39 protein-coding genes and 3 pseudogenes (1 of these 42 running past the window's edge) are annotated in these 44,284 nt (G+C 32.7%); 12 read left to right on the top strand and 30 right to left on the bottom strand.

Annotation, left to right across the window (positions count from 1 at the left end):
• Nucleotides 1–277: 277 nt before the first annotated feature.
• From CVT13_RS06735 to CVT13_RS06645, 18 genes are all read right to left on the bottom strand, one after another.
• Nucleotides 278–2,782 (bottom strand): type VI secretion system Vgr family protein, encoded by a 2,505-nt coding sequence (locus tag CVT13_RS06735; protein ID WP_199907282.1) that lies wholly within the window; start codon nt 2,780–2,782, stop codon nt 278–280.
• A 3-nt stretch (nt 2,783–2,785) separates the two neighbouring features.
• Nucleotides 2,786–3,136, bottom strand: coding sequence for a hypothetical protein (locus CVT13_RS06730; RefSeq protein WP_107812020.1), 351 nt, complete (start codon nt 3,134–3,136; stop codon nt 2,786–2,788).
• On the bottom strand, nt 3,136–3,681 hold the full coding sequence (locus tag CVT13_RS06725) for a hypothetical protein (RefSeq protein ID WP_234411996.1): 546 nt from the start codon (nt 3,679–3,681) through the stop codon (nt 3,136–3,138). The genes CVT13_RS06730 and CVT13_RS06725 overlap by 1 nt, the downstream gene beginning before the upstream one ends.
• Complete coding sequence (locus CVT13_RS06720; RefSeq protein ID WP_107812019.1) at nt 3,678–4,238, bottom strand: hypothetical protein; 561 nt, start codon at nt 4,236–4,238, stop codon at nt 3,678–3,680. Before CVT13_RS06720 ends, CVT13_RS06725 begins: the two co-directional genes overlap by 4 nt.
• A gap of 113 nt (nt 4,239–4,351) precedes the next feature.
• Nucleotides 4,352–4,873 carry an Hcp family type VI secretion system effector gene (locus CVT13_RS06715; protein ID WP_054195925.1) on the bottom strand — a complete coding sequence of 174 codons (522 nt, stop codon included), beginning with the start codon at nt 4,871–4,873 and terminating at the stop codon, nt 4,352–4,354.
• 65 nt (nt 4,874–4,938) lie between these two features.
• On the bottom strand, nt 4,939–5,859 hold the full coding sequence (locus CVT13_RS06710) for a hypothetical protein (RefSeq protein ID WP_107812018.1): 921 nt from the start codon (nt 5,857–5,859) through the stop codon (nt 4,939–4,941).
• 9 nt (nt 5,860–5,868) lie between these two features.
• Complete coding sequence (gene tssM, locus CVT13_RS06705; protein WP_107812017.1) at nt 5,869–9,357, bottom strand: type VI secretion system membrane subunit TssM; 3,489 nt, start codon at nt 9,355–9,357, stop codon at nt 5,869–5,871.
• 78 nt (nt 9,358–9,435) lie between these two features.
• A complete protein-coding gene (locus tag CVT13_RS06700) occupies nt 9,436–10,332 on the bottom strand; it encodes a type VI secretion system baseplate subunit TssG (protein ID WP_107793912.1) in 897 nt (298 codons plus the stop codon).
• Complete coding sequence (gene tssF / locus CVT13_RS06695) at nt 10,329–12,047, bottom strand: type VI secretion system baseplate subunit TssF (protein ID WP_107812016.1); 1,719 nt, start codon at nt 12,045–12,047, stop codon at nt 10,329–10,331. Before tssF ends, CVT13_RS06700 begins: the two co-directional genes overlap by 4 nt.
• A complete protein-coding gene (locus CVT13_RS06690; RefSeq protein ID WP_054195920.1) occupies nt 12,047–12,436 on the bottom strand; it encodes a hypothetical protein in 390 nt (129 codons plus the stop codon). Before CVT13_RS06690 ends, tssF begins: the two co-directional genes overlap by 1 nt.
• Nucleotides 12,437–12,443: 7 nt before the next feature.
• Nucleotides 12,444–13,892 carry a type VI secretion system contractile sheath large subunit gene (gene tssC / locus CVT13_RS06685; protein WP_054195919.1) on the bottom strand — a complete coding sequence of 483 codons (1,449 nt, stop codon included), beginning with the start codon at nt 13,890–13,892 and terminating at the stop codon, nt 12,444–12,446.
• A gap of 2 nt (nt 13,893–13,894) precedes the next feature.
• Nucleotides 13,895–14,380, bottom strand: a complete 486-nt coding sequence (tssB, locus tag CVT13_RS06680; protein ID WP_054195918.1) for a type VI secretion system contractile sheath small subunit — start codon at nt 14,378–14,380, stop codon at nt 13,895–13,897.
• Nucleotides 14,381–14,458: 78 nt separating this feature from the next.
• Nucleotides 14,459–15,733, bottom strand: coding sequence for a type VI secretion system domain-containing protein (locus tag CVT13_RS06675; protein WP_107812015.1), 1,275 nt, complete (start codon nt 15,731–15,733; stop codon nt 14,459–14,461).
• Complete coding sequence (gene icmH / locus CVT13_RS06670) at nt 15,734–16,498, bottom strand: type IVB secretion system protein IcmH/DotU (RefSeq protein WP_084110013.1); 765 nt, start codon at nt 16,496–16,498, stop codon at nt 15,734–15,736. It abuts the gene before it with no gap.
• A gap of 8 nt (nt 16,499–16,506) precedes the next feature.
• Nucleotides 16,507–17,901, bottom strand: a complete 1,395-nt coding sequence (gene tssK, locus CVT13_RS06665; protein ID WP_107812014.1) for a type VI secretion system baseplate subunit TssK — start codon at nt 17,899–17,901, stop codon at nt 16,507–16,509.
• Nucleotide 17,902: 1 nt separating this feature from the next.
• A complete protein-coding gene (gene tssJ / locus CVT13_RS06660; protein WP_054195914.1) occupies nt 17,903–18,370 on the bottom strand; it encodes a type VI secretion system lipoprotein TssJ in 468 nt (155 codons plus the stop codon).
• Between the two features lie 525 nt (nt 18,371–18,895).
• Nucleotides 18,896–19,186, bottom strand: a complete 291-nt coding sequence (locus tag CVT13_RS06650) for a hypothetical protein (RefSeq protein WP_107812012.1) — start codon at nt 19,184–19,186, stop codon at nt 18,896–18,898.
• Nucleotides 19,183–20,709: a hypothetical protein gene (locus tag CVT13_RS06645; protein ID WP_107812011.1), complete on the bottom strand. Its 1,527-nt coding sequence runs from the start codon at nt 20,707–20,709 to the stop codon at nt 19,183–19,185. The genes CVT13_RS06650 and CVT13_RS06645 overlap by 4 nt, the downstream gene beginning before the upstream one ends.
• A 745-nt stretch (nt 20,710–21,454) precedes the next feature.
• On the opposite strand from CVT13_RS06645, the gene CVT13_RS06640 reads away from it, so the two are divergent.
• The 7 genes from CVT13_RS06640 (at nt 21,455) to CVT13_RS10460 (ending at nt 26,091) form a co-directional block, all read left to right on the top strand.
• Nucleotides 21,455–23,236 (top strand): site-specific integrase, encoded by a 1,782-nt coding sequence (locus tag CVT13_RS06640; RefSeq protein WP_107812010.1) that lies wholly within the window; start codon nt 21,455–21,457, stop codon nt 23,234–23,236.
• An 82-nt stretch (nt 23,237–23,318) separates the two neighbouring features.
• Complete coding sequence (locus CVT13_RS06635) at nt 23,319–23,570, top strand: type II toxin-antitoxin system Phd/YefM family antitoxin (RefSeq protein WP_009295321.1); 252 nt, start codon at nt 23,319–23,321, stop codon at nt 23,568–23,570.
• Nucleotides 23,560–23,847, top strand: coding sequence for a type II toxin-antitoxin system RelE family toxin (locus tag CVT13_RS06630; protein WP_009295458.1), 288 nt, complete (start codon nt 23,560–23,562; stop codon nt 23,845–23,847). Before CVT13_RS06635 ends, CVT13_RS06630 begins: the two co-directional genes overlap by 11 nt.
• A gap of 366 nt (nt 23,848–24,213) precedes the next feature.
• Nucleotides 24,214–24,555 (top strand): plasmid mobilization protein, encoded by a 342-nt coding sequence (locus tag CVT13_RS06625; RefSeq protein WP_009295459.1) that lies wholly within the window; start codon nt 24,214–24,216, stop codon nt 24,553–24,555.
• Nucleotides 24,556–24,590: 35 nt separating this feature from the next.
• Nucleotides 24,591–24,914, top strand: coding sequence for a hypothetical protein (locus tag CVT13_RS10470; protein WP_234411995.1), 324 nt, complete (start codon nt 24,591–24,593; stop codon nt 24,912–24,914).
• A gap of 499 nt (nt 24,915–25,413) precedes the next feature.
• Nucleotides 25,414–25,728, top strand: a complete 315-nt coding sequence (locus CVT13_RS10465) for a hypothetical protein (protein ID WP_234411994.1) — start codon at nt 25,414–25,416, stop codon at nt 25,726–25,728.
• 3 nt (nt 25,729–25,731) lie between these two features.
• Nucleotides 25,732–26,091, top strand: a complete 360-nt coding sequence (locus CVT13_RS10460) for a hypothetical protein (RefSeq protein WP_234411993.1) — start codon at nt 25,732–25,734, stop codon at nt 26,089–26,091.
• A 758-nt stretch (nt 26,092–26,849) separates the two neighbouring features.
• Here CVT13_RS10460 and CVT13_RS06615 read toward each other — a convergent pair.
• From CVT13_RS06615 to CVT13_RS06575, 6 genes and pseudogenes are all read right to left on the bottom strand, one after another.
• A complete protein-coding gene (locus tag CVT13_RS06615; protein WP_009295461.1) occupies nt 26,850–27,023 on the bottom strand; it encodes a transposon-encoded TnpW family protein in 174 nt (57 codons plus the stop codon).
• Between the two features lie 61 nt (nt 27,024–27,084).
• A pseudogene (locus CVT13_RS10680) lies at nt 27,085–27,901 on the bottom strand (ATP-binding protein).
• A gap of 219 nt (nt 27,902–28,120) precedes the next feature.
• Entirely contained in the window at nt 28,121–28,465 is a 345-nt protein-coding gene (locus CVT13_RS10290) for a hypothetical protein (RefSeq protein WP_009295465.1), read from the bottom strand.
• A gap of 757 nt (nt 28,466–29,222) precedes the next feature.
• Nucleotides 29,223–29,411 (bottom strand): annotated as a pseudogene (locus tag CVT13_RS10440) (DUF3847 domain-containing protein); the annotation flags it as partial.
• 501 nt (nt 29,412–29,912) lie between these two features.
• Complete coding sequence (locus CVT13_RS06580) at nt 29,913–30,266, bottom strand: cupin domain-containing protein (RefSeq protein ID WP_009295467.1); 354 nt, start codon at nt 30,264–30,266, stop codon at nt 29,913–29,915.
• Between the two features lie 77 nt (nt 30,267–30,343).
• Nucleotides 30,344–31,261 (bottom strand): type II restriction endonuclease, encoded by a 918-nt coding sequence (locus CVT13_RS06575; RefSeq protein ID WP_009495139.1) that lies wholly within the window; start codon nt 31,259–31,261, stop codon nt 30,344–30,346.
• A 102-nt stretch (nt 31,262–31,363) separates the two neighbouring features.
• Here CVT13_RS06575 and dcm point away from each other — a divergent pair, with 102 nt between their 5' ends.
• Nucleotides 31,364–32,545: a DNA (cytosine-5-)-methyltransferase gene (dcm, locus tag CVT13_RS06570; RefSeq protein ID WP_009495138.1), complete on the top strand. Its 1,182-nt coding sequence runs from the start codon at nt 31,364–31,366 to the stop codon at nt 32,543–32,545.
• Nucleotides 32,546–32,547: 2 nt separating this feature from the next.
• On the opposite strand, the pseudogene CVT13_RS10285 reads toward dcm, so the two are convergent.
• A pseudogene (locus tag CVT13_RS10285) lies at nt 32,548–34,395 on the bottom strand (DUF4368 domain-containing protein).
• A 74-nt stretch (nt 34,396–34,469) separates the two neighbouring features.
• Here CVT13_RS10285 and CVT13_RS06555 point away from each other — a divergent pair.
• Both CVT13_RS06555 and CVT13_RS10435 read left to right on the top strand, forming a co-directional pair.
• Nucleotides 34,470–35,465, top strand: coding sequence for a Cj0814 family flagellar-dependent secreted protein (locus tag CVT13_RS06555; protein ID WP_234411992.1), 996 nt, complete (start codon nt 34,470–34,472; stop codon nt 35,463–35,465).
• A gap of 245 nt (nt 35,466–35,710) precedes the next feature.
• Nucleotides 35,711–36,286 carry a hypothetical protein gene (locus tag CVT13_RS10435; protein WP_223227322.1) on the top strand — a complete coding sequence of 192 codons (576 nt, stop codon included), beginning with the start codon at nt 35,711–35,713 and terminating at the stop codon, nt 36,284–36,286.
• A gap of 63 nt (nt 36,287–36,349) precedes the next feature.
• Here CVT13_RS10435 and CVT13_RS06545 read toward each other — a convergent pair whose 3' ends face one another.
• The 5 genes from CVT13_RS06545 to CVT13_RS06530 form a co-directional block, all read right to left on the bottom strand.
• Complete coding sequence (locus CVT13_RS06545) at nt 36,350–37,141, bottom strand: cell surface protein (RefSeq protein ID WP_103628506.1); 792 nt, start codon at nt 37,139–37,141, stop codon at nt 36,350–36,352.
• A gap of 12 nt (nt 37,142–37,153) precedes the next feature.
• Nucleotides 37,154–38,335, bottom strand: a complete 1,182-nt coding sequence (locus tag CVT13_RS06540; protein ID WP_107812008.1) for a Cj0814 family flagellar-dependent secreted protein — start codon at nt 38,333–38,335, stop codon at nt 37,154–37,156.
• A 91-nt stretch (nt 38,336–38,426) separates the two neighbouring features.
• Nucleotides 38,427–39,125 (bottom strand): hypothetical protein, encoded by a 699-nt coding sequence (locus CVT13_RS10430; protein ID WP_234411991.1) that lies wholly within the window; start codon nt 39,123–39,125, stop codon nt 38,427–38,429.
• Between the two features lie 62 nt (nt 39,126–39,187).
• On the bottom strand, nt 39,188–40,180 hold the full coding sequence (locus CVT13_RS10425; RefSeq protein ID WP_234411990.1) for a hypothetical protein: 993 nt from the start codon (nt 40,178–40,180) through the stop codon (nt 39,188–39,190).
• Nucleotides 40,181–40,284: 104 nt separating this feature from the next.
• Nucleotides 40,285–41,436: a Cj0814 family flagellar-dependent secreted protein gene (locus CVT13_RS06530; RefSeq protein ID WP_107812007.1), complete on the bottom strand. Its 1,152-nt coding sequence runs from the start codon at nt 41,434–41,436 to the stop codon at nt 40,285–40,287.
• Between the two features lie 447 nt (nt 41,437–41,883).
• Between CVT13_RS06530 and CVT13_RS06525 the strand changes: the two genes are divergently transcribed.
• Nucleotides 41,884–44,025 carry a tyrosine-type recombinase/integrase gene (locus tag CVT13_RS06525; RefSeq protein WP_107812006.1) on the top strand — a complete coding sequence of 714 codons (2,142 nt, stop codon included), beginning with the start codon at nt 41,884–41,886 and terminating at the stop codon, nt 44,023–44,025.
• Nucleotides 44,022–44,284 carry the beginning of a hypothetical protein gene (locus CVT13_RS06520; RefSeq protein ID WP_107812005.1) on the top strand. 1,420 nt of this gene lie beyond the right edge of the window, so only the first 263 of its 1,683 coding nucleotides appear in the window; its start codon is at nt 44,022–44,024; the stop codon falls past the right edge of the window. Before CVT13_RS06525 ends, CVT13_RS06520 begins: the two co-directional genes overlap by 4 nt.

Genomic DNA, 44,284 nt, shown 5'->3' with positions numbered 1-44,284 from the left:
CTTGCTATTCCTCCGTTTACGCTTTTAACTACTCCGGCTTCTTTAGCCATCATGTTCTCCTTATTGTTTATATTATTTGAAATTTTGAATGAATTATATAAATTTTAGAAGAGCTTGTCTATTGTACCATGTGAAATATTTGTGTGACTATCTTTTATCGTAGCTCTAAAATTTAGCCTTTGCTTTTAAAATTCTTAGCATTAGTTTTAGTAGAGATTGATTTTATTTAAAAATTTAAAGACCTACTAAAATAGAAAGTAAGTCTTTAAATATGATCTTATAAAGCCTTTATATCTCCACCAATAACTCTTAACCCTCTACTATCAAATATCGCCTTTACGCCAGCTACTTCTATCACGACACTTGATCCCTCTATCGTTACTTTTGTGCTACCTACTTGATGGATTATCTTATCTTTGGCATTTACCTCATAAGTCGTCTCTATATTGCTAAATTTTGAATCAGCAATCTCAGTGTGCTGGGCAGCTGTTTTTGTTGTGAAATTTGACTTAGCATTTATATCAATGTAGCTATTTGCCTGAAGCACAATATGCTCGTTACTAAATTCATTTATGCCTTTTTGTGAATTTAGCTTATAGCCACCATCTATATTTTGCTCTTTTGTGCCTTTTACCTCTCTCATCTCATCATTATGTATGGTCGTATTAAGATTTGATTTTACTTCTACAAATTTATCATGTCCTACAAATTCATGACTATCTTGACCTACTCTTGTATTGTTATCAACAGCTACGTTTAGCGTATTTGAGACGCCCACTACTGTATCTTTTGAAAGCCCGACTGTTGTTAGATATTCAGCTCCCACATTTACATTTTTTGCTAGATCTATCGTCTGAATGTGAGCTTTTTTTACTCGTTCGGTGTAACTTCCATGCACTTGTGAGCTTTTGTCATTTAGTATTGTTTGAGAAAAGTCGTTATTTACAAGCTCGTCATAGTCCTTTTCTGCTTTTACATAAATTTGCTCTTTATTTTTTAAATTTGATAAAGTGATCTCGTTTATACCGGTCTCATTTGCACCAATTGTTTTTGAGCTAAGAGATGTTTGGTGATAGTTGCTATCTACATTTACAAGTGGCGTATTTGAGGCATTATATAGGCTACCACTTACTACTGGGTTGTCTATATCGTTTTGTAAAAACGAGATGATAACCTCATCGCCGATCCTTGGTATGGCAAAAAATCCTGAGCTATTGCTAGCAATAGGCGTTATCACTCTTAGATAAGCACTCTTGTGATAGCTTGCGTTGATAGCGTCGTCTTTATCAATTATCTCTTGTGTACTAAAAGCATTTAACCTCACCTTTACCCTACCATAGCTATCAGTATGGATCGTGTTATTTTGGCTGTTTAGTCCATCTTGACCGACTACAAGACCCAACGTGATATCTGGTGCTTTTGGCTTTTGCTTGTAGCTTGGGACAAATTTCACACTACTTGGAATGATGCTTATCTCGTTTGTGTATGAGCTTATAAATTTTTTATCTTTAAATGGGACATTATCGCCTAAATTTAAAGTATTTTCTAAAACGCTCTCATCAATATAAGTATGCTTTAAAGCTATTATTTTAAACTCATATTCACCCTTACTAGCGTCAATGGCTACCGAGATATTATCATTTAAATTTAGTGCAAATACATTTGAACTAGCGGTAAATTCTTTTAAAAGCATATCGCTTCTTAGTTTTTTAAGATAGGTGCTAACTTCAAGCAAGCTAGTATCACTAAATGAATACTCGTCCAAATTTATATGCTTGTCATAGATATTTACCTGCTCGTCAAATATCTTTTCATTTTTACTCTCTAGCATATTTGGATAAGCTGTATTTTGAAAAGAGTGCGTAAAGCTATTTGCCTTTAGCGTCTCGCTCTTTGTTATTTTATTTATATGCTCGGTTGCTAGATTATTATTCAAATTTACATTAAAACTTACTTTTCTAGCTTCCTTGCCACTGCTTGTATCGCTTGAAGTAAAATTTTCATTTTGATTGCTATAAGCTAGTATAAATGTATCATGAAAATAAATTTTTTCATTATCTTCATAAAAATATATACCGCTATCATGGCAAAGCCTTGTTATAAAGGCTAGGTCGCTCTCATTGTACTGGGCTATGAATTCTCTTTTGTTGTAGTTATTTTTGATATTTGAGAAGTCTAGCTCTTTGGTTAGTCTTTGTTTATTAAAAGCCAAAATATCTTTTACTACTTCTAAAATGCTCTGGTCTGTATAAATTCTATTTGCTCTATTTATGCTTAGTCTATATAGCGGTGAAGTTAGCTTAAATTTAAAGAAGTATTTTTTATCTATATTTGTACTAGTCTCATCGTCTACGCCAAGATACTCTACATCGCTTACTATTCCACTAAAGTGCATATCGTTTGAGCTACCATCTGGGATGATGTTTTTATTTGTTGAAGAAGGCCTTTTTATGCTTAGCTTTATACTTTTATCAAGATATTTATATATGCTTGAGTAGCTTTTATCGTTATTGTAGATGGTGTCTAAATTTTCATAAAGTGGGTTTTTTACCAAATTTATATAAGCAAAGCACTCTATGCTAAATATACTTTCTAAATTTTCATAAATATCTGCACGCGTAACGATAAATTTATCGTTGGACTCGTTTGCTATCTGAAGAGTTGAGAAAGTATCGTTAGATACGCCGTAGTCCACAAAGCCGTCTGTTGCCACTGAATTGCTAGATGCCAGCATGACAGGCTTAGTCAGTGATGATGTTGGTGATGTTAAATTTTTGTCCATTTGTTACTCTTTTAATCTTTTTTCGTTTTCTTCTTCTTGTAATCTTTTTTCGAATTCTTTAATATCAGCATCATTTAATTTAATCGTAGGCTTTGACTCTTCCAGTATGCCAAGCCTTTTTGCCTCTTTATATTTTCTGAATTTAATTTCTGTTTGATCGTCTATGCCTCTTTTTACTCCTTCTCCAGTAGCATCAAAAATTTTGCCCATTAGCGGAGGTTTAGGATAAACTCTTATAAAAGCATCTACATTGTCTTTTGCATTTTGTGAGGTAGTTTTTTCTTTAAAGTCTTTTAAATCAGTATTATCATTTTTTACTTCGAGTTTCTTCTTACTTATATTAAATAAATCCATTACTTATTCCTACCTTCTACTAGCTCATCAAATTCTTTTTCGTCATTTACAATTTTTAAAATAGATTTTAAAACGGCATAATCTTTTGGGTCTTGCCCATGATCTAATAGTTTTTTAATCAGTTTAAATTTCTCTTCTTTAAATTCCTTATATTTTGATGTTTTTATAAATTTAAGCAATTCTTTACTGGCTCTTTTATTCTCTATTGGAACTCCATTGCTATTAAAAAAAAACGAAAAGTCAAGCCCTATTGATGTAGATAGCCAGCCATTTGGAGTAGCACCCTTGTCTAAAAGCATGTCAATAGTTCTAGTCTTGTTTGCATCGTAAGCAAATTCTAATAAATTCGATCTAGCCATTAAATTATTTAATTTTACGCTAGCATTAGCATCACAACCCAGTTTGTCTATATAATATTCTATGTATTTAGCGGTATTTTCATCAGTTATTTTTTTATCAAAAATAACCCCAAACATATCCGTGCAATTTGCTTCGTGTGAATACAAAGATGTTATGAGAAATATGATTATTGCCAATTGCTTCATTGCGCTAATTCCTTTTGGGTTCTATTCTTTAATAAATTATCTAAATCTTTTTCATCATTTATAATTTTCAAAATAACCTTTAAAACCTCATAGTCTTTTGGGTCTTGTCCGTGCACTAAAAGCTTTTTAATTAGCCTAAATTTATCGTCTTTAAATTCTTTATATTTTGGTGTTTTTATAAATTCCAATAGCTCAGGGCTAGCTTTTTTATTGTCTATACCGACACCATTTTCCCTAAAGAAAAATGCAAAGCTCATGCCTATGGACGTTGCTAAACTAGCATTAGCTGATGCTCCTTTTAACAAAAGAGTATCAAAAGTTTTTGTTTTATTTGCATCGTAAGCAAATTCCAATAAATTCGCTCTAATCGTTAAATTATTTAATTTTACGCTAGCATTAGCATCGCACCCGAGATCATCTATATAGTATTTTATATACTTAGCCGTTTCAGTGTCACTTAAATTTTTATTAAAAATGAGTCCAAACATATCCGTGCAATTTGCTTCATGTGAATATAAAGATGTTATGAGAAATATGATCATAGCTAGGTGTTTCATATCGCATTTCACATATCATGTTAATTTAAAAGATAAAGATAAAAATGGCTCATCTGTGTCCTTCTAGCTAGAAGATGATTTTATTAACCCTAGGGGTAAACCCTAGGTTGGTTTTAAGCTTTTTTAGTAGCTTCTCTCCAGTCATCGCTTCCGCTAGTGCCTGCAGCTACGTGTTCCCAAACTATCTTTCTATAGTTCATTGAAACTTTGAAAAGCTCTGTTTTGTCGCTGTTTAGCTTGTCTTGAGCATTTGGACTTACTAGAGTAATATCTGTTATAGTTGCATCTTCTAGTTTTGTGGTAAAGAAATGCTCCGCACCGCCGCTAGTTGATGTTCTATACCAATAGATCTCAACTTCAGGAAGCCTCTCGCCTTGAGTCAATGCGTTGTAAAGAAGAGGAACTGCTTTGTTTAAAGATGTGGTAAAACTAAAAGGTTTATGCACTCTTTGGCCTGACGGCTGACCACTTTGTGGATCTGTTGGAACTGTTACAATGTGAGAAACCTCTTGTGCCATGATCTCATCTTCATGGCCTGACTGATAGCGATTACCTATACTAGCTTCTGTTGAAGCACCACTTGAAATAAGTCCTTGTGTAGAACCTTTCACTTTAATATACACTGGTTGTGACATATTTACTCCTATTAAAAAGTTTGGATTATTCTATCTTTTATTTACTTTCTGTTTTATTAAAAACATTACTTTTTTAACATATAGCTTTGAAGAGCTTTATGCAATAGATAATTAAACGCTTCCTTATCTTCCTTAGTACTTTTTAGTACGGCTCCTGAAAGATATTTAAAAAATGAATTATTCTCGACTATATCATACATTTGGCTATATAGCTCTTTGCATATAAGCTTAACCAAAACAGTATTTATTAGTTCTGTCGAGTCACTAAGAGGAAGAGTTTTCATAATTGTTTCCATGTCTTTTGTATTTAAAGTCCTAGTCTGCTCACTTATAGGGCTCATATTTGGTTGCAATTTTATACTCTCAACTATCTTTGTCAAAAGCTCATCCATGCTTTTTGCAGTTAGCATATTTTGATTATTTGCATTTTCTTCTTCATCAAAATTTTGAGCTATCTCATTTAAATTTAAAACTGCATCGTGCGCATTTTCATTTAAAGTGATATCTTTTTTATCATTTATTAATGAGTTTATCTTTGGCTCTTCTTTAAAATCAACATTTGAAATTTTACCAACTGGCTCAAAACGTTTATCATCGAGTTTGTCAAAATTTTTCGTATTTTCTATTATTTTATGGGCTTTCCCTATATATTCATCAATCCTAGAAGGGTCTATAAATATAAATTTTAACTCCCCTATTCTAAAGACATCGCCCAAATTTATAACGCTCTCATAGTCATCTGGAAGCTTTGAATATGAATCACTATAAAAAATTTCACAATCTTTATAGCCACAAATTGTGAAAACTCCCTCTTCAAATCCAATATGAGCGTGTTTTGGTGCGATTGAATCGCTCATATCATTACAAGAAAATTTTGTAGTATCTAGTGAGCCTATATCACCGCCATTTTCATCAAAAATGATAAATTGAGCTGAAAAGCTTGACGCTTTATCGTAATTTTGTATAACTGCTGCTATTTGTTGCATATTTTATCCTTAATAAAGCATCTTCTTTGGTAAATTTATCGTTGGTATGATATCCATAAGCTCTAAAAGCTCTCCTCCATTTGGTGTTACTTCAAAGCCAAAATACGAATCTCTTCTACCATCAAAATTAAGCGTACTAACACCAACACTACTAAAATTTGAAGCTTTCAATATCTTATACCAGCCCCACTCTCCATCAAAACTTAGCTCTTTTCTCTCACTTCCAGTGCTTGAAACTGCATTGAATTTAAACTGTGTTGATATATCAAAATTTTTACTTGAAACTATCAAATTTGAGGCGATTGTATGATCATAAGTCAAAGAGTTATTAGAATAACTAATATTTATATGACTGAAATTTGCCGATAAGTCGACAGCTTTTAAATTATAATTTAATTTTAGCTCATCATTTGAATCAAGCATTAAATTTGAAATTCTGTCTATATAGGCAATATTTTTAAGGAAATCCCTACTAAATCTTAGCTCTTTTGCATATTTTGGTCTTATTTTATAACCATCGGCAGTTTTACTTAAGATTTGTTTTAGATATCTATCATAAAAGCTATTCCAAGTTCCGTTTTTGCCAAAGAATCTTTTAAATTCTTCTATACTGACAGCCTTTGGAGATTGTTCGTTAAATGGATAAAATGGCTTGATAAGACTTTCAAAATCATCAAAAACATCATCTCTATATGCTGTTGATAAAAGTGCTGAAGCGCCATTTTCTACTTGTTTCCATGCAAGTGTCGATAACTTTTGATAATATTCATTTAACTCATCTGGAAGCTTCTTAGCATCATTATTTAAGACAACAAATGGGTCGTTTTCATTTTTTATGCCATTTATTGCATAAACTATTTTATCATCGTTGCTTTGAAGCATTTCGAAGTTATAGTCACTAACTTTTTTATAAACGCTTGTTACATCATTGCTTATAATATCTAGCAAGTCATTAGAATTTAACGTATGATAATTAGTAAATTTAGCACTAAAATCACTGAAAACACGTTTTATCTCACTTGAAGCAAATCCTAGAGAATAGATATATTTTAGTAAATTCTCATCATTTAAATTTGTATTTTGATTAGTTAATTTTATTAAAGAATTTAAAGGATTTTCTCTCTTTGACAAGATGTCGAGCTCTTCTATGACCTCTTTTTTTGTGGTAAATTCATTTGGTTCTATTTCTCTTAAAATTTGACTCCATTTATCGGCATAATTTTGCAAATAAAGCTCTATTACGGCAATACTTAACTCTTTCTTATCATTTGAGCTAATATCTTTTAAAGAAGAATTTGTCTCCATTAGCCAAGATTCTATTACAGCTGTTTGATCTATGTTTGAGCTAAGCTTTGATAAGAAATCTCTTAAATTTTCTTTTGTATAAATTTTATTAAATGGCTTAAATGCTTCTTTCTCTTGGACTACTGTGTATAAATTTTCAATATCTTTTTTAATATCATAAAAAGATTTATCGTCTTTAAATGATATGAACTCAAGTATATAGTAGAGTCTTTGTGCTCTTTGAACAGGTGATAGTCTCGTATTTGCTATACTTTGAGCAACTGTGTCCGCAGTTATGTTTAAATTTTCTGCCTTTAAAATAGCCTCAATATGAGCTAAGAATTCATCTTTTGCAACGCCATATTTTTCAAATTTATCCCAGTTTGTGCTAATCCAAATTTTAAATAAATCCACATTTGTGTAGTCTTTGTCAAAGAGTGAATCATACATATAAAATGCTTTTATTAGCTTATCTGGATCGCTTTCATTTTTTAGTATATTTTCCATTTCAGTTAAAACTGTATTTTTGAAAAAATCAGCATTTAAATCATAGTAAAGCGCTTTAACTGGAGTAAAGCCTTTATACGAAGTATCTAGTGTTATATACTCAAATTTAGTATCACCGCTGAAGATTCTTGGATAGTCATTTAGACTTTGTTTTAGTAAATTTAGAAGCTCAATCTTTTGTGTCGGAGAGAGATCCTTGTATTTTTTACCATCAAGGTATGAAGAAATTTTATTTGCATTATTTATAGCATTTTGCTCTTTTATATTTTTAGTATCTAAAATAAAACTAGAACCCAAATATACTCCAGCACAAAGTATGGCTACTAAAACAAAATTTGCAAATTTTGTAAATCTATTTTGAGCACCAAATTTATTTAAGTTAGCTTTAAAAGCTATCTCTTTTAAAAATGATTTTACAAAATAGCTTTGTTTACTATAGTTATTTACCGCTCTTAAAAGTGGTTTTTTGATGTTATATCTATCGCAAATAGTGTTTGTAAGGTAGTTTATAGGTATATTTTCTTGATAAGCACTGACGAAATAAATTCCATTTATGGTTGAGCTATTTTTAAGTGCATTTTGAGAGCTTAGCTTTGTTACAAAATCTTTCACTAAAGCAAAAAAATTATCAAGTTGTTTTAAAAATAGATATGAACGTTTTTTATCTTCCAATAAATGCGAAATCGAGTTCTTACTCATGAGATGTTTAAATAGTGACTCGCTTAGGTTTTTTAGTTCAGTTTCTAGTGATTGTTTTGAGAAATTTGGATCTAAGTTTATTCCTAGAGCTTTATTTGCCACATCTTCATTGAAAAGCCTAAAATAATCTCCCATGCCATCTATTAAGTCAAGTTTGCTAAAAACAATATAAATAGGGAATTTAATATTTAGATGTTTCTCACAATCATTAACCCTTTTTATCATATATCTAATTAATTCATCAAAATATTCTTGCGTGCCTTCAAGGAATTTTTTAGTATCTATGATTAAAACCGCACCACTTAATCTAGCGTTAAAATCATTTCGTTTTAAAAAGTGTAAAAATTCACTCCAGATACTTTTTTTAAGCAAGTAATCCCTATTTTTATCTACATCATCTTCAGGAAGCTCTTCAGTAGCTGTTGGCTGATACAAGCTCTCTTGTGCAAAATGTATACCCTCAGTATCTAAAAGTGCACCAAATTTTGATATGTAAAGATTAAAGTTTGTTGTACTTTTGTGTATTTTTTTATAAGTATCTAAACTATCAGATAGTGGAAATTCGATATTTGAGTAGTTTATAAATGCGCTCTTTCCAGCACCTTCATTACCCATTATCATTATTAAAGGTAATTTTTTAAAATTTATATCTTTTTTCCATGTTGTTTTGGCATCTTTCAAAGAAAGTATAAAATTTCTTTTTGCCTTACCAAAACTATCCATAGACTCTTTTTTTATCTCTTTTAGCTTATTGTTTTTTTCATCTTTTTGAGATGCTAAATAGTGCATTAGTGGCTTGATTAAAACAAAAAATAAAATAACTGCCCAAAATGCAATTAATATAGTGACTCTTGAACTTATACTAGCAAAGCTATATACATCGTTAAAAGCTATAAGTGGAGCGTAAAGCCAAAATAAGACGCTTAGTGCAATAGAAGCTACCAAAATTGTACTGTGTTTGAATCTAAAAAAGACAAAAAATCTTCTTAGGTAATCGATAAATGCCATTTATGCACATCCTTTTACAAATAAATATATTTCTTTAATGTAATAATAACAAATATTTTAGATTTTATATCTAAAAATTTAAGAGCAAAGCCTAAATTTTATAAAATTTGACATATTTTTATTACTTTTAAGCCTTGCACCAAGGCCTATTTTACTATAACTTTCATCTATCCCAAGCTTTAATTGCATCTTTGGAGAATAGTTTATTTTTATGTATAAATCGGCAACAAATTCATTGTTCGTAAAAAAGATAAGAGTATCTTGAAGCTCTTTAAACTTTCTTCTTTTTGGGAAAAAATCAATAGCTTCTTCATAATCTATGCCATTTATATAAACTGCTATCTTAGTTTGTTTCTCAAAAAGCTTTTTACCAAGTATAAAATTTCTGCCCAAAGCCCTATTTTTGATGCCAAGCGAATTTAAATTTGAAGGTGCTATGAAAATTTGATTTGGTAGATTTTCTAGCAAAAATAGTTTATTTTTTAAATTAAAATGACGCTGCAAGGCAAACTCAATCTCTCTTTTAGGTCTTCTTTGACTAATAATAAGCGGAGAAAATGGTAAGAATTTTTTTGCTAATTTTTTATTGCTTATGTTTAATATATCTAATAAAATCTTTGAAATTTTATCATTAAGCTCTTTTTCAAAGGATCTTGCATAATTTTTTAGACTAATGCTATCAAAGAAAAGCCAAAGCAAGTAATTATCAAAAAAGTCAAAAAATTTCTCGAAATTATTATCGTTACTCTTTGAGATCTTTTCTAAAATATAGCTTGTAAGATGCGAGCCACTTCCCAAAAGACCCATAAAATTTACGACGATTTTTACTGCATCCTCTTTATTTAAGCTCTCAAGCTCATTAATCGGATAAGCAAAACTTGGACTATTTTTTAAAAAAATATCTCTTCTATCGTGGTGCTTTAGGCAGTTCTTTACTAATTTAAAAAAAGAAGCTTGATTTAGTTCTTTGTTCATATTAATTTTTTTGTACCACCTAAAAAGTCATAATTAAGCAAAATTTTACTCTTTATACACTTTATTTTAAGCTCGCAAAATGAATTGATTGAGGCAAATTTTGATAAAAATTTAGCCAAATTTATACCTAAAACATAGACATTTCCGATACTCTCAAATTCACTTTCATCTATATAGAATATGCAGAGCAACCCTCTTTTTGCAAAGCCTTGATCAACTCTATAAATTTGCTTTGTTTTTATATCATAAAGCGAGTTGGCAAATTTTTTAAAAAACTCATCATCTGGTGCGCTAAATGTATTAAGAAGTGCTAAAAAAGAGCCCTTCTCTAGTATACTTTGATAGCTAAAAGATAAGATACTAACTAGTTTCCAAAGAAGATTTCCATCTATTTTTACTCGCTTTACACTAGTTGGAATAGTTAAATTTTTAGTTGTTACACCTTGGTGGGATAACACTCTATCTATCTCACCAAGCTTTAGATTGCAAGGTAAATCACCATTGCAGCAAAACGCATCTATGCTGATGGTTTGATCTTTAGAGTCACTTTTAAAAAAAGAAATTTCTTTATAAGAGTTTAGTTTTATATCTGTTTTATTGCTGACAAAATAATAATCTTTTGCTCGCTCATCATTTAAAAATTCGAATCTCTCAAAACTTTTATAGTTTTTTAATATCCTTTTTTCATTATTACTGCTGTGGGCGACCACCTTACTGATTGAAACGATTTCATAAGCATCGATATTTGAGCGATCTAGAAAAATTCTATATTCGCTTCGCCTATTGTTATTCAAAATAGGCTCGGCACTCATTGCAAATAAATTTATTGCAGGCGTAGCAAAAAGAGAAAAATACTCTAGCCTTGGCACATATCCACTTGGCATATCTTTTGAAAATATAAATTTAATATTAAAGCTTTTTGCGGAAAAATTTTTAAGAAAGCCAAGTCCATTTAATCGCATAAAATTTAACTTTGAAGGAAAAAATGATAGCTCTTTTAAAAGCTCAAATGCTTCAAATCCAAACTCATCACTCTTTATCAAACGCTCATCAAACTCATCTAAACTAAGTTTATCAGGGCTTAACTTTATCTCTTGATCGCTATCTTCAAAACTTATTGTAATAAATTTCAAGTAATTTTTTAGCCACATTAGGAGCGTAGAAGAGAAGTAAACATTATTTCCAAGATATAAATTTAAAAAATCTATATCAAGTTCTTTTGTGCTAAGCTCGTCCTTTGTAACGCTTATATTTAAATTTAGAAGATAATCACTCTTGTTGTTTGACATAAAAGCTTTTGTTATCTTTAAGGGAAGTAAATTTATGTCAAAGATCGTTTGAAATTTGCACGTTATGCCATTGATCTGCTTTGACTCGACTATACTTCCTTTTGGTATAAATTCTCTCACCCCAGAGAAGTCATCTCTTAAGGTAAATTCTTGCATACAAGCTGATGGAAAAGGATTTGTATAGCTTGGCATTAAGATATTTACTAAAGACTCAGCGATTAGTGGGATATTTTCATCTAGTTCTTGCCTAATCCTAGATGTCAAAATAGCCATATTTTCTATTATACTCTCGACATCAGGATCTTTGCTTTTAGTATCTAAAAAGGGTGCTACTTTTGGAAAATTTTTAATAAAAAGAGCTCTTGTTTCATCAAGATACGCCATCTCTTTTTGAAAATAAGCTAGATTATTTTCATTATAGTCCATTATAAAATCTCACAATATCTATTGTTTTTAAAGATAACCTTTAGCAAATATTCTTTGAAATTATCGTTTTTATGCTTGTAGTTTATATTAAAGATGATACGCCAAGGCTTTAGTGAGTCATCATATCCGATAGATGTTACTTCTATTCTATTCTCATTTGAGCTGATTAATTCATATATTGCCATACCAAGTTTATGACCAAGCTCGTTTATCTCAACACCCATCGACCAAAGATCAATAATACTATCATTTAATCGGCCGTAGTTACCAAGTCTAGAGTTTAAGATAGTATCAATGTGATCTTTTATGTCGCTGTCTAGATCTTTAAAATATGGACGTAGCTTTGATTCGTCACTAAATTCATACAAAATTTTATCTATCAGCGACATAGCAAGCTTACTCTTTGTCTAGTTTTCCGACCAAAGAAAGCTCGAAATTTGCTCCCATAAATTTAAAGTGAGGTCTAGCTAGAAGCTCTATTTTGTACCAACCAGGCTCGCCAGCTATATCGCTAACGATAACCTTTGCACTTCTAAATGGTCTTCTACTTCTAACATCTGCTGGTGGGTTTTCCTGATCCGAGATGTATTGTCTTAGCCATTCATTTAAGCCACGCTCAACATCACTACGCTCTTTCCATGTACCTATCTCTTCTCTTTGAAGCACTTTTAGATAATGAGCCAAACGAGAGATCAAAAATACATAAGGTAGTTGGGTTCCGAGTCTGAAATTTGTCTCAGCAGCTTTACCTTCTGGAGTATTTGGGAAAATTTTAGGCTTTAAAGCAGAGTTAGCAGAGAAAAATGCAGCGTTATTGCTATCTCTTCTTAAAGTAAGAGCGATAAATCCATTTTCTGAAAGTTCAAATTCTCTTCTATCTGTGATCAAAACTTCGGTTGGAATTTTTGTTTGAACGCTTCCATAATTTTCGTAAGTGTAAGTTGGAAGATCCTTTACAGCACCGCCACCTTTTGGCCCAATGATATTGCCGCACCATCTATAATCAGCAAAACTATCTGTAAGCCTTGTAGCAAACGCATAAGCTCCATTGCCCCAAAGCATATCATCGTGATTATTTACAGTTTCTCTATAATTAAAGCTCTTTATAGGATTATCTTCTGGCACATAAGGAGATCTTGTAAGAAATCTATTTACCATACATCCTGTGTATTTTGCATCTTCATTTTCCCTAAAAGTTCTCCATCTTGTATATTGTGGGCCTTCTAGCATGCTTTTTAGATCTTTTATATTTTCAAGCTCACCAAAGTTGTCAAGTCCAAAAAATTTAGCAGAAAGAGATGTGAGAAGTGGTGAATGGCTCATTGCAGCAATTGATGACATTTTATTTAAAAAAGTCATATCTTGATTTGATTTATCTAGCTCATAATCAGCCACTATCGCACCAACTGGCTCACCACCAAATTGTCCATATTCAGCTGAATAAATTTGTTTATAAAGTGTACTTTGAGTTATATCTAGATTATTTTCAAAATCATCTAAAATTTCTTCTTTTGTGGCGTCTAAAAGATCAATTTTTACATTTTCATTAAAATTTGTTCTCTCAACCAAAAATCTAATTCCACGCCAAGTTGATTCTAGCTCTTGAAAAGATTTATTGTGTAAAATTTCATCCATTTGAGCAGATAAAAGGGTATCAATGTGGGCTATCATCTCATCAAGTGCGAGCTTGTTTATTTTATCTTCAGCATTATTTGTTGTGATTATATTTGAAATAAACTCAGCAACTCCTTGCTTTACAACACTATAACTCTCGTCATCTTTTGAATATTTACTCCTTTGCATTATGCTTTCAATGATAGGAGTTTTAACTTTAGTTTCAGACATTTTTATTCCTTATCTTGTTCGTCTTTAATCTCTAAAAGAAGTTGTTTTCTACTATCTTCATCTTTTATAGCTTCTAAAACCGCCTTTCTAAAATCAGGCATATTGCCCATAGGACCTTTTAGTGCAACTAAAGCTTTTCTAAGTTGTAAAAGTTTTTTTAGTTCAGGGATTTGGTTTATAATATTGTCTGGATTAAAATCATGGATGCTCTCAAAATCAAGGTCAATATTTAAATCTTCATTGTTAGAATTTAGCTTATTTTTTACAGAGAAATTTGTATGAATATCTAAGCTTTTCATAACCTGATCAAAATTTATTTTATTGATAGAAATCACTTCACGATCTTCAAGTGGAGTTTGGTTTTCACCAGTTAAATTTGCAACTACCATAAGCTTTAATGGAAGCTCTACATCAGCCTCTTGGTCATTTGTCTTAGTTTTATAAACTATATTTATGCGTTCTTTTGGTGGGATTAGATTATCTGCCATAGTAACATCCTTTTTTCGTAAATGATTTAAGAATTATATTTAAATAAAATTAAAGGTGATTTAAAAAAACATATTTTATCACACAAATGTTTTTGCCTTTATATATATGTCTGATAAATAATCTTTAAGCTCGGTATTTTCTATAAAATTAACTATTTGTGCATAGGTAGCTTTTGCATTATTATTCATGCCTTGAGCAGTAAAAATTTTTGATAATTCAAGCATAAAATTAAGCTCACTTTGAGCACTTGAAGCATGCTTACTTTTGTCTAGTTCTTTTATTAGATCTTCAAAGCTCATATCTTTTTTACTATCACTGCTAGAAGTAAATTCCAAAGAGTTGCTTTTAATAAAAAATTTATTTATCTCTTCGCTAAAAAAAGATTCTCCACTTTGGAATTTGAGCTTTTTTATATCTGGAAATTTATCAATAAAATTTAAAACCATATCACAAATAAGATCACTTTGCCTTGCAAGTCCAGCACTATTTAAAAACTCGCAAAATATCTTAATGCCTTCTATCCAAAATGGGTTAAGTGCTAAATTTCTTATAAATTTTTCTAAGTTGTCAAGATTGAGTTCGTTACTTTTTTTAAAAAGCATAATCAGATTTTCATCAGGGTAACGTATCTGTGTTATTTGATCGCTACTTGATGGGAGCGCCTTTATTCTGCCCCACATTGCTTCAAAAATTAAAGAATAAGCGTTAAAATTTTTAATATCACTCTTTAAAAGCATTAGTGATAAATTTATAAAATATTCTCTAAATTCTCTATCATTAAATGTACTAATGTCATTGCCGCTAAATGAAACGTTTTGATGGTAAGTTGGCTCAGTTTTAGTAATTACTTTTGGCTCTTTAGCTTTTAAAATTTCTTCTTTTTTTTCTTCTATATAAAGCGTATCAAAATGTGTGCCAAGTTCTTTCGAAAGCTCAGGTACAAGATCATTAAAAGCTTTTGCGTCAGCTTGATCCAAAGCTTTATTATTAGCTTGCGTAAAAAGCTCTATTGTTTGAGCTATTATCTTTTTTTTAGCAGGTAGCTGCTTTTCATTTTTTGCAAGTGAATTTGGCTCTTTTTTCAAAATAGATAGAAAAAAGATAAAAGCTTTTATAAGTGTCTTAAAAGCCTCTTTATCGTTTAAATTTATAGCAGAAATCACTAAGAAATTTAAAAGCTTAGCGTCAAGGCTAAATTCACTTAAAGCTTTTAAAGATGAGCTAAATACATAATCCCACTTTATACTGTCATGCATCAAAGTTTTATACTTTGACATTTCATCAGTTAAACTAATATAAAGCTCATTCTCTAAAAAATCTTCATTAAATTTATTACAAAAATTATCTTGCACTTACTTATTATCCATAAAATTCTCTATCTTATTATTTAGGATGCTATCGTTTCTGATATTGTTTTGATCCATAGAATATGTACTATATAAAAATGCAGCTGCGATCATAGCAATGGCTAGCAAAATGAAATAAAATTTTAAACGCTTTAGCGAAAATACCTCAAGAAAGCTTTTCTTTGTCTGTTTTAAGTAACTCTTTTCAAATACATTTTCATCAGCCTTTATGAGCGGAGAAACAGCCGCAGCTATATTTTCACAAAGATAAGAGATTTTTTCATTGCAATCTTCTTGGGTTTCATATTTTCCTTTATAGCCAAGCACCAAACAAGCATATATAAATTCTAAGAAATCTTTATTTTTGCCAACATTTTCAAACCACTTATCCATAATGCCAAAGAATTTATTTCCACCTAAATTTTCATTAAAAAATCTTGTTGTCAGGGTATTATTGGCCCAAAAGCTGTTCATAAAAATTTCATTTTTTAGCAAGCTCTCATCTATAAAAACACAAAGGCAATACCTAAGTCTAATAATATCGTCTTCCTCGTAAATGCCTAGATTTGATATCTTTGAAGTAGTGCTTAAGATATCGTTTATCAATTTTTCACGTAAATTTGCCATTTCACTTTGTGAAAAATTTTGTAATTTTGAAACCCTATTTGCCAAAAGAAGCAATGGTAATACATGATCTAGTGCAAGATTTGTGCCAAGACCCAAAAGATTTGTTTGACTTAAAACTGAGGTTTCATTTTGATTTTCGTTCATTCTTATCCTTATAATAAAGCCCACATTTTAATGTCAGCATTCGGTAAATTTGCCGTTATATAAACGCTAATCACATTTTGATTTGCAAAGCTTTTAAAAATTTCGTCTTTTTTGTCTATCTTGTAATAGATATAATCGTTTAACTTCGGTAAAGTACTAGGAACAACAGAAATTTGCTCTACGTTTATACCTCTTAGCTGTGAAGAAACTATGCCTTTTATATTTGATTGAGTATGGATTTTGCATTGCTCTTTGAAATTTTTAAGAAGATACTCATTTTTCGTATCGCTGTGAATAGCAAAATAAATTTCTGAGTTTTCAATAATGCTTGGATTATCAAAAATACAGTCATAAAAGCCGTGATTATTTTTAACAATCTGTGCCATTATATATTTTGGAGATAAGATATGTGAGAATAAAAGTCTTAGATTATTTATCAAAGACACAAAAGTTTGAGTTAGGTTATTGTGATCGTAGGCTATAAATTCGCTAAAACTATTATCGTGACTAAGTGCCAACAGATCAGACTGAAAATCAACTAATTTTTCATACAAATACTCTGGGTGAAATTTATCTTTCTTTAACAAATAAGAGAATATTAAATGCCATTTTTTTAGCATATTTAGTGTTAAATACGTTGAAAAATCAAGTCTATTTTTAGCCTGATCAATACCTCCTAACAACCCAAAATAACTCTCTTGATGTTGCTTTGTAGCAAAGCTAAGCTCCTCTATAAAATTTGTTATAAAGGTGTTTTTACTAATGTTAATACAAGTTGGAATAAATTTTTCGTCAAGTATTATTTGCTTATTTAGGTCTATATTTTTTATTTTACAAATTGGTATGCTAAGCTCGTAAGGCATCTTTGAGCCAAATATTCCAAGAGATGATCTTTGGCTCGCTAGGATTATATTTTCTTTATCTTGTGCAAAGGCAGAAGATAGTTCAAAATCATCTTTATCATCTAACTCGTTTAATATATCGTTGCTAGCTTCATCATGCACTCTTGAGCTAATAAGTGCTTGCTTGGCTGTAAATTTTAAATTTGGTAAATTATTTTGCAAGCTAATATCAACCAGACCTGAGCTAATAGGTAGTTTTAGCACTATAATGGCTGAGTTTAGTTCACTTGGGATTATCTCAAGTGGCTCTGGTAATTCATCTTGATCTGGCGCATTGAAAATCGTACCATCTTGAGAGATACAAGAAATTTTAGTTAGCCCTATTTTGCCTTGAAGCAAAAGATCGCTTGAAATTTCTAAATCTAAAACACCGTATAAATTTGAAAAAGAAGAGATGGTTTTTAGGTTTAAATTTCTCTCAAAATATCTTTCTTGTTGCTCGAAATGAACCTTATCAACGTTCATTCCGTTATACCAAACGACTTTTAGCTTTTCAGACATTTTATTTGCTTGCTTGTATTTTAGAGCTACTAGCGTCTAAAACATTTACGCCATTTTTTGTTATTTCAAAAACTATATTTTTTTCTTTTATCTCTTTTGTAGCTTTATAAGCCTTGATATTTGTCTTGCTCTGATCGGCATAAAGTACCAAAATACCGACATACGGAACCTCGTCAGGATATACATTTGTAAAAGCATATCTATTTGTATTTGGCTGAATTTGTGTTTTTATAGAGTCAATCTTGTCATAACCTAGTATTTCACCATTTCTCTCAGCTAGATCGATAATGCTAGCTTCTTTAAATTTAGCCACATCTCTTAATTTATAAGCTATGATAGTTATAGGAACATTATCGCCATGATAGTTTAAATTTGAATTTGGCATATTGCTTATAATAAGATCTTTTGCACATCCTGTAAGAAATAGCATAAATACTAAAAAAGATAGAAATTTAAATATTTTTTTCATGAGTTCCTTTACCTGATTTTAATAATATTATTTTTGCGTAATTATATCTAAAAAATTTAGATGATGCTCATTTTAAAATTAATGTTCTTAAACAAAACTTTTATATCTGTTCTCATTCTTTTTTATCGTCTTTATTATTTTTATTATCTTTGCTACTCATACTATCTACAGCCACCTGTGTTATTCCAGTAAATATACTTGCCCCAACTTCGGCCGCAGTCTTATTCTACTCGCCCACTTTTATGTTTACCCTCTTGTGGCATTGTAACCAATCCACATTATAAATACAAATATAGCCTGTATCAAAGAGACACCGCCTATCGTGACGTCCATTTCTTCCAAATTCTTTTTCGAAAAGTCGCTCTTTTTTATACCGTTTTTAATTATGTAATATATATTAGTCAAAATTATCCCAGCAAAAATAACGTCACCATAGTGTTCTCCAAAGAGAAGTTTTAGGATTATTATAAAGCCAATACATAGTATGCTGCCAAAAAATATAATTAGATATCTCACTGTTTGTTTTTAAAAAAATCTTATATAAATTAGTATTAACCAAATTAAAATAATTACAATAGTATAAAATAATGCTACACTGCCATATTTTATCTCTATATTTTCTAGGTTCTTTTTTGTAAGGTCACTCTTTTTAATATCATTTTTTATTGCAAAAAAACCATAAAAACATACCAAGATAAAGCCCATCGCATCTATATAATAAATTTCTCCAAAAAAGTATTTTAATAGCTTTATAAATAGCAGCGCTACGACACATATTGCTATAACGCCGCTGAATACTATCGCAAATTTCTTCATTGTTTATTATCCATATCTGACTGTATTACGCCGCCTACTAGTCCAGTACCTACTTCAAATATAGTCTTATAGTTACCATCTTTGCCTCTTGGTATCTTCTCGCCTATCTTTCCGGCTATATCTGTTGCGCTTCCCACTCCTGCTCCAATTATACCCTTAATAATCACTCTTTCTCCATCTATATCTTTTGAAAGATCAGTTGCTTGAGAATATATTTCACTAGCTGCATTTCCAGCAGCACCTCTTGTTATGGCGCTTAGCATATGACTAGCTCCGCCCGTATATAATCCTACGGCAGTATTTATAACAGCCGATAATGGGTCGTAGTTATTAAAACTATTGTTGTTTTTACTATACTGTGAATATGTATCTATGCCCGCACTCATAATGCCACCTGTTACTATACCCACTGTTTTAGAGCTATCATAAAATTTAATATCTTTTGTCATATCTTTTAGTAAAGTACTAGAGCTACTTTCCAGAGCAGATATCTTTGGCTTACTGACTGTTATAAAATAACCTTTATCGTTAGTAATTTTATAAACCTCTACTGGTTTATTGTTTTTACCTAATTGCTGATATATCACTTTATTCTCTGTTATATCAATACTACGAGCTACATACTCTTTACCGTTATGTCTTAATATACCGTCGCTACCTAATTTTCCTCCTTTTGGGGTATTGGCTAATAGTTTTTCGTTTATCCTTGCTTGCATCTCTACAAATGGAGCTTTTATTGCATTTTTTGAACTAGAGTACAGAGCTGATGATAGCTGTTTTGCAGCACCGACGGCCGGTTTAGTAAACGGTATAAGTATATCGCTTGTATCTCCTAGTCCTATGGTATGCTCCGGGTTCCAATCTTTATCCTCATACTGCTCTTTGGTTGCGGTGTATAAAGGATAACTCGTCATACTCTCTTTATAAACGTCTGTAAAGTACAGATTTCTCTCTTTGGCAGTAGTTGCCAATATATCATACGCCTCATCTATTTTACCCCTATCAAATACCATGCTATACCTAGGCACCTCGACTTCATCGGCGCTTTCTAATGTAGATACAACATGTTCAAAAGCTTCTTTTTGAGATTTATCGACATTCGTTTTAGCTGCAAGAATAAAAATGTTTATTGCCTGGGCATAAGGTACGTTATTTTCTTTACTATATCTATATGCTAATTCCATCGCAAGATCATGTTCATTGCTTGTTAGCATCCTATTAGTCCCTAAATTCTTATCCAGTTTTGCAAATTCTTTATTGTTATTTATCATGCTTGATGTTAAAGCTGTTGTTAAAGGCGTTTTAGAAAAACCTTTATCGTTTAGCCATAGAGCATGAGAGAAATATCTAGTTGCAAAGTCTGAGAAATTTGATGCGTACTTAGTATCATCATCTCTGTTTTGATTTATATCTCTATGATCTTGTATATCCATAGATCTTTGGTTTTCATGGGTTATGGTTTTTACAAGATCTTTCATATCGGTTATGTTTTTGAAATTTATATAGCTAGATCCAGTTTGCAAGCTTGTAAAACCTTTTATTTCTTCGTTATTATATCCTCTTTCATTTTTTGTAAGTAAGGCTGTGCGGTATAGTCTTTCTCAAAGCTTTCTTAAAAGCCTTTAAGAAAATTCTTTACAAAGGCTCTACTATGAAGCTCTTCATCTTTACTGTTAAGCTTACTGAAGCTTAACTATTGGCAGTAGCTGGATATTCCTTGGGGTATTTTAAAGGTGACCTAAAATAAAAGCTAGAAGCAAGAATTTAAAACAAATTTATTTTTATGGTATTAAAAGGGTGATGGCTTTATAATCGCTACATTTTTAAGAGACTGTCCCACTTTAGTAACTAAGTGTTCCACTCTTAAAGGAAATTTTAAAGAAAGGGAAAGAACAAAAGCATCACTGCTAGTGCCTAAAATAGTGCGTTTTGGTGTCACGGGGGAGACTTGAACTCCCGACCTCCGGCTTATGAGGATTTTTTATATGAGCTCCTGAAAGCCTGAAATACGCACTTTAGACGATTTTTACTTAGTAGTTACATAAAACTGTTCCATTTTTGACCGGTTGGCTATTAAATATGGGACAACACTTAAGGGAGCGAAACGGTATATATTACTACCGAGCCACACTTGCTCCAAGCATTAGAAAATTTTTTAACGAAAAGCGAGAAATTTGCTTCTCCACATCCACTAATCTCTTGGAAAAAGCCAGAAAAAGGGCTAAAATTCTAGACAACAATCTTTACTTGATAAAAAGGGCGGTTCACATGAATCTTGGTGATAGCATAATCCAATCTTTTGTAAATTCGTTTATGAAAGTAAAGCTTAGTAAGAGCATCAAAGAGCACTCTCTTCTTAATAAGAAGATGGATGTAGAATTTCTAAATGCGCTCAATGACTACTTTAAACAAAGTTTGATAGATGGCGGTCTGCCTCAAATTTTAATTAAGGATATAAGTAATATCACTAACACTGCTGGCGCTCTTGGTAGCAAGAATAAAGAGAACATAGGGCAAACTCTTTTAGAGAAAAACATACTAACACTTAACTATCTTGTATCAAAGCTTGAGAAGAGCAGTGTGCTCTTTGATGACAAGCGTGAGCACTGTTTCCTTGAAGATGATTCTAGTGATAACTTAGCCAAACATGCCAAACCTAGTTCGTTTGACGCTAAGGACATAGCTTCATTCCAAGAAAATATAAAAGAGCTTGAAGATAGCGGTTGTTTGCCTATTACGGATGGACAGCTTAAGGCTATGGCTCAGAGGATTAGCGAAACGGTTTATGCCATACTAGATCAAAAGTATGGCTCAACTTCAAATTTAAAGCTAGTAAGAACAAAGAATAGCCATAGAAGCATGGAAGATATCATATTGGATCCAAATCCACCAAAAAATATCAAGATAAAATTAGATGACGATAGTAGCTTTAGTATTTTTAATCCTAGCGCCCAAGTAACACAAGAGTATGAGATCAGGCAAGCATTGCAAGTGGCATCTGGCTCTAGCAATCAATTCTCAGCTTTAAATTTAGAAGATCAAAAGAGCTTAAAGGATGCATTCGAGATATTTGAGACAAACACTAAAAGAGCTGACAAGTGGTCGCCAGATACGCAAAGACTAGTTACTGGCGTAAAAAAGCTCTTATTTTTATACTTTAACGAAGATACGCCAGTTTATAGGATCACAAGAGATAACTTGCTTGAATTTAGAGATCTTCTTTATAAAATTCCAACTAAGCTAGCTCAAAAGAGCAGGTATAAAGATAAAAGTTTATCTCAGATACTTAAGCTAGGAGAAAATGACGATAAACTCTCTGAGCCTACTATCCAAAAATATATGATAAGGGTTATTCAGTTTTTTAACTACTGCTTTGATAGCGGCTATATAAGTAAAAGCATAACTGCAAAAATGAATGTCAAGATAGACATAGACCCTAGCGAAAGGGCAGTGCTTCCATACGAAGCATCAGAAGCTAGAAAGATCTTTGAGATAGTAACTAGTATCAAACAAAGTGGTAAATCACCAAGTTCAAGGATAGAGGCTAGTGAGCTCTACTACGTCACAATGATAGCTGCTTATAGTGGCATGAGGATAAAAGAGATCACACAGCTTCATAAGGAAGATATAACCTTAAAAGATGGAATTTACTGCTTTAACATAAACACAAATGATGGTAAAACCACCAAGACCAAAAACAGCATTAGGTTTGTGCCTATTCATAGTAAGCTCATAGATCTAGGTCTGCTAGAATATGTTAATAGCAAGAAAAGCGGAAATATATTTAAGGTAAGCAATAAGGACTTCTCTGAAATTTTTAGAAGCCAGATCCAAAGAAAGTTTATAGACAAAGACTCTAAAAAGACCTTCTACTCTTTTAGGCACTACTTTATAGACTATCTAGTGCAACGCGAGGTAGAAGCTAACCTTATAGCCCAGATAGTAGGACATGAAAAGCAGTATAAAATTTTACTAAACACTTATGCCAAGCCTATTAATGCAAACACACTAAAGGCTAAAGTAGAGATGGTATCGTATGATAATGAGTAGGGATAAATTTCAAAGCATAAACTTTTAAGACTATCTTTATATCTTATTTAGTATTATTTTAGGTATTAAATAAAGGATAAAAATGCAAACTATACAAGCAAATTTTACAGCTAGCATAAGTGAGCTAAAAAAGTCTCCAGCTCAAATTTTAAAACAAGCTGGAGATAATGTCGTAGCTATACTAAACCACAATGTCCCTAGCGCATATCTAGTACCAAGTGCTGTCTATGAAAAAATGGCAGAGATAATAGAAGAGTATCATCTAAGTAAAGCAGTAGATGCTGCTCTAGCAAGTGGTGAAAAACCAGTAAAAGTAAGCTTAGATGAGCTATGAGTTAGAGTTCTTACCAGGCGCTTTAAAAGAGTGGCAAAAGCTAGACAATAGCATAAAAGTGCAGTTTAAAAAGAAGCTAAGTGAGCGTCTAGAAAACCCAAAGGTTGCCAAGGACAAGCTACGAGGCTACGAAGATGTCTATAAGATCAAGTTAAGAGATGTCGGCTACCGCTTGGCATATCAGGTAAAAGATAGTGAGATAGTAGTGTTAGTGCTAGTTGTCGGCAAAAGAGAGAACAACGAAGTATACGAGATGCTAAAGGATAAATTTAACTAAGCATAAAGCTAGACTTTAGTTATCTGTGATTTGCTAGTAACTAATTTTATGTTATTAGCTTGTCCTATCTAAAGTGCTCTTTTATGATGAGCATAACCCCTATATTTTTATTATTTTATTTTCTTAATTTCATACTAGACTAAATTTTTAAGAGAAAATCCAGAAGCTACAAAAATTATATTATATATTTCATAGTATTTTTAAAAAACACGCATTTTAGCGGCCTGAAGCCTACCGAATTCCTTGTTTTAGGCTGTGAAATTTTATAAAATAACCTTAAAAGATATTTAAAGAGCAAGTCTGACAAAAATTTTTATGGCATAGGATTTTTTGAGTGGCTTCTTCTTAGATTGGGAGTAAATTTACGTGAGTTCTGAAAAGATAAAAAAACGCAAGGTAACCAAAGTCATAACTAAAAGACTTAGGCTAAGTAATGCAGAATGGTTGGTGATTAATAATAAATTACAAGAAAGTGGCCTAACTTTCTCAAAATTTGCCCTAAGAGCTATGTTGTCTAAGCAGATTTATGCACCAATTATAAGGGAACTTCTAATTGAGCTATCTAGACAAGGACAAAACATAAACCAAATAGCCACCAAATTAAATAGTGGGCAAAGCCTAGATAGAGTTGGTATTGAGATCATAGCCGACGATAATAAGATCTTACATAAAATTTATGAAATATTGGGTAAAAAATATGTTTCTTGATTCGCCTTGTATCAATACAAATAAAGGCACTAGTGATGCTAGTTAAATTTCTTCGTACTTATACTGGTGGTGGCCTTGGGAGCATAAATTATCTTTTAAATGAGAGAAAAGCTGCTGGAACAGCAAGAGTTATAAAAGGTGATGAAAATTTAACTAGAGCTATTATAAAAGGCATCACCTATAAACAAAAGACCTGTTTTGGTGTTTTATCATTTGAAGAGAGGTATAACTTTTTAACTGAAGAGCAAAAACTAAAAATCATTAAGGATTTTGAACGTGCTCTTTTGGGTGAGTATATGCTTGAACGTACAAATGTATTATGGGTAGAGCATTCGGATAAGGATGGGCGGCTTGAGTAAATTTCCTGGTTCCCAAGATCGATCTTAAAACAGGAAAATCATTTAATCCATATTTTGCCAAATATGATCAAACTAGAATCGATTTAATCAAAAAGATCATTAACGATGAGTATGGACTATAAAGCCCAGATGATCCAGCAAAAGAGCAAACTATATTGTCTAGCAAGAAAAACATCAAGCATTATAAAAATTTAGAAGATCTCGACCAAAAACTGCACGATCTGGTTAAGCAAGGCTCTATTAAAAATAGAAATCACATGATTGAACTTCTTACACAAAGTGGTATCGAAATAACCAGAATCAATAAAAAAGGTATAACAATCATACTGCCTACTAAAAAACAAAAAATCGTCTAAGAGGAGGAATATACGATGCAGACTTCACAGGTAATCAAAAACTTAGAGAGCTCAGCGAAAGCTCAAGCAGAAGGATTAGAGAATTCCATGATAAAACACACAAGCAGAGTGTAGAGAAAATAGGCGAAAACTTGAGGAGCTTATTGCAAAAAGAGATAGATTTAATCAAGAAAGATATGTCGAAAGAACTTCAAAAAACAATATCCTTGCACCGCAAGGACAGATCGGTGATAATCTTACTATCAACGGCTATTGCACTAGTGTTGGGAACAGTGGCTGGCTGGATGGTAAAAGAGAAGAAGTTAGAGAACGAAATGGTTTGGACGATACCAAAACAATGGAGATACAGCCGACCTACTGCAGACAAGACCCAGAGGGAATATTACATATCGATTCCAAAAGACGAAGAGATAATAGAGAACGAGAGCAGGAAATTTATACTAATGAAAATGGAGTAGAGGATGACAGTATTAGAGAAAGCATTACTAGAAGAGAACGAGCGCTTGACGAAGACGATCGAGGACGAAAGGAGCAAGCACGAATTAGAAATAATGAATTTGCAACAAGACTGCGAGAAGGAGCTTGTGATACTACGAACAGATGTGACAGAGCTAACAAAGAAAGTCAAGAGCTTGAACAAAGATTGCAACGACGCCTTAACGGAATCTTTGCAACAACAAAGAGATATGTACGAGAGTTCAATATCTCGTTTGAAAGAAAAATTAGAAAATTCAGAAAGAGAATTCCAAAATTTGAGAGAAGAATACGAGAGCTTACAGATAGAGTACAAGAGGCTGCAAGAATATGTAGAGAATTTATAGAGGAGCGTGAATACACCCAGAAAGCCAGCATAAATCACCATATGGGTGATGTATGCAATGAAAAGACTCAAAGCTTAGATATGTTTTAAATATAGAGACTCTATTAAGTTTATTGCATAATCATCTCATTTATTACTTCCAAAACTATATTTATTACACTGCCATTTTAAAAATCTACTAAAATATATTTTGCGGACCATAAAAAATCATTTAGTCTAATTATTTTTTATACTTATGGTTACCTTTAATAAACCTAATATTTTATTAAAAATAGCCTATCCTGCATAGCCGTTTTTAATAAAGAAAATATTTTTTAGCGTGGGTCAAGGGAGCGGCAAGCTCTCCTTGCGAGCCTCTATGGAGCTGCGAATGGTAACATTTTGTAGCTACATAGAGTATGCTCGCCCTAATATCTGAATTGAATTTTGGCGCATACTGGAATTAAATCAGTCCCACCAAAGAATGACTTAGTAAAAGTAAATTTTTGTAATTTTTGTGATTGGCATATTTGTCACTTGTTTATTTTGACTGATAAATTTGGATAGTCAATTATTTTATGGTTACTTTAATTAAAACTTAAAAAGCAAGAAGCTAGGAGGCAAACCACGAATGATATTAGCATCTTAAGCACCAATATAAATTCATACACTAAGCAACAGCACAAACAAGGCAGGTCTGCAAATTTTAGTGATATTTTTAACCAAAAGACCAAAGAAAAGATTAGCGAGCCAAACCTGTAACAACTTGTCAAGGACTTTCTAATCATTTTTATCATTTTTTTGATGTTTTTCACTCTCAATTTCTCTAAGCATTATGCGTTTCAATTTGTCTTGCATTGTTTCAGTAGTATTTTTATTAAAATGTACAACAACTTCATAGGTAGTTTTTCCAATCTTCTTTATTGTTTTTGTTTCTGTATTATTTTTTTGCATATCATCATTCCTTTTCTTGCAATTAAAAAGCGATTAGAATTTTTTACTTTTCCAATCGCTCTCATTCATCTATTAAGTTTTGTGCTTTCTTCAGCTTTTCTTTGCTCTGTATTTTTCTTCTATCAAGTCCCGTTATCCTAAGAGGTAAACACATCTCGATTATCCTTGAATAAATCCTGCCAAGCATTATATCTTCCTGTTCTTTTTCTATATCTTTGAAATTAAGGTTAGTAGTTATAATGGTTGGTCTTGCCTTTAGGTATCTTGCATTGATTACATTGTAAATTTGCTCTAAGGCATATTCTGTATTTCTCTCTATTCCAAAATCATCAAGAATTAGTAGGGTAGGGCTTGTTATCTATTCGATATATTCGTTTCTATCAAGATTAAAGCCGCCTTTTTGTAAGTCGTTTAATATCTGTGCAAAGTTCCTCATTTTTACTGTATGGCTATATTCTGTAATTATAGCGTTGGCAATAGCACAAGCTACATAGGTCTTGCCACTTCCTACATTTCCGTAAAGTAACAGTCCAACATTATCTTTTCTCATTTCTTCAAAATGTTTTACATAGTTCTTTGCTTTTTTGATGATTTCCTTATCTGTATCTTCATCGGCATTTTTAAAGGTGTAGGCTATTTGATTTTTGGATATAAAGCAGCTTTGTCTCAACCTATCTTGTTTTAACAGTTTTTTCTTGTTCAGCTCTATCTCTATCACATTTACAAGCCGTTCTGATAATCATAGGCTTATCCAACATCGGAATTACCTTACCGTCTATTCTTTCATTACAAATCTTGCAATAGATATGTCCGTCTTCTTCATAGTGAGTATCTTTGTTGTAGATAAAATCTGTCCCTTGAATTTTTGTAGTAATCATATTTTCTTTATCATTCATAATTTTAGTCTCCTTTTCTACATCAGGCTCTATAATGCGTTTTTAAGGCTTATTTTTATCTTAACCATAGTCTGACACCTCTTTTATGATTAAACCCTTAAAAACACCTTTTATAGGCTGTCGCTGTCTTCATAGTTGGTTGAATAGGTTCTATGGCTTTTATTTTGATTATTTTTCTGTGATAGCTTTTCTTTATCCTGTTCATACCAATTCATACCAATTAAGGATTGTTACATAGTGGTCTTTGTAGTCTGTGCCTTTACTTTTGATATATCTTAATAGCTTTTCAGTCATTGTATCTGTATGACCTTTCAGCCTATCTTTTAGATTTTGGTATTTTTCATCGGTTAAATGAATATTTTGATACTCTCCATAAAGGGACACTGGGGCAACCTGTTCTATTCTCCTCTTATCTAATCTACCCTTAACTATACTATGCGGACAAACGGTTGACACTTGGTTGTCATTTGGTATACCAAGATTTTCAACCTTGATATATGCTCCATTTTCCGTTTGCGTTATACTTTGCTTTTCTTCAAGATACATCGTTTCTTTTCGTCTGTCATTTCTGATGTAGTTATTTATCTTCCAATAGGTAATGACTATAACCCCTCTTTAAAAGACAATTACAAAACCTTTTGTAATTAGAATTTTTAAGTCATCATCATCTGCCCTCATAGATAGATGAAAATACAGGCATTGGCTACTTAATGGCATATCCAAAAATAAGTCGCTATCCACTATCTTTATTGAAAACATCCTTTTATCTGCCATTTTTCTCTCCTATCTTTTGTTATGAAAATGTAGCAACAAATCGTTACTCCTTTTATCTTTTAAGGAAGTCGTGTTTCACTACCCCCTTTGATTAGTACTGTCTTTGATTTAGGTACACTCCCATTTTGGGAATGTGGCATTTGTCATCTTCTTATTTTTCTTTTGTTGTTTTAGATGTCGGTCTTAAAAATACTTTTGCTTTTCTATAAACTGAATGAGCGTTTTGAAACAGTACAATAGAAAAAGCCGACTTTTGTTGTTTCAGTATGTCGGCTTAATGTAAGCTATCTGTTTCAAATTTTTATTGTCAAGGGTGAGCGATAGTGAATGTGCTTTACCCTTGATGATAAAAAAGCGAATGAATTATATTCAGTTGTCTTTTGCCTTTAATACGGAAAAATGCTTCGGCTTTTTTCTTTGCTCCCCGCAAGGGTAAAAGCACCGCAGGTCGCAAGGACACCTAAAGGGTGTATAATTGCGCCCTTAGAAAATCTAAGGGAATTACAATTATACTATGTCCTTGCGTTTCTTAGTCTTTTTGAAATGCTCTTTGCAAAATAGCCTTTATTTCTTCATTACTTTTCTCGCTTGCTCCCTCAATTAAACTTTCTAAGATTGCTCCTCGCTCTATCAATCTATGGTTTCGCTTTTTTCTTTCTTCAAGGCTCGTTTGCTTTCTGATTTTCTTTTCCTGATTTTTAAGCTGAGATAGTTTCTTTTCATATTTTTTTTCTTCTTACTTGCTTTCAATCTTTTCTTTTACTTTTTCTAATTCTGTTTTTATTGTCCATAAATTTCATCTCCTTTCAAGTTTTTTTCATAAGAAAAGACGATAGATGTTTTACTTTCTATCGTCTTGAATCTGTATTATTCAGCTCGACAAACTGAAATTTGACTTACTTCTTGTATTTCTCAACGATTATGCCTGCTACAATACCTACAATAAATCCCGCCGTAGTAACAGCCGAAAACTTAAACTTACCCCAAAGAGAAGGAAGCGCAGAAATCGCAAGTGCATACCAAAACAGATTACTACTGAGCAACCAACCATATAAATAACTATGCTCACCAGTTGAAATATTAGTAAATAGCCAACCAATCAAGTTGCTCTCACCAATATATCACCAGATATACAGCTATGTATCCCAATGTTATATAAACATTTTTCTTTCTCAAGTATAATCACAATCCTTTGTCAAACGGGAATTTTATTTTCCTGTCACTCGTTTATAGGATCATAGTCGGAAGGGACAGGTGCTACTATACTTACAAAGATGATATCCTCATCTCCAGTATTTTTTGCTCCGTGGCAGGAGTCTTTCTTCGATACTATGACATGGCCTTTCTTGAATGGAACCTCTTCATTAGGCTGGGGGTAGAATATTCCCTCTCCCTGAAGGACGATCCATATATCGTCGGAATTGTGGTGATAGTGCTTTTGCAATGTCTGACCGGGTTTGATAACCCAGACCGATCCGCCTGTAGATTCTGTCTGATAAAACGGTGTTCTGACAGCCTTTTCCGGATCCTCTTTTTTTACAAGGTCCATGCAATAGATTCTCTGTTCGCTCATGATTATTTGCTCCTTTGTATTCCATAGTTTAATCGAAAAAATGCGATTTAATGATATACCGACAAATTCTAATTTGTCTACTTCTTTATGTTTTTTAATCTCTCATCATAATATTCTTCTACAAATTTATGATTTTGGTGTTTTTCAATTTGCTTAGTGATAAGCTCTATCATTTGCTCATTTTGTTCTACTGTGTAGTTGAAATTTTTCCAATGAGAAACATTGTCTAAACATATTTCAACCAACTTTTCAAAGGTTAATACCCTTTCATTATCGGAATAATATGTTTCTTTTATATTTTTTGTTGTTGTAACTTGTATATTAGCCTCATATAGAGTGTTCAATACATCAGAGCTAATAGAAGTATCAAGAGTTGCTAAAAACATTTCTCTTGCACCTGTTCTTCCCATTTCTTCAGGTACTTCTTGCCATCTTTCTCTTAATGTGGTTTTTGCACTAATTAAGACAGTATTTCTCTTATTTACAATGTATTCTAAAACACCCGGAGAAACTAAATCTACCAATTTACCAAGACCTTTATTGACAAACTCTTGTTTACCTATATTACCTTGACTGTCAAGTGGAATCCCTGCACCAATCAAAATGAGTTCTATAATACTTTCAAATTCTTTACCTGCTCTACTCCTCCTACTTTGAGTATTTGACAAAGTCAAAGCATATATATGTTCCGGAAATTCTTCCACAAACCAAGTAATTGCCTCTATTGGTGTAAGAGTTTTGATATACTCATCATCAACTAACTCTTTTAGCATTTTTGAAGTAAAGTCTTTTTCTAATGGCTGAAATTCACTCCAACAGCTATTTCTAAGTTTTTCAACAACTTCACTTGCATTACTTAAAAAGAATTCTTTAGGGACTTTGTCGTATCCTAATGTAATAAAATTATCATAAACTAAGTCATAAGGCTGTTTAAAGCCTTCTTTCCTTTTTTCTTTAACTAAGTTTTTATATTCATCAAGAGAAATATTTGCCATAACTCTTTTCCTTTCTTGAAAAATTTTCTTCTATATGGTACAATAGTGTCAAATAAAGGACAGTTAGTCCTTGAAATAACATATATAAAAAGGAGAATATATATGAATATTATACCACAAATCATAGATAATTCCCCTGCTATTTTAATAAAAAATAAGCGTATCAGATTACAAATGACTCAAAAAGAATTAGCTGATGCTGTTGGTATGTCCAAATTCGGAGATAGGACAATTCGCAGATGGGAAAATGGAGAAAGTCAGCCATCGTCCATTGAGCTGAAACATATTTTATCATTTCCTGAAAAAGTACCTTTCCCCAATAATGAAAATGCCCCCTATAAAATCATTGATTTATTTGCCGGAATTGGTGGTACAAGGCTTGGATTTTACCAAACAGGTAAAACAAATGTCGTATTCAGTAGTGAAATTGATAAATTTGCAGTAAAAACATATAAGGCAAATTTTGGTGAAACTCCTTTTGGAGATATTACAAAAATATCTGAAAAAGATATTCCTAATCATGATATTATTGTCGGTGGTTTTCCTTGTCAAGCATTTAGTCAAGCCGGTAAAAAGCTTGGTTTTGAAGATACTCGTGGAACATTATTTTTTGAAATTGCAAGAATTATTAAAGAGAAACGACCTAAGGCATTTCTTCTTGAAAATGTCAAAAACCTAAAATCTCACGATAAAGGTCGTACCTATAAAACAATAGAAAAAACATTAAAGGATTTAAACTACGATGTTCATTCTATTATACTTAAAGCAAAAGACTTCGGTGTTCCACAAAATAGAGAGCGTATTTACATTGTTGGATTTGATAAGGATAAAATAGATAACTATAAAGATTTTTCTTTTCCAATTCCTCCCTGCCCAGATGTTTCTGTGGGAAATATTTTAGAGCAAAATGTTGATACTAAATACACCATTTCAAATGCACTTTGGCAAGGTCATCAACGACGAAAGAAAGAACATAAAATAAAGGGAAATGGATTTGGTTACACATTGTTCAATGAAAACAGTCCTTATACAAATACATTATCTGCAAGATATTATAAAGACGGGAGTGAAATACTTATTGAGCAAAAAGGAAAAAATCCACGAAAACTAACACCTCGTGAAGCTGCAAGACTTCAAGGCTTCCCCGAAAACTATATCATTCCTGTAAGTGATACTCAAAGTTACAAACAGTTTGGTAATTCTGTTGCCGTTACTGTTATCCATGCAATTGCAAATAACATAATTGATATACTTGATACCTGTACTAAAAAAGAGATTGACTAACTTCAATCTCTTTTTTCTAACTTATTAACTTGTATACCTGCCCTTTTCAGAACCTTTAATTTTTCTTGTTTTCTCTGTTCTCTCCTTGCCTTATACCTTTCCTCATATTCCTGTTGTTTTCCATTTACTTTACGCTTTAAGTAGTTTTGATGAAGTCTATCTTTTCTTTCCTTGATTTTTCTCTCTTCTTCCTCAATTTTTAATCTTTCTTCTTCTTCTTCTTCAGTCAATTCTTCTTTTGGTGGCTCATAGTTACCGATAAAATTAAAATATATCTCTATTTTTTGCTTTGATGTTTGACTACCTTTTCTATTCCTTTCATGAACAATAATCTTTTCTACAAACTCATTTATCATTGTAGTTGTAAGTTCATCAAAATTTTCATATCGGCTTATTAGAGATATAAACTTTTTCGCCTTATCTGTTTCTTTTTCATATCTTGATATTGCAAACTCTAAGTCTTTAATTTCTTTGCTTAAAGCTATTTGCTCTGTTTCATATTGACTGTTAAGTATCTCATATCTATTACTTGGTATTTTTTCAAGTATCATATCTTCGTAAATACGGCACATCAATCGTTCAAGTTCCTGAAGCCTGTTTTTACTTTCCATTAATCTTATTTTTTTCTTTTCTATCTCTACTTTTTCCTTTTCTTCCATTTCATTTTAAATGGAACGGATAAAGGCTTCGTGATCTTCATCAAGATATTTTTTAATGTCTTTTAAGGTTTCCTGTATAAGGTTTAAGACTGCTTCCGCTTTTATCCTGTGAGTAGATGGACAAAGCGTTCCACAGGGTACTTTCGTGTAAGCACTGCAAGTGTAATAGGGAATATTTTTGTAATTACTTGTTCTATGAACATACATTTTACTGCCACAATCTGCATAATACATAAGCCCAGTTAAAGGGTGATATTCTCCCCAACCATCGGGATACCTTTTTACATTTCCTCTTATCCTTTGCACATTATCAAAGGTTTCTTGGTCTATAATTGCCTCGTGGGTATTTTCAAATATCAGCCAGTTTTCTTCAGATACATATTTGCTTTTCTTATCCTTGAAATGCTTTCTTGTTTTGAAGTTTACAGTATGACCTAAATATTCCTGTTTCTTTAAGATACTTACAATTGTAGAACTGCACCAGCGATAAGGATGTTCAAACACTTTGCTTTGATGTAGTCCATATCCTAATTTTTGCTGATGGTAAGCAGGTATATCTACTTTTTCACTTTCCAATATCTTTGCTATTCGATACGGACCATTGCCTTGCATGGTCAGATTGAATATTCTCCTTACTATCTCCGCTGCTTTTTCATCTACAATCCACTTATCTTTGTCTTTTTCATCTTTGATATATCCATAAGGTGGAGAGCTTGCCGTATGCTTTCCGCTTTCCCCCTTTGACCTGAATGTAGATTGTATTTTTCTTGAAGTATCTCTTGTATACCATTCATTCATAATATTTCTAAAAGGGGTAAAATCATCTTCTCTATAAAAGCTATCTACATTATCATTGATAGCAATGAGCCTAACTCCCTTTTGTCTTAAGATTTCCATACATTGACCGACTTTAAGATAGTCTCTGCCAAGTCTACTCATATCTTTTACGATTATACAACCTATTATATTACCTTGATTAACTCCGTTCATCATTGCCATAAAGCCCGGTCTATCAAACTGTGTTCCGCTTATTCCATCATCTGTAAAATGTATGATGTTGCTTAAATTATTTTTACCTGCATATTCTTCAAGGATTTTCTTTTGATTTACAATAGAATTGCTTTCTCCTTGAAGTTCATCATCACGACTTAATCTCTCATAGAGTGCTGTTATCTTTTCATAATTCCTCATTTTTACCCCCTTTCTCTTAGTTTCTTAAATAAAAAAGAATTAAGAAGTACATATTTCACTAATATAGTGATTAAGTGTTCTCCTTAATTCTATTACTCCAAGAACCAGCTAAATTTACTTATACCACTTCTTCACAAAATAGCCTTATCTCTTTAAATTTTAATGAGCTTCAAGCTTATGGCTACACAGTAGATAAGGCTGGCTTTATGGGAGCTGATTTTAATAAAGCAGCCAGCTTACCGCAGGACTTTAAAATCCACAAAAGCACACTTGATGAGCTTAGTAGATTTGCCGAGCGCAACCATGTGTTAAACCGCATCAAGAGCAAAGACGAGCAGATAAAGATCTTTGATAATATCGATATGGCTGACACCATAAAGCACTACTACAGACTATTTGATCAAATGACCTCTGCTTTAGGTGATGATAAAAAGAGCTACACCCTTGCAGATATAGGCAAACTACCAAAAGGCTACAGTACAAAAGGCACTCGCTATGATGCCAAAGGACATTTGCTAAAAGATCTATCAAACTCTACTATCTCAAATATCTACTCTAGCACTGATGAGCTAAATAGCGCTAAATCTCTTAGCAAAGAGCTTTCAAGTGCAGGCGTTAGGCTCATAGTAAAAGAGGTTGATTTTACGATGAGCGAAGCAGGTGATGAGTTTAGCTTTAACCCTGATATGTCGGTATATCAAGTAGATGAAGGTTACAGTAAAGAGGCTCTTTTCATGGGATTTTTGCGCAGCTCTAGACCACTACCTAGTGATAGTGCAAAGACTAAGCTAAGTAGCGCTGCCTTAAATGATATCTCAAGCACTGGAGAGCATAAAGAGTATTTTGTGGATTTTGAAAAAGTGGGTAAAGATAGTGAGAGTATAAAAGCACTCATAAAAGAAAGGCTTAAAGAGCTAACCCTTTTAATGTATGCAAGATCAAAGAACATTAACGCAGAAAGTGTTACCTCAAACGAATATGAGAAATTTAAACCAACTAGCGAGGATATAAATTCTCTAGCAAATTCTTGGAGTGAGAGGATAAGCGCTATCAGTAAGACTTTTGTGTAGAGATAAATCATATATAAACTAAATCGCTAAAAGGTCGATTTAGTTATTGATTATACTCTAGCCCATAAAAGCATTAAACCCAAGTAGGTTGAATTTATATTCTTTAGCTGAATGTGTGTTAGTGTATAAAACAGCATTGCTGGATAGGTGGTAGCAAGATGCTCTAATGCAAATTAATACCATAAAAAAGAATTAAAACCTACGAAAGAGATGCTGGAATATCTAAATAAAGCGAGACCTTAACAATGCTTAATAATATAACCTATTCGCCAAATCTAAATAACAATTCACTATTTGAAGGAAAAGAATTTGCGAGTAGAGTTAATTATAAGAAAGTGATGGGTAATAGCACAAACTTTACTGGAGCTTTTAAATCCTACAATGATGATAAACAAACCATCTGGGGCAAAACGTCAGATAATGATCTAGAAGGACAAAAGATACGTCGAACTTTAGAAAGATTTGGTGTGTCTTTTAGTAATGAGGGTCGTGAGCTTCTCGAGTCGTCTAATATAAGTGTAGATGAATTTATTGAGAGATATTCTAAAGTTATAAATAGGAGTATGCCACAAGAGGTTGGTGACTATGGGCTAATGGATCAAAAAAACGATCATGAAGAACAAAACAATCAAACTGACACGCAAAAACAAGAAGCCTTTAAACCTATGCAAGTAACTAAGAAATTTAAAACTTATGATATGCAAGCCGATGAGAAATTTAAAGAATTTTACAAATTTATAAAAACTGAATTCGATAATGGCGAAAGCATATTTGAAATTTTAGAAAAAGTCGCAAATAAAAAAGTGGATAAAACCGTATAAAAGGACTAAATTTAGAGCAATCATTGCTTTCTACAATAAAACAAAGTAGCTATTTTTTATTCATCAAGCCATCTTATTTAAAATTTGCTTCTTATCTATCTTTTGCATAAGCTCTAAGACGTCTATGCCTCTTTTTTCTTTGAAATTTAAAAGCTCTCTTGCATAGAGAAATTTTTGATCCTTATTTATATCATATGTCTCATACTTCTTCTTAACCTGCATAGGTTTAAATTTCTTCTCAGCCTGCTCTTTAGCAAAATTTGCATTGTATTCTTGTTCTTCTTTAATTATCTGCTTTCTTTGTTCTGCAACATCCTTTGTTGCTTTTTCTCTTGCTTTGGCAAATAATGTTTTAAATTCATCTATGCTTAGGTCGGTTCTATCTAAAAGACTAAGCGACTCCTTGTTATTATTTGGATAAAGAGAAGACATGCTATCCATAAAAGCTCTTAGGTCAGCCTCCTCTTCTTTTGTGCCAAGACCTATTAGTTTGCCCATCATGGTTGGCTTGCCATCAACAGAGTTTTCCTTTAATATATCAGAATACATTATAAGGACTTGATCTTTTGCTTCTTCTAAAGTTTTTGGCTGTTTCATCGACATGGCGTTGCGATCTTGTTCGGTATTGTAACGCTTAGAAAGCATATTATCTATTTTGCTTATCGTTTTTGCAACCCAATTATCTTCATTTTCGTCTATGTCAATAATCTCTTTTATGCTCTTTCCAACTGGACCATACCATAAAGCTTCTATTTTGGCCTTTTCATCATCTTTGGTATCTTTAGGGATATTTTCTTTTTGGATAGTGTTATCTTGTATTGGTGTATTGCTAAGTCCGTTTATGCTAGTTATCACTTCAAGTTCCCCTTACGCCTTTATATCAACATCTTTTTTTATGCCAAGCATATCTACTAGATATTTTCCAGCTGGGTTTTCGTTTAGCTCTTTTACTAAATTTAAAGGTGGCATGCTAAATTTTAAAAAGCTATCCATAAAATCTTTGCTCTTTTTTCCGTCTTTGTCTATCTCACCAAAGAGTAGCTTTAGCATTTTTAGATTATGCTCCATCATCTTTTTAAATGAGAGTTCGTCTTCTTCATATCCCCTACGCCTATCTTCAGGAGTGCTGACAAAGCCACTTTCTAAGTCGATATAGACAAAGTCTCTTTTAGATCTGATGTAGTCTTGCATATATTTAGGCATACCTGCTATGTCATTATCAGTAGCATTTATAAAGCCAGGTCCAAATTTCATCTCACCCATTAGATCAAACAGCTCAAATGCTCTATTAAATTCTTTACTATCTATGCTCTTATCATAGCCTTCTCTTTTGCCTTGTGCTGTTGTCTCGCCCTCTCTTACATCAAGGTTGTTGTTTATAACGGCTGCTATGAGACCGCCTTTTGTTATAGAGCCATCTTTATTGGTGTATTTCTCTCCATGCGGATCCATAAATACACCAATGACCGTGTTTTCTTTGCCGCCATTGTTGTTGTTAAAGATATCTGTTGTTGGCTTTAATGGCTGCCTGCCGTCTCCTCCTTTAAAGCTTGGGTTGAAAAAAAGCGTGCTTATCATCTGCTTATTTGACTCTTTGCCGTTAAAATCAGCCGCAGCCGAGCCAAATTCATGAATGGAGTTATTGATCTTGGTTACTTGCATACTTTGGCGGTTATACTCAAAGCCTTGAGGGAAATTTCTTATCTCATCTAAGCTAAAGCTATCTTTTGAATTTAGCGTGTCTTCGCCAACTACTTGGGAGAGAACTTTGTAGGCATTATTTACAGTTTTTAGTATATCGATGCTGTCAAAAACCCTTTGCATATAGTCAGGCTGCGTCGCTATCCTGACTAAAGACTCCAGTGTGCTTGAGTGAATTTTATAATCACTTGGGATGCCAGCTTGTTTATTAAACTCATCTGTAAAGTAGCCATCTTTATCTACCTTGTAGCCTAAAACCTCTGAGCTTGTTTGGTTGGTAGAAACTTTGGTTGATACCTTTATGTTCTGCTCTAAATTTAAGGCGTAACTACTAAGTGCGTTTATCATCTAATATCCTTTTGGCTTCATGCTAAAGATATCGTCTTTTTTGTGAAAAGTTTTATTTTGCCAAGGGTTTTTAGTATGCATAAATTTACTCCTAAACTCTCGTATCTACCTTTTTATAAAGCCTATCTTTGCTAGATAGTTCTTTAAATTTGAGGTCGTTTTCAAGGTAGGTGATGTTGTAAATTTCTTTGGTGGTGATGCTTTTGCCGTTTTCAAGTCCGATCAGAAATTTACTTGTAAATTTATCAGAGAGGTTTTTAACTAGCTTTGCTCCAAGCTCTTTTAGGCTAGATATCTTCTCATCTTGCTTTATGCCTATATCTTTAAAGTCAAGTCTATTTAGCTCTACATCATTCATGCTCTTAGCATCTAAATTTATACTTGCTCTTTTACTATCTTTGTCATCTTTGCTTATTAGCTTGCCCGTGTCGTTATAAATTTCTTTTACCTCTAGCTCTCTTCCGCTATCAAATTTAAGCGTGATAGTGCCATTTTTGTTTAGCTTCATAGCTATTACGCTGTCTGTGTCCTTTAGAGCAGCTGCAGCCTTGCTCGTATCACTCTCAAAAGCATGCTTTACTCTTTCTAAATTTTCTAGGCTAAATTCGAGCCCAGTTGCCTTTTCAAACTCGCTCTCCATAGCGATCATATAAGATGACTTTGTGGCTTTTAGCTTTGAGATGAGATCATCTGCATCTTCTACATCATTTTCTTTTAAATTTTTGCTTATCCACTCTACATCTTTGCTGTGAGCACTAGACTCTTTTTGGTAGTCATTATAAAATTTCATAAAACTATCTTTTTGATAGCCTGCGTATGAAAAACTCTCATCTTGTTTATATCCAGCAGGTTTTATGATAGGGTTAAACTCACTAAGCTTTTTTTGCCGTCAAAGCCAACTTTCTCATAGGCAAAGTTGTTTAAGCCACTCTTGTCGTTAAATATCTTATTATCCCTAAGATCTACCCAGCCGTCTTGGTCTGCATGGTCTTTGAAAAATTTATTAGTCTCTTCTTTGCCTATCTTTTGGTAGCGATACTCGGCCGAAAATAGAGTATAAGGGTTTGAGTTGTTTAAACTAACTCTGTAATCAACTGTGTTTTTGCTAGCAAAGTCCATAGCCTCATGGCTTAAATTTCTAATATCTTTTTTAATAAAGTCGTTAAGGTTTATCTCGCTTACGACTTCGCTTAGTTTGAAAATTTTCTCATTTCCGTCTTTGTCGTAGCCTCTAACCTTTAGCTTATCAAAGTATTTATCACCAGAATTTATCACTCCGTCCTTGTTGCTATCAAAGTTAAATAAAAATCCATTTGCATCTAGCTTGCCTATGCCTAGTTTGTCGTTATCGTCATAAAGATCCAAAAAGACCTCCACATCACCCAGTGAGGTTTTTATCGTTTTTTCATAGGCATAGTCATTTAAATTTGTAAATTTAGTATCTGCTGCCGCAATGGGCTTAATGGGAGTTTTTGAATTTATAGATGAGAAATAGGTTCTAGTTTGATCCACTTTCCTTAGTGCTGAGGCATCTTCGCCAAAGAGATATTTGTTTTCAAAGTCCTTTTTGTCCCAGTTTCTCCGCTGGATATCCACGTAAGAAAAAGCATCGTTTGTCCCGCTATCTGCTTTAGCATACTCTGACTTTACGCCACTGGTGCTGGCATTTTGAATGATAGAGTAGGTGCTATTTGAGATAAGCTTAGTAGCTATGTCTTTAAGCTCAGATTTTAAATTTGTATTGTCTAAAGTTTGCACTCTATCTACACCAAGAAGGACTCTTGAATAGATCATATCTTTGGGTAAATTTATATTTATGGGCTCTAAATTTGGTGATACATTCATTTTAAATCCTTTTAAAATATATATCTTATATCGGCAAATATAAAAAATGTTTAGTAGTATGGGAGCTAAAAGGGCTTAGAGCGAATGCCTACTATGTTATATTTTTAAAGCTCTCTTGTCTTCATCCTCTCATCAAATTCTTTTAAAACATCCATTATCTTACTTGCTAGCCCCTCAAGCGTTTGATCTTTTTTAAGCTCTAAATTTCTAAGCTTTAAAATCCTAGCTAGTATATCTTTTAGATCTTTCTTACCAGATAGTATCTCATCATAATAAGCCTTTGGTATGCCTATCTCGCTTCTATCTTGCTTTGTAAGTATGAGTGTGTCTCTATATACATTGCGAGCCTCATCGGTTATCCTTGTTGTGCCACCTTGTAGCACAAGACCTTGCTCGTTTTTTAAAAATGCTACAAAAATTTGCTCCTTAGTATAGCCTTGTTCATTGTCATATACAGACATATCAGGCTTGAAGTCATATCCAGCACTACTAACCCACATATAAGGGATAGTATGCTCAGTTGTCATCACTTCTGGAGAGAAGTCAAGGAAATTTCCATTGACTTCTACATTTATATCGCTTAGATCATCCCACAGTCTATGTGCATCGTCTGCATCTTGAGCTGTTCTAAATACATGAGTTATCTTCTCATTACTCCTATCAGTTAGCCCATCTATCTCATCGCTGGTCATCCTACCCATTAGATATTCGAAATGATCCATTTTTTTATCTTTTGAAAAGTAGCCCTTTGGCATCTTTACTAGATCTTCATTTGAGTAAAATTCTTTACCCTTGCTAATAACTCCAGCTGAAATTTGATCAAAAATTTTATAGTATTGCTTTATGGTATTTGCTAGATCGATATTTGCAAAGCTATCTTCTCCAAAGAGTTGGTTATCTTTCTTTGTTTCCATTGAAAAATTTATACTATTTGGGTGCTTTTGATTGTGTAACACTATCGCATCAAGCGTGCTTTTGTGGATTTTAAAGTCCTGTGGCAGACCTGCTGCTTTGTTAAAGTCAGCTCCCATAAATCCTTTAGCATCTACACTATATCCATAGCCCTCTTGTGAAGTAAATTTAGCCTGATAAAGAGAGTCGATACTACTAGATGAAGCAAAGTCATTTTTAGGAATAGTGGCTTGGTCTATCAAATTTATATTTAGAGTGTTGGGTAGAAAATTTGCAAAGCCTTCGTTTTTTGTCTGTTTTTGGTAGTGCTGTTTTGTTAAGATGGAGTTATAAGAGACTTTCATAGCTTACTCCTTGAAATTTAGCTTCAAAGAGTAAGCAAAAGTTGTGCCGTAGGACTAACCCGCTTTTGTCAGCAGAGTGAAAAGTCATGCGTAAAGTCTTGTGAGTTTGTTTTTGGATCTAAATTTTACCAATTAGTAAAAAATAAAAGAAAAATTATAGAAAGCATTGTGTAAAATAAAGCAATTCTTAAAAACTGTACCACTTTTTTAAAAAAGTGTACCATACTTTTAGAAAATTTAAAGAAAGGAAAGACTACAAAAAGGGCAGTTAGAGTATCAATAAGTAGGGCATCTATGGTGTCACGGGGGAGACTTGAACTCCCGACCTCCGGCTTATGAGGGTTTAAAATAAACCTTGTGTAAGCACCAAAAAGACGGCACACAGCCAGTTTCACACTAGGTATCTGCTACATTTTGCTACAAAGTTATATTGCATAGGTAACAAAGATGCAATATCTAGTCAAACGAAACGGCATATACTACTTTAGAGTAGCCATTCCACTATATTTGAGACCTTATTTTGGTAATAAAACCGAATACATAACCTCCTTCCTCACAAAACGCTTTGATACAGCAAAAAATCGTGCTAAGATCTACTCTATAATTTTTAACGCGATTAAAAAGGCATGGAAGATGAATTTGACCAGCGAACTTATAGAGCACTTGGTGCTTATGCTTTTAAAAGCCAAGGAGGCCAAAAGTATCAAAGAGCATGATATGCTTGGCAGATATATAAATTTAGATGGACTACTATCACTAAATTTGTTTTTAAAACAGAGTTTAAAAGAGGATAGCTTACCCAGTGTCATATCAAAAGAGGTCGATGAGATCTGCAAAAAGCTATCTTGCGCCGATCCTCAAACCAAAAAGTTTCTTGGCAAAAGAGTGCTTGAGGCAACGATAGATAACATAAATCACATATCATATAAGATGTGCAAAAACCAAAAGTTATTAAATGATAAGCAACAGGCATTTGTACCACTTGGTAAAAAGCACAATAGTGCAAATTTAGATGATAATACTGAAGACAAGATAGCAAAAAGTATCAAAGAAAGTAGCTTACATAGCTATCAAGACAACATAGAGACTTTAAAAAAGCAGAATTTGGTGCTGCCTTTTACTAAAAAATCTCTAAAACACTCTGTTTGTGAGCTAAGAGATGCTATAAATGAGCTAGCTAAGCAAAAAGGCGCGCTCACGCAAAACGATATTCTAAGAATATTTGGTTGTGAGTTATCGCCAGATGGAGATAATGAGCTAAGTGATGATCTAAAATTTGGGTATGGAAATTTAAATGATCCTAGCTTTGGTGGTCAGGTAAAGCTATATAAGGCAGATAAATATGAAGATAAGGGTATAGTTTTAAGTGACATTGAGGCTAAAGACCTTGCGATAGATGACACAAGTGATGCTAGTAACATGACTTTTAATGAAGCTATAAATTTCTTTCAAAAGCTCTTCTCAAATAGAGCTAAAAGTCTTAGATATAAACTAGACTCTTCTACTAAAAATGAGAGTAAAGCTGACATGCTCACGCTAAAGAGTGCTTTTGAAAACTATATATCAAACACGAGTATTTCAAATAATTGGAGTGACAGCACATTTGGCCTTGTTAGACATGTAGGACGGCTCATGTCTATGAAATTTGGCGATGAACTAGACATCAAAAAGATAAAAAGAGATGACTTGCTAAATTTTAGAAATGTCTTACTGCAACTACCAACCAAACTCTCTCAAAATAGTCTCTATAAAGATAAAAGCTTAGATGAGATCATAGCTTTGGCAAAAGATAGACCAAAAATTTCTAAATCAACCATCAAGAAGTATATTGTTAGAGTTAGTGAGTTTTTTAAATACTGCTACGATAGCGACTATATAGATAAGAACCCAGCTATAGATCTGCAAATAAGTATAAACCAAGATGATGTTACAAATAAAAACCCTTATGAAGATAGTGACGTAAATGCACTTTTGGATATTGTTAGTAAGATAAGATTAAGCGGTGATACTAAAAGTCAAAGAATTAGCAAAGATGAGCTATTTTTTGTTACCCATATAGCAGCTTATTCTGGCATGAGACTAAATGAGATAATTCAGCTAAACACAGATGACATAGTCGAAAAATATAACATAGTATGCTTTAGTTTAAATACAAAAATAGATGTAAAAACAGGTAAGAGTAAGACTTTAAAGACTAGAAACTCTGTAAGGATTGTTCCTATCCACTCTAAGCTAAATAGCATTGGGCTGCTTGAATTTATAGAGAATAAAAAGAAGCTAGCTAGGAAATGTGGCAAAGCAGTTAGGTTATTTAACTGTGACAATAAAGACTTCTCTGAATATTTTAGAAAGAAGATAAATACTAAAGTTATAGAAGATGGTGATAAGACAAGGACATTTCACTCATTTAGACATACTTTCATAAATAAGCTCATTCAAAGTGGCCAAAGAGTTGAACATATTGCTGCTCTTGTGGGACATGAACAACAATACAAGATTACCATGAATACTTATGGCGAACCAGTAACTCCTAAAATTCTAAAGGATCTAGTTGAAGAGGTAAATTTTTATCAAGGAGGGGAAGGGTGAGTACTCCTAAAGTTGATGAGCCTAGTCTAAACCTTTGTGTTAGAAGTGAATTCTTAACATCCAAAAAGGCTATTATAAGATATGAGCATAATACAAGAGAGGCCAAACATGCTAGCAAGATAGGATATCTTAGAGGCAAGAGTACACACAATAGGTATATAGTCCTAAGCGAATATAATAACAATGGAAATATGCGGGAGATTAATAGCTCTGATAAAAACTTTAACAACAAGAAGTATATAAAGTCACTTATAATGCA

The sequence above is a fragment of the Campylobacter concisus genome (assembly GCF_003049085.1).
In the GTDB taxonomy this organism is placed as follows: domain Bacteria; phylum Campylobacterota; class Campylobacteria; order Campylobacterales; family Campylobacteraceae; genus Campylobacter_A; species Campylobacter_A concisus_H.
This window is presented reverse-complemented; position numbering and strand designations above follow the sequence as displayed.

Excerpts from the sequence above, each read along its gene's own strand:
- CVT13_RS06735 (WP_199907282.1), bottom strand. The coding sequence starts at position 2,782 with ATGGACAAAAATTTAACATCACCAACATCATCACTGACTAAGCCTGTC.
- CVT13_RS06730 (WP_107812020.1), bottom strand. The coding sequence starts at position 3,136 with ATGGATTTATTTAATATAAGTAAGAAGAAACTCGAAGTAAAAAATGAT.
- CVT13_RS06725 (WP_234411996.1), bottom strand. The coding sequence starts at position 3,681 with ATGAAGCAATTGGCAATAATCATATTTCTCATAACATCTTTGTATTCA.
- CVT13_RS06720 (WP_107812019.1), bottom strand. The coding sequence starts at position 4,238 with ATGAAACACCTAGCTATGATCATATTTCTCATAACATCTTTATATTCA.
- CVT13_RS06715 (WP_054195925.1), bottom strand. The coding sequence starts at position 4,873 with ATGTCACAACCAGTGTATATTAAAGTGAAAGGTTCTACACAAGGACTT.
- CVT13_RS06710 (WP_107812018.1), bottom strand. The coding sequence starts at position 5,859 with ATGCAACAAATAGCAGCAGTTATACAAAATTACGATAAAGCGTCAAGC.
- tssM (WP_107812017.1), bottom strand. The coding sequence starts at position 9,357 with ATGGCATTTATCGATTACCTAAGAAGATTTTTTGTCTTTTTTAGATTC.
- CVT13_RS06700 (WP_107793912.1), bottom strand. The coding sequence starts at position 10,332 with ATGAACAAAGAACTAAATCAAGCTTCTTTTTTTAAATTAGTAAAGAAC.
- tssF (WP_107812016.1), bottom strand. The coding sequence starts at position 12,047 with ATGGACTATAATGAAAATAATCTAGCTTATTTTCAAAAAGAGATGGCG.
- CVT13_RS06690 (WP_054195920.1), bottom strand. The coding sequence starts at position 12,436 with ATGTCGCTGATAGATAAAATTTTGTATGAATTTAGTGACGAATCAAAG.
- tssC (WP_054195919.1), bottom strand. The coding sequence starts at position 13,892 with ATGTCTGAAACTAAAGTTAAAACTCCTATCATTGAAAGCATAATGCAA.
- tssB (WP_054195918.1), bottom strand. The coding sequence starts at position 14,380 with ATGGCAGATAATCTAATCCCACCAAAAGAACGCATAAATATAGTTTAT.
- icmH (WP_084110013.1), bottom strand. The coding sequence starts at position 16,498 with ATGAACGAAAATCAAAATGAAACCTCAGTTTTAAGTCAAACAAATCTT.
- tssK (WP_107812014.1), bottom strand. The coding sequence starts at position 17,901 with ATGTCTGAAAAGCTAAAAGTCGTTTGGTATAACGGAATGAACGTTGAT.
- tssJ (WP_054195914.1), bottom strand. The coding sequence starts at position 18,370 with ATGAAAAAAATATTTAAATTTCTATCTTTTTTAGTATTTATGCTATTT.
- CVT13_RS06650 (WP_107812012.1), bottom strand. The coding sequence starts at position 19,186 with ATGAAGAAATTTGCGATAGTATTCAGCGGCGTTATAGCAATATGTGTC.
- CVT13_RS06640 (WP_107812010.1), top strand. The coding sequence starts at position 21,455 with ATGAATCTTGGTGATAGCATAATCCAATCTTTTGTAAATTCGTTTATG.
- CVT13_RS06635 (WP_009295321.1), top strand. The coding sequence starts at position 23,319 with ATGCAAACTATACAAGCAAATTTTACAGCTAGCATAAGTGAGCTAAAA.
- CVT13_RS06630 (WP_009295458.1), top strand. The coding sequence starts at position 23,560 with ATGAGCTATGAGTTAGAGTTCTTACCAGGCGCTTTAAAAGAGTGGCAA.
- CVT13_RS10470 (WP_234411995.1), top strand. The coding sequence starts at position 24,591 with ATGCTAGTTAAATTTCTTCGTACTTATACTGGTGGTGGCCTTGGGAGC.
- CVT13_RS10460 (WP_234411993.1), top strand. The coding sequence starts at position 25,732 with ATGACAGTATTAGAGAAAGCATTACTAGAAGAGAACGAGCGCTTGACG.
- CVT13_RS06615 (WP_009295461.1), bottom strand. The coding sequence starts at position 27,023 with ATGCAAAAAAATAATACAGAAACAAAAACAATAAAGAAGATTGGAAAA.
- CVT13_RS10290 (WP_009295465.1), bottom strand. The coding sequence starts at position 28,465 with ATGTATCTTGAAGAAAAGCAAAGTATAACGCAAACGGAAAATGGAGCA.
- CVT13_RS06580 (WP_009295467.1), bottom strand. The coding sequence starts at position 30,266 with ATGAGCGAACAGAGAATCTATTGCATGGACCTTGTAAAAAAAGAGGAT.
- CVT13_RS06575 (WP_009495139.1), bottom strand. The coding sequence starts at position 31,261 with ATGGCAAATATTTCTCTTGATGAATATAAAAACTTAGTTAAAGAAAAA.
- dcm (WP_009495138.1), top strand. The coding sequence starts at position 31,364 with ATGAATATTATACCACAAATCATAGATAATTCCCCTGCTATTTTAATA.
- CVT13_RS10435 (WP_223227322.1), top strand. The coding sequence starts at position 35,711 with ATGCTTAATAATATAACCTATTCGCCAAATCTAAATAACAATTCACTA.
- CVT13_RS06540 (WP_107812008.1), bottom strand. The coding sequence starts at position 38,335 with ATGATAAACGCACTTAGTAGTTACGCCTTAAATTTAGAGCAGAACATA.
- CVT13_RS10430 (WP_234411991.1), bottom strand. The coding sequence starts at position 39,125 with ATGAAATTTTATAATGACTACCAAAAAGAGTCTAGTGCTCACAGCAAA.
- CVT13_RS10425 (WP_234411990.1), bottom strand. The coding sequence starts at position 40,180 with ATGAATGTATCACCAAATTTAGAGCCCATAAATATAAATTTACCCAAA.
- CVT13_RS06530 (WP_107812007.1), bottom strand. The coding sequence starts at position 41,436 with ATGAAAGTCTCTTATAACTCCATCTTAACAAAACAGCACTACCAAAAA.
- CVT13_RS06525 (WP_107812006.1), top strand. The coding sequence starts at position 41,884 with ATGCAATATCTAGTCAAACGAAACGGCATATACTACTTTAGAGTAGCC.